Annotated in this window: 50 protein-coding genes (1 of these 50 running past the window's edge); 31 read left to right on the top strand and 19 right to left on the bottom strand. The window is 73.6% G+C overall.

Going from position 1 to position 56,302, the window contains the following annotated elements:
• Nucleotides 1-97, bottom strand: the 5' end (the start) of a protein-coding gene (locus ACFVZH_RS15330; protein WP_384897328.1) for an ABA4-like family protein. It extends 374 nt beyond the left edge of the window; 97 of the gene's 471 nt are visible here — the first part of the coding sequence; it begins with the start codon at nt 95-97; its stop codon lies off the left edge, out of view.
• On the bottom strand, nt 94-1,026 hold the full coding sequence (locus tag ACFVZH_RS15325) for a hypothetical protein (protein WP_384897398.1): 933 nt from the start codon (nt 1,024-1,026) through the stop codon (nt 94-96). Before ACFVZH_RS15325 ends, ACFVZH_RS15330 begins: the two co-directional genes overlap by 4 nt.
• Nucleotides 1,027-1,205: 179 nt before the next feature.
• Here ACFVZH_RS15325 and ACFVZH_RS15320 point away from each other — a divergent pair, with 179 nt between their 5' ends.
• Nucleotides 1,206-1,838: a MerR family transcriptional regulator gene (locus ACFVZH_RS15320; RefSeq protein ID WP_384897325.1), complete on the top strand. Its 633-nt coding sequence runs from the start codon at nt 1,206-1,208 to the stop codon at nt 1,836-1,838.
• A 436-nt stretch (nt 1,839-2,274) separates the two neighbouring features.
• Here the strand turns inward: ACFVZH_RS15320 and ACFVZH_RS15315 are convergent, their stop codons facing one another.
• Both ACFVZH_RS15315 and ACFVZH_RS15310 read right to left on the bottom strand, forming a co-directional pair.
• A complete protein-coding gene (locus ACFVZH_RS15315; RefSeq protein WP_384897322.1) occupies nt 2,275-3,111 on the bottom strand; it encodes a siderophore-interacting protein in 837 nt (278 codons plus the stop codon).
• A 64-nt stretch (nt 3,112-3,175) separates the two neighbouring features.
• The gene (locus ACFVZH_RS15310; RefSeq protein ID WP_384897396.1) at nt 3,176-4,081 is read right to left on the bottom strand and encodes a 5'-3' exonuclease H3TH domain-containing protein; all 906 of its coding nucleotides are present in this window, start codon (nt 4,079-4,081) and stop codon (nt 3,176-3,178) included.
• Nucleotides 4,082-4,364: 283 nt separating this feature from the next.
• Between ACFVZH_RS15310 and ACFVZH_RS15305 the strand changes: the two genes are divergently transcribed.
• The 4 genes from ACFVZH_RS15305 (at nt 4,365) to ACFVZH_RS15290 (ending at nt 8,898) form a co-directional block, all read left to right on the top strand.
• Nucleotides 4,365-5,612 carry a glycine betaine/L-proline ABC transporter ATP-binding protein gene (locus ACFVZH_RS15305; protein WP_384897319.1) on the top strand — a complete coding sequence of 416 codons (1,248 nt, stop codon included), beginning with the start codon at nt 4,365-4,367 and terminating at the stop codon, nt 5,610-5,612.
• Nucleotides 5,605-7,413, top strand: coding sequence for an ABC transporter permease/substrate binding protein (locus ACFVZH_RS15300; RefSeq protein WP_384897316.1), 1,809 nt, complete (start codon nt 5,605-5,607; stop codon nt 7,411-7,413). Before ACFVZH_RS15305 ends, ACFVZH_RS15300 begins: the two co-directional genes overlap by 8 nt.
• A 184-nt stretch (nt 7,414-7,597) precedes the next feature.
• Nucleotides 7,598-8,155: a helix-turn-helix domain-containing protein gene (locus ACFVZH_RS15295; protein WP_384897313.1), complete on the top strand. Its 558-nt coding sequence runs from the start codon at nt 7,598-7,600 to the stop codon at nt 8,153-8,155.
• 8 nt (nt 8,156-8,163) lie between these two features.
• Nucleotides 8,164-8,898 carry a helical backbone metal receptor gene (locus tag ACFVZH_RS15290; RefSeq protein WP_384897310.1) on the top strand — a complete coding sequence of 245 codons (735 nt, stop codon included), beginning with the start codon at nt 8,164-8,166 and terminating at the stop codon, nt 8,896-8,898.
• On the opposite strand, the gene ACFVZH_RS15285 is transcribed toward ACFVZH_RS15290, so the two are convergent.
• Complete coding sequence (locus ACFVZH_RS15285; RefSeq protein WP_384897308.1) at nt 8,825-10,006, bottom strand: TDT family transporter; 1,182 nt, start codon at nt 10,004-10,006, stop codon at nt 8,825-8,827. The two genes, ACFVZH_RS15290 and ACFVZH_RS15285, sit on opposite strands and share 74 nt — an antisense overlap.
• Nucleotides 10,007-10,076: 70 nt before the next feature.
• Here ACFVZH_RS15285 and ACFVZH_RS15280 point away from each other — a divergent pair, with 70 nt between their 5' ends.
• A complete protein-coding gene (locus ACFVZH_RS15280) occupies nt 10,077-11,111 on the top strand; it encodes a LysR family transcriptional regulator (protein ID WP_384897305.1) in 1,035 nt (344 codons plus the stop codon).
• 279 nt (nt 11,112-11,390) lie between these two features.
• Here the strand turns inward: ACFVZH_RS15280 and ACFVZH_RS15275 are convergent, their stop codons facing one another.
• Both ACFVZH_RS15275 and ACFVZH_RS15270 read right to left on the bottom strand, forming a co-directional pair.
• The gene (locus tag ACFVZH_RS15275; protein ID WP_384897302.1) at nt 11,391-13,022 is read right to left on the bottom strand and encodes an amidohydrolase; all 1,632 of its coding nucleotides are present in this window, start codon (nt 13,020-13,022) and stop codon (nt 11,391-11,393) included.
• A 187-nt stretch (nt 13,023-13,209) separates the two neighbouring features.
• Entirely contained in the window at nt 13,210-13,968 is a 759-nt protein-coding gene (locus ACFVZH_RS15270) for a TetR/AcrR family transcriptional regulator (protein ID WP_384897299.1), read from the bottom strand.
• Between the two features lie 69 nt (nt 13,969-14,037).
• Between ACFVZH_RS15270 and ACFVZH_RS15265 the strand changes: the two genes are divergently transcribed.
• Together ACFVZH_RS15265 and ACFVZH_RS15260 are read left to right on the top strand one after the other, a co-directional pair.
• Nucleotides 14,038-15,492: a purine-cytosine permease family protein gene (locus ACFVZH_RS15265; protein ID WP_384897296.1), complete on the top strand. Its 1,455-nt coding sequence runs from the start codon at nt 14,038-14,040 to the stop codon at nt 15,490-15,492.
• Complete coding sequence (locus ACFVZH_RS15260) at nt 15,489-16,571, top strand: C45 family autoproteolytic acyltransferase/hydolase (RefSeq protein ID WP_384897293.1); 1,083 nt, start codon at nt 15,489-15,491, stop codon at nt 16,569-16,571. Before ACFVZH_RS15265 ends, ACFVZH_RS15260 begins: the two co-directional genes overlap by 4 nt.
• Nucleotides 16,572-16,648: 77 nt before the next feature.
• On the opposite strand, the gene ACFVZH_RS15255 is transcribed toward ACFVZH_RS15260, so the two are convergent.
• The 3 genes from ACFVZH_RS15255 to ACFVZH_RS15245 all read right to left on the bottom strand — a co-directional run bounded on the left by ACFVZH_RS15255 (nt 16,649) and on the right by ACFVZH_RS15245 (nt 19,769).
• Nucleotides 16,649-17,338 (bottom strand): gamma-glutamyl-gamma-aminobutyrate hydrolase family protein, encoded by a 690-nt coding sequence (locus tag ACFVZH_RS15255; protein WP_384897290.1) that lies wholly within the window; start codon nt 17,336-17,338, stop codon nt 16,649-16,651.
• A gap of 69 nt (nt 17,339-17,407) precedes the next feature.
• The gene (gene eat, locus ACFVZH_RS15250) at nt 17,408-18,877 is read right to left on the bottom strand and encodes an ethanolamine permease (protein WP_384897287.1); all 1,470 of its coding nucleotides are present in this window, start codon (nt 18,875-18,877) and stop codon (nt 17,408-17,410) included.
• Between the two features lie 163 nt (nt 18,878-19,040).
• Nucleotides 19,041-19,769 (bottom strand): FadR/GntR family transcriptional regulator, encoded by a 729-nt coding sequence (locus ACFVZH_RS15245; RefSeq protein WP_384897285.1) that lies wholly within the window; start codon nt 19,767-19,769, stop codon nt 19,041-19,043.
• An 89-nt stretch (nt 19,770-19,858) separates the two neighbouring features.
• On the opposite strand from ACFVZH_RS15245, the gene ACFVZH_RS15240 reads away from it, so the two are divergent.
• The 4 genes from ACFVZH_RS15240 (at nt 19,859) to ACFVZH_RS15225 (ending at nt 24,730) form a co-directional block, all read left to right on the top strand.
• On the top strand, nt 19,859-21,223 hold the full coding sequence (locus ACFVZH_RS15240; protein WP_384897282.1) for a glutamine synthetase family protein: 1,365 nt from the start codon (nt 19,859-19,861) through the stop codon (nt 21,221-21,223).
• A 10-nt stretch (nt 21,224-21,233) separates the two neighbouring features.
• On the top strand, nt 21,234-22,589 hold the full coding sequence (locus ACFVZH_RS15235) for an aldehyde dehydrogenase family protein (protein WP_384897279.1): 1,356 nt from the start codon (nt 21,234-21,236) through the stop codon (nt 22,587-22,589).
• Between the two features lie 5 nt (nt 22,590-22,594).
• Nucleotides 22,595-23,383, top strand: coding sequence for a 3-oxoacyl-ACP reductase (locus ACFVZH_RS15230; RefSeq protein ID WP_384897276.1), 789 nt, complete (start codon nt 22,595-22,597; stop codon nt 23,381-23,383).
• Between the two features lie 81 nt (nt 23,384-23,464).
• On the top strand, nt 23,465-24,730 hold the full coding sequence (locus ACFVZH_RS15225; protein ID WP_384897273.1) for a haloacid dehalogenase-like hydrolase: 1,266 nt from the start codon (nt 23,465-23,467) through the stop codon (nt 24,728-24,730).
• 101 nt (nt 24,731-24,831) lie between these two features.
• On the opposite strand, the gene ACFVZH_RS15220 is transcribed toward ACFVZH_RS15225, so the two are convergent.
• The gene (locus ACFVZH_RS15220) at nt 24,832-26,034 is read right to left on the bottom strand and encodes an amino acid deaminase/aldolase (RefSeq protein WP_384897271.1); all 1,203 of its coding nucleotides are present in this window, start codon (nt 26,032-26,034) and stop codon (nt 24,832-24,834) included.
• 109 nt (nt 26,035-26,143) lie between these two features.
• Here ACFVZH_RS15220 and ACFVZH_RS15215 point away from each other — a divergent pair, with 109 nt between their 5' ends.
• From ACFVZH_RS15215 to ACFVZH_RS15205, 3 genes are read left to right on the top strand one after another with little or no spacing between them, the layout of a single operon-like run.
• Nucleotides 26,144-27,745 (top strand): hypothetical protein, encoded by a 1,602-nt coding sequence (locus tag ACFVZH_RS15215; RefSeq protein ID WP_384897268.1) that lies wholly within the window; start codon nt 26,144-26,146, stop codon nt 27,743-27,745.
• A complete protein-coding gene (gene mycP / locus ACFVZH_RS15210; RefSeq protein ID WP_384897265.1) occupies nt 27,742-28,923 on the top strand; it encodes a type VII secretion-associated serine protease mycosin in 1,182 nt (393 codons plus the stop codon). The genes ACFVZH_RS15215 and mycP overlap by 4 nt, the downstream gene beginning before the upstream one ends.
• A 53-nt stretch (nt 28,924-28,976) precedes the next feature.
• Nucleotides 28,977-29,708 carry an SseB family protein gene (locus ACFVZH_RS15205; protein ID WP_384897262.1) on the top strand — a complete coding sequence of 244 codons (732 nt, stop codon included), beginning with the start codon at nt 28,977-28,979 and terminating at the stop codon, nt 29,706-29,708.
• A gap of 22 nt (nt 29,709-29,730) precedes the next feature.
• Here the strand turns inward: ACFVZH_RS15205 and ACFVZH_RS15200 are convergent, their stop codons facing one another.
• The gene (locus tag ACFVZH_RS15200; protein WP_384885322.1) at nt 29,731-30,108 is read right to left on the bottom strand and encodes a DUF1844 domain-containing protein; all 378 of its coding nucleotides are present in this window, start codon (nt 30,106-30,108) and stop codon (nt 29,731-29,733) included.
• Nucleotides 30,109-30,485: 377 nt separating this feature from the next.
• Between ACFVZH_RS15200 and infC the strand changes: the two genes are divergently transcribed.
• The 10 genes from infC (at nt 30,486) to ACFVZH_RS15150 (ending at nt 42,082) form a co-directional block, all read left to right on the top strand.
• Nucleotides 30,486-31,184 (top strand): translation initiation factor IF-3, encoded by a 699-nt coding sequence (gene infC, locus ACFVZH_RS15195; RefSeq protein ID WP_384897395.1) that lies wholly within the window; start codon nt 30,486-30,488, stop codon nt 31,182-31,184.
• Between the two features lie 123 nt (nt 31,185-31,307).
• Nucleotides 31,308-31,502, top strand: coding sequence for a 50S ribosomal protein L35 (rpmI, locus tag ACFVZH_RS15190; protein ID WP_015032399.1), 195 nt, complete (start codon nt 31,308-31,310; stop codon nt 31,500-31,502).
• Between the two features lie 106 nt (nt 31,503-31,608).
• Nucleotides 31,609-31,995 carry a 50S ribosomal protein L20 gene (gene rplT / locus ACFVZH_RS15185; RefSeq protein ID WP_017241732.1) on the top strand — a complete coding sequence of 129 codons (387 nt, stop codon included), beginning with the start codon at nt 31,609-31,611 and terminating at the stop codon, nt 31,993-31,995.
• Between the two features lie 135 nt (nt 31,996-32,130).
• The gene (locus ACFVZH_RS15180; protein WP_384897259.1) at nt 32,131-32,970 is read left to right on the top strand and encodes a TrmH family RNA methyltransferase; all 840 of its coding nucleotides are present in this window, start codon (nt 32,131-32,133) and stop codon (nt 32,968-32,970) included.
• A gap of 81 nt (nt 32,971-33,051) precedes the next feature.
• Nucleotides 33,052-34,194, top strand: a complete 1,143-nt coding sequence (locus ACFVZH_RS15175) for an ATP-binding protein (RefSeq protein WP_384897256.1) — start codon at nt 33,052-33,054, stop codon at nt 34,192-34,194.
• A gap of 156 nt (nt 34,195-34,350) precedes the next feature.
• Nucleotides 34,351-35,478 carry a phenylalanine--tRNA ligase subunit alpha gene (gene pheS / locus ACFVZH_RS15170; RefSeq protein ID WP_384897253.1) on the top strand — a complete coding sequence of 376 codons (1,128 nt, stop codon included), beginning with the start codon at nt 34,351-34,353 and terminating at the stop codon, nt 35,476-35,478.
• The gene (gene pheT, locus ACFVZH_RS15165) at nt 35,478-38,006 is read left to right on the top strand and encodes a phenylalanine--tRNA ligase subunit beta (RefSeq protein WP_384897250.1); all 2,529 of its coding nucleotides are present in this window, start codon (nt 35,478-35,480) and stop codon (nt 38,004-38,006) included. Before pheS ends, pheT begins: the two co-directional genes overlap by 1 nt.
• Before the next feature lie 704 nt (nt 38,007-38,710).
• Nucleotides 38,711-39,778 (top strand): PP2C family protein-serine/threonine phosphatase, encoded by a 1,068-nt coding sequence (locus ACFVZH_RS15160; RefSeq protein WP_384897247.1) that lies wholly within the window; start codon nt 38,711-38,713, stop codon nt 39,776-39,778.
• Nucleotides 39,779-40,145: 367 nt separating this feature from the next.
• A complete protein-coding gene (locus ACFVZH_RS15155; RefSeq protein ID WP_384897245.1) occupies nt 40,146-41,489 on the top strand; it encodes a transcriptional regulator in 1,344 nt (447 codons plus the stop codon).
• A 62-nt stretch (nt 41,490-41,551) separates the two neighbouring features.
• Nucleotides 41,552-42,082: an NUDIX hydrolase gene (locus tag ACFVZH_RS15150; protein ID WP_384897242.1), complete on the top strand. Its 531-nt coding sequence runs from the start codon at nt 41,552-41,554 to the stop codon at nt 42,080-42,082.
• An 86-nt stretch (nt 42,083-42,168) separates the two neighbouring features.
• Here the strand turns inward: ACFVZH_RS15150 and ACFVZH_RS15145 are convergent, their stop codons facing one another.
• Nucleotides 42,169-43,029 (bottom strand): 3-hydroxybutyryl-CoA dehydrogenase, encoded by an 861-nt coding sequence (locus ACFVZH_RS15145; protein WP_384897239.1) that lies wholly within the window; start codon nt 43,027-43,029, stop codon nt 42,169-42,171.
• 196 nt (nt 43,030-43,225) lie between these two features.
• Here ACFVZH_RS15145 and ACFVZH_RS15140 point away from each other — a divergent pair, with 196 nt between their 5' ends.
• Nucleotides 43,226-44,524 carry a glycoside hydrolase family 10 protein gene (locus ACFVZH_RS15140; protein WP_384897237.1) on the top strand — a complete coding sequence of 433 codons (1,299 nt, stop codon included), beginning with the start codon at nt 43,226-43,228 and terminating at the stop codon, nt 44,522-44,524.
• Nucleotides 44,525-44,528: 4 nt separating this feature from the next.
• Here the strand turns inward: ACFVZH_RS15140 and ACFVZH_RS15135 are convergent, their stop codons facing one another.
• Together ACFVZH_RS15135 and ACFVZH_RS15130 are read right to left on the bottom strand one after the other, a co-directional pair.
• Nucleotides 44,529-44,732: a DUF1918 domain-containing protein gene (locus ACFVZH_RS15135; RefSeq protein WP_384897234.1), complete on the bottom strand. Its 204-nt coding sequence runs from the start codon at nt 44,730-44,732 to the stop codon at nt 44,529-44,531.
• 84 nt (nt 44,733-44,816) lie between these two features.
• The gene (locus ACFVZH_RS15130) at nt 44,817-45,767 is read right to left on the bottom strand and encodes a DMT family transporter (protein WP_384897231.1); all 951 of its coding nucleotides are present in this window, start codon (nt 45,765-45,767) and stop codon (nt 44,817-44,819) included.
• Here ACFVZH_RS15130 and ACFVZH_RS15125 point away from each other — a divergent pair.
• The 4 genes from ACFVZH_RS15125 (at nt 45,766) to ACFVZH_RS15110 (ending at nt 49,632) form a co-directional block, all read left to right on the top strand.
• On the top strand, nt 45,766-47,202 hold the full coding sequence (locus ACFVZH_RS15125; protein WP_384897229.1) for a PLP-dependent aminotransferase family protein: 1,437 nt from the start codon (nt 45,766-45,768) through the stop codon (nt 47,200-47,202). The genes ACFVZH_RS15130 and ACFVZH_RS15125 overlap by 2 nt on opposite strands.
• Before the next feature lie 146 nt (nt 47,203-47,348).
• Nucleotides 47,349-47,768 carry a GNAT family N-acetyltransferase gene (locus tag ACFVZH_RS15120; protein ID WP_384897226.1) on the top strand — a complete coding sequence of 140 codons (420 nt, stop codon included), beginning with the start codon at nt 47,349-47,351 and terminating at the stop codon, nt 47,766-47,768.
• A gap of 69 nt (nt 47,769-47,837) precedes the next feature.
• The gene (locus tag ACFVZH_RS15115; RefSeq protein WP_384897223.1) at nt 47,838-48,413 is read left to right on the top strand and encodes a histidine phosphatase family protein; all 576 of its coding nucleotides are present in this window, start codon (nt 47,838-47,840) and stop codon (nt 48,411-48,413) included.
• Nucleotides 48,414-48,468: 55 nt separating this feature from the next.
• Entirely contained in the window at nt 48,469-49,632 is a 1,164-nt protein-coding gene (locus ACFVZH_RS15110) for a methyltransferase (protein WP_384897220.1), read from the top strand.
• Nucleotides 49,633-49,704: 72 nt separating this feature from the next.
• Here ACFVZH_RS15110 and ACFVZH_RS15105 read toward each other — a convergent pair whose 3' ends face one another.
• The 4 genes from ACFVZH_RS15105 to argG form a co-directional block, all read right to left on the bottom strand.
• Complete coding sequence (locus ACFVZH_RS15105) at nt 49,705-50,109, bottom strand: VOC family protein (protein ID WP_384897218.1); 405 nt, start codon at nt 50,107-50,109, stop codon at nt 49,705-49,707.
• A 203-nt stretch (nt 50,110-50,312) separates the two neighbouring features.
• Entirely contained in the window at nt 50,313-51,170 is an 858-nt protein-coding gene (locus tag ACFVZH_RS15100) for a sigma factor-like helix-turn-helix DNA-binding protein (protein ID WP_384897215.1), read from the bottom strand.
• 85 nt (nt 51,171-51,255) lie between these two features.
• Nucleotides 51,256-52,650 (bottom strand): M48 family metallopeptidase, encoded by a 1,395-nt coding sequence (locus tag ACFVZH_RS15095; protein WP_384897212.1) that lies wholly within the window; start codon nt 52,648-52,650, stop codon nt 51,256-51,258.
• 290 nt (nt 52,651-52,940) lie between these two features.
• Nucleotides 52,941-54,386: an argininosuccinate synthase gene (gene argG / locus ACFVZH_RS15090; protein WP_384897393.1), complete on the bottom strand. Its 1,446-nt coding sequence runs from the start codon at nt 54,384-54,386 to the stop codon at nt 52,941-52,943.
• Between the two features lie 333 nt (nt 54,387-54,719).
• Here argG and rox point away from each other — a divergent pair, with 333 nt between their 5' ends.
• Nucleotides 54,720-56,165, top strand: a complete 1,446-nt coding sequence (gene rox, locus ACFVZH_RS15085; protein WP_384897209.1) for a rifampin monooxygenase — start codon at nt 54,720-54,722, stop codon at nt 56,163-56,165.
• The last annotated feature ends 137 nt before the right edge of the window (nt 56,166-56,302 follow it).

Here is a 56,302-nt window from a genome sequence, read left to right as displayed (position 1 = left end):
CCAGGCGTTCGGTTCCCCGCCATCCCGGCGCGAAGATCATCAGCAGCCAGACGGGAGCCGCCAGGAGGAACGTCAGCTCGAAGAGGAAGCCGGTCACGCGGAGACCTCCTCGGAGGCAGAGGCGGAGGCAGAGGCAGAGGTGGAGGGGGTGGGGGAGGGGGAGGGGGTGCGGAGGGAGAGCGTGGCCGCCACGGCGGTGAGCAGGGCGATCGTGCCCGCGGCGGCGAGAGTCGCGCCGTCGGGGGAGAACAGGGCCTGACCGCGCAGCGCCTGCCAGGTCAGAAGGACGAAGACCGCGGTGTAGGCGCCCGCGGCGGTGAACGTCAGCCGCAGGCGTACGCGTGCGTCGGCGAGGCGGCCGTAGCGACCGGCGAGGGCGGCGAGGACGAGGAGCAGCAGCGGGATCAGCTGGAGCGCGTGCATGCCGAAGAAGTGGGCCACGCGCAGGTCGCCACCGGTGGTCGCCCAGCCGGTCAGCGGCATCGAGGGGCCGCCGTCCGGGACGCCGACGCTATGGGCGCCGCTGATCGGGGATTCGTCGGCCGCGAGCTGCTCGGGGGTCGGACGGACCATCAGGAAGCCGATGCCCGCGCCCGCCAGGGCGATCAGCGAGGAGAGCCGGACGGCCCAGGCGGTGGCCCGGTCGAGGATCCGGGCGCGCAGCAGGAGCACCGCGATGGTCAGGGCTCCCAGCCACAGCACGACGACGGTGCCGCCCATGATCTGGAAGACGACGTTGTCGAAGGGGGTCGCCTGGTTGAAGTGGCTCTGGGTGCCGCGGATCACCTGGAGGGTGATGAGCACCATCTCGCCCGCGCTGGCGACGGTGACCACCGTCCCGGCCCACCAGCCGGTCCGGTGGACCCGGGGGAGCGGTGCGAGCAGCGAGAGCATCCAGGCGAGCGAGAGCGCGTAGGCGATGAAGGAGAGCGAGAACTTGAGCGGCTTGGTCCAGATCGGCACACCGACCAGGATCCGGTCGTCGACGACCAGGCCGACGGCGGAGACGAGGGCGAGGACGCCCATCGAGGCGGCGAACCAGACCAGTGGCCGGTGCAGGCGGGTGAGGGGCTGGAGTAACGACGACATGGATATCCCCCGTGGATTTATGGATAGTGGCACTCGCCACTATCTGATAGCGCCACTATCTATGATGGAGGTGTCGGTCGGCAAGGCCGTGGAGAGACCGGGAAGGTGAACGCGCGGTGCGCATCGGAGAGTTGAGTCGCAGGACCGGGGTGTCCGTGCCGACGATCAAGTTCTATGTACGGGAAGGGCTGCTGCCGGCCGGCGAGCTCACGAGCCCCAACCAGGCCGCGTACGAGGAGGCGCACGTGCGGCGGCTCCGCCTGATCCGGGCGCTCCTCGACATCGGCGGCCTCTCCGTCGCGGGCATCCGGGACGTGATCGAGGCCGTCGACGACCGGGAGCGGCCGGTGCACGAGGTCCTCGGCGCCGCCGCCATCCGGATGGTGCCGCGCTACGACCGCGAGCCGGGCACCGGGATCGAGGAGGCGCGCGAAAGGGTCACCGACCTGATCACCGCACGCGGCTGGCGCGTCCATACGGACGGCGGGGCCGCGGAGGCACTGGCGACGGCCCTGGCGGCCCTCGAAGAGGTCGGCCACGGCTTGTTCGCCGAAGTCCTGGACGTGTATGCCGACGCGGCGGAGAAGGTCGCGCGGGCCGACCTGGAGTACGTGGCGCACCATGTGGCGCGCGAGGAGCTCGTCGAGAGCACCGTCGTCGGCACGGTCCTCGGCGACGCCATCTTCTCCGCGCTGCGGCGGCTGGCCCAAGTGGACGCTTCGGACCGCGCGTTCGGCCGGACGACGTAGGCCGACGCCCCGTCCGGGCGGGGCCCAACCGGCCCTGTCCGCAAGGTACCTGGCCGGCCCTGCCCGCCCGGGGCCTGGTTGGTCGTGTCCGGGCGGGGTCCAACCGGCCCTGTCCGCAAGGGGCCTGGCCGGTTGTGTCCGCACGGGGTCCACCTGGCCCTACTCGCACGGGGCCTAACCCGGCCCGGTCCGCGCGAGGTCAACCGGCCCTCTCCGCAAGGGCCTAACCGGCCCTGCCCGCCCGGGGCCCAGCCAGTGGTGTCCGCACGTGGCCCAACCGGCCCCGCCCTCGGGGAACCCTCGCGGGACCCGGCAGTCCCGTTCGCGCGGTGCGCCTGTCCGGTCCCGTCTGCACGGGACGGCTCGGGAGTGCCGTAGGGGCGGACATGCGGAAGGGGCGGGTGCCCCGGGCACCCGCCCCTCGTCGCGCGGAGTCTCAGTTCTCCTGCTCGCGCTCCACCTGCTCGTTCCACTCGCGCTTGATCGCGCGCCACGCCTCGTCCGACTTGCCCAGGCGCCAGTAGCCCGAGATCGACAGGCGCTCGCGGGTCACCCCGCGGTCGAGGCGGAGGTGGCGGCGCAGGTCCTTCACGAAGCCGGCCTCGCCGTGGACGAAGGCGTGCACGTCGCCCGCCGGGAAGTCCAGGGAGCGGACGGCCTCGACGAGCGCCTCGCCCGCCGGCCGGTCGCCCCGGTGCAGCCACGTCACGTCGACGCCCGCCGCCGTGGCGAACTTCTGCTCCTCGGCGGCGTCCGAGATCTCGACGAACGCGTGCACCCGCGCCCCGGCGGGCAGCCGCTCAAGGGCCACGGCGATCGCCGGCAGCGCGCTCTCGTCGCCGACGAGCAGGTGCCAGTCCGCCGTCGGGTCCGGCGTGTAACCGCCGCCGGGGCCGAGGAAGCGCACCGTATCGCCCGCCTGCGCGCGCGCCGCCCAGGGGCCGGCGAGTCCCTCGTCGCCGTGGACCACGAAGTCGACGGTCAGCTCGCGCTGCTCGGCGTCCCACGCCCGCACGGTGTACGTCCGGGTCGTCGGCCACTGCTCCCGGGGGAACTCCTCCCGGATCCGCTCCATGTCGAACGGCTCCGGGTAGCTGACGCCCTCCGGGGCGAAGAGCAGCTTCACGTAGTGGTCGGTGTACTCGGCCGCGTCGAACGCGTCGAGCCCCGGCCCTCCCAGGACCACCCGCACCATGTGCGGCGTGATCCGCTCGGTGCGCACCACGCGCGCCTCGGTGGCCTTCGGTGCCTTGCGGGCCGGCTGCTCTGCCACGACGGGCTCTCCTGACTATGCGAACTTAGGTATGCCTAAGCTAGCACCTCGGGGCGGGTGTGTGTCAGCGCTCCAGGACCGGCAGCAGCCGGCCCACGGCCCCGCCCAGCCCCCACCGCTTCACCAGGGCGTCGAGCGCCGCCGGATCGCGGGGTGCCGACGGCAGCGCCGGGTCGAACTCCGGCAGCGGTACGTCCCCGGCGACCCGGACCACCGTCGGCGCCACGTCCAGATACGCGGCCGCCTCCACGATCCCGCGCCGCTTGGCCGGCGTCAGCTTCGACGTCCGGTCCTCGGCCGCCGCCCGCACCCCGGCGAGGTCCCCGTACTCGGTGATCAGCTGCGCCGCCGTCTTCTCGCCGATGCCCTTCACGCCGGGCAGCCCGTCGCTGGCGTCCCCGCGCAGGGCCGCGAAGTCCGCGTACTGGTCGGGGCGCACCCCGTACTTCTCGCGGATCAGCTCCGCGTCCACCAGGTCGCAGTCCCCGACGCCCTTGCGCGGGTAGAGCACCCGCACCCCGCGTGCGTCGTCCACCAGCTGGAACAGGTCCCGGTCGCCCGTGACGATGTCCACCGGCCCGCCGGACCGCCCCGCCAGCGTCCCGATGACGTCGTCCGCCTCGTACCCGGCGGCCCCCACCCGGGCGATGCCGAGCGCCGCGAGGACCTCCTCGATCACCGGCACCTGCGGGGACAGGGTGTCGGGGATCTCCTCCTCGTCGGGACCGGTCTCCGTCTCGACCGCGACCCGGTGCGCCTTGTACGAGGGGATCAGGTCCACCCGCCACTGCGGCCGCCAGTCCTCGTCCCAGCAGGCCACCAGATCGTCGGGGTGGTGGTCCTGGACGAGCCGGGTGATGAAGTCGAGCAGCCCGCGCACGGCGTTCACCGGGCTGCCGTCCGGCGCGCGGACCGAGTCCGGGACGCCGAAGTAGGCGCGGAAGTACAGGCTGGCGGTGTCGAGGAGCATCAAACGTCGGGTCACCCGTCCGATCATGCCGCACGCCACCGACAGTCCTCCGCGACCGACGGGGCCTGTGGCGGCGTGGCCCGGCCGCGGCCGTGGAGTGACCCGTGTCACCTTTGCGTTTGCACCCGGTGAAGCCGGGCAGGCGGCAGCCCGGAGCGGACCCGGTACGGGATTTCGAGGAAGGAATCCCGTACGCGACGGGCCGCAGGCCGATCCTGCCCGCTCCACGGCCGTGCCGCGCGGGGGTGGCGGGGCCGTTCTCGTCGCTACCCGTGAGGTGTATGTGTCCAGGCTCCAGGCCGACCATCTGTACAAGGTGTTCGGAAGACGACCCGACGAAGCCGTCCGCAGGCTCGTCGACGGTGCCGACCGCGAGGAACTGCGGGCCGAGGGGACGACGGCCGCCGTCGTCGACGCCGGCTTCACCGTCGAACCCGGCCAGATCTTCGTCGTGATGGGTCTGTCCGGGTCCGGGAAGTCGACCCTTCTGCGGATGCTCAACGGACTGCTCGAGCCCACCGCCGGCCGGGTCCTCTTCGACGGCCGCGACCTCACCGCGCTCTCCCCCCGCGAGCTGCGAGCGGTCCGCTCCAGCAAGATCAGCATGGTGTTCCAGCACTTCGCTCTGTTCCCGCACCGAAACGTGCTGGAGAACGCCGCCTACGGTCTGGAGGTGCAGGGCGTCCCGCGTGCCGCGCGCGAGACCCGCGCCGCCGAGGCCCTCGAACTGTGCGGGCTCGGCGGCTGGGAGAAGTCCTGGCCCGACGAGCTGTCCGGCGGCATGCAGCAGCGCGTCGGCCTGGCCCGCGCGCTCGCCACCGACGCCGACCTGCTCCTCATGGACGAGTCGTTCAGCGCGCTCGACCCGCTGATCCGCCGCGACATGCAGGACCAGTTGCTCGTCCTCCAGCAGCGGCTGAAGAAGACCATCGTCTTCATCACCCACGACCTCAACGAGGCGATGCGCCTCGGCGACCGGATCGCCGTCATGCGCAACGGCCGGATCGTCCAGCTCGGCACGGCGGAGGACATCCTCGTGCGTCCCGCCGACGACTACGTCGCCTCCTTCATCCAGGACGTCGACCGCTCCCGGGTCCTCACCGCCTCCGCCGTCATGACGGACGGTGTCCCCGCGGCCGACTGCCCCGCCGACTGCCCCTGCCGGCCGGTCGGACCCGACACGCTCGTCGCCGACCTGTGCGCCGTCGCCGCGCTGGCCCCGCACCCGGTGACCGTCGAGGACCCCGACGGCACCGTCCTCGGCGTCGTCCCCGCGGAACGCCTCCTTGCTGTGATGGGCGGCGCCACCGCCGGTCCCGCAAGCGCAAGCGCAGGCGTAAGAGCAGGCGCAGGCACAGGCACAGGCACGAGCGCAGGCGCCGGTGTCGGCGCCGCCCCCGGCGCGTCCGCGGGCGAAGAGACGGGCCCCGCCGTACGCGGTGCCACCAGCGGCGCCGCGAGCCGTGTCCCGGGCGCCGCGCCCGGCCGGCGAGCCGGGAAGGACGTCCGGGAGGTGACCGCCGGTGCCTAGGCTCCCCCTCGGCGAGTGGGTCGACAGCTCCGTCGACTGGCTCCAGGCGCAGTTCTCCTGGCTGTTCGACGCCGTCAGCACCGGTGTCACCGGCCTCTACGACGGCATCGACGCCGTCCTGTCCGCACCCCACCCGCTGCTCTTCGCCGGCATCCTCGCCGTCGTCGCCTGGTGGCTGCGCGGCCTCGCCGCCGGCGTCCTGGCCTTCGCGGGGTTCGCCCTCGTCGACTCGCTCCAGCTGTGGGACGAGGCCATGGCGACGCTCTCACTCGTCCTCGTCGCCACCCTGGTGACCCTGGTGATCGCGGTCCCGCTGGGCATCTGGGCGGCCCGCTCGAAGAACGTCAGCGCCGTCCTGCGACCGGTCCTCGACTTCATGCAGACCATGCCGGCGATGGTCTACCTCATCCCCGGCATCATCTTCTTCGGCGTCGGCGTCGTCCCCGGCATCATCGCCACCATCGTCTTCGCGCTGCCCCCGGGCGTCCGGATGACCGAACTCGGCATCCGCCAGGTCGACGGCGAACTCGTCGAGGCCGCCGAGGCATTCGGCACCACCCCGCGGAACACCCTGCTGCGCGTGCAGCTGCCGCTCGCCCTGCCGACGATCATGGCCGGCGTCAACCAGGTCATCATGCTCGGCCTGTCCATGGTGGTCATCGCCGGCATGGTCGGCGGCGGCGGGCTCGGCGGCGCGGTCTACCGGGCCATCGGCAACGTCGACATCGGCCTCGGCTTCGAGGCCGGCGTCTCCATCGTCGTGCTCGCCATGTACCTGGACCGGATGACCGGCGCGCTCGGCCGCCAGGTCTCCCCGCTGGGCCGCCGCGCCGCCGCCAAGGCGCGCGCCGCGAGCGCCGGGCGGGCCGGATCGAAGCTCTGGGCCCACCGCCCGCAGCCCGTCACCGCCCTCGTCGGCGTCGTCGTCCTCGCCCTCGTCGCCGGCGGTTCGGGATTCCTCGGCGGCTCCGGAGCGACCTCCACCGGTGCCGCGGGCCAGGGCAGCGGTCACGGCAAGAAGATCAGCATCGGCTTCATCCCCTGGGACGAGGGCATCGCCTCCACGTACCTCTGGAAGGAACTCCTGGAGCGGCGCGGTTACGAGGTCGACACCAAGCAGCTGGAGGCCGGCGCCCTCTACACCGGCCTCGCCGGCGGGCAGCTCGACTTCCAGACCGACGCCTGGCTGCCCGTCACCCACGAGCAGTACTGGGCCAAGTACCGGAACAAGCTGGAGGACCTCGGCTCCTGGTACGGCCCCACCTCCCTGGAGCTCGCCGTCCCCTCGTACGTGAAGGGCGTCGACTCGCTCGCCGACCTCAAGGGGAAGGCGGGACGGTTCAAGGGCCGGATCGTGGGCATCGAGCCCAGCGCCGGAATGATGGGCATCCTCAAGGACAAGGTCCTGAAGGACTACGGCCTGGAGGGCGAGTACGAGGTCGTCGACGGCTCCACGCCCGGCATGCTCGCCGAGCTGAAGCGGGCGTACGACCGCAAGGAACCGGTCGTCGTCACCCTCTGGTCGCCGCACTGGGCCTACTCCGCCCACGACCTGACGAAGCTCGCCGACCCGAAGGGCAGCTGGGGCAAGGGCGACGGCGTCCACACCCTCGCCCGCAAGGGATTCGCCGCCGAGAACCCCGAGGTCGGCGCCTGGCTGAAGAACTTCGAGCTGACCGAGAAGCAGCTCACGGACCTCGAAGCCGTCATCCAGGAGACCGGCAAGGGCAAGGAGCAGCAGGCCGTCCGCACCTGGTTGGACCGCAACCCCGGCCTCGCGGAGAAGCTCACCCCGCAGTAGCCGCCGGAGCCAGTCCCCCGGACGGAACGTGACTGCTGTCCGAAAAGGGGTGGTCGCCGAGCGTGTCCGGCGACCACCCCTTTTCGGCACGACGAGAAACCCCGCCCCAAAGCTGCGTAAGGTTCAGGTAACCGACCGGTACACCGGTCCGAGGGACCGCGACAGTACGAGGGAGGGAGCCGACATGGACGAGAAGGAATCACCCCGCGTGGGCGCGGCCGTCAAGAGGCGCCGCAGAGCGCTCCAGCTCACCCTGGCCGTGGTCGCCTCCCGCAGCGGCCTCTCCGTGCCCTTCCTCAGCCAGGTCGAGAACGACCGGGCCCGGCCCAGCCGCCGCTCCCTCGAACTCGTCGCGCAGGCCCTGGAGACGACGGCCGGCGAACTCCTCGCCGCCGCCGAGGCATCCCGTACCGTCGACGTCGTACGCTCGGGGGAGCGCTCCCCCGACCCCGCCCTGCCCGCCGGCGTCCGCCGGCTCGTCCGGGGCCGCCACCAGCTGCACGCCCTGGAGTTCACCGGCGAACAGGACGCCGGACGCGAGTTCCAGCACCGCAACGACGAGCTGCTGTACGTGGCCGACGGCGCCGCCGAGGTCGAGGCCGAGGGCCGCGCGTACCGGCTCGACCGCGGCGACACCCTCTATCTCTCCGGCGGGGTGCGGCACCGCTGGCGCGCCACCGAGCCCGGCACCCGGCTGCTCGTCGTCGCCGTCGCCGAACACGTCGAGGCCGAAGAGGTGTGAGCGCCGGAATGAGGGTCGTCTCCCTCGTGCCGTCCCTGACGGAGGCGGTCGCCGTGACCCTGCCCGGCGCCCTCGTCGGCGCGACGGACTGGTGCGGCCACCCCGCGGACCTCGCCGTCGCACGGATCGGCGGCACCAAGAACCCCGACGTCGAAGCGGTCACCGCGCTCCGGCCGGACCTCGTCCTCGCCAACGAGGAGGAGAACCGGGCCCCCGACCTCGCCGCCCTGCGCGCCGTCGGGACCGAGGTCCTCGTCACCGAGGTCCGCACCCTCGACCAGGGACTGCGCGAGCTGGCGCGGGTCCTCGCCGCGTGCGGCGCGCCCGCGCGGCCCCGCTGGCTCGACGAGGCCGAAGCCGCCTGGGAGGCAGTGACACCGGTGGGGACCGGGGCCGACGGCGGGCCGCTCACCGCGGTCGTGCCGATCTGGCGCCGCCCCTGGATGGTCCTGGGCTGCGACACCTTCGCCGGCGACCTGCTCGCCCGGCTCGGGGTCCGCAATCTGTACGGCGACCACCCCGAGCGCTATCCGCGCCTGCCGCTCGACGAGCTCCGCGCCGCCGCCCCCGACCTCGTCGTCCTGCCCGACGAGCCCTACCGCTTCGGCGCCGACGACGGACCCGAGGCGTTCCCCGGGACCGCCGCCGCGCTCGTCGACGGGCGCATGCTCACCTGGTACGGGCCGTCACTGGCCGAGGCCCCGCGGACACTGGCCCGGGCCCTGCGAGCAGCGCACCGCTGAACAGCCCCCGCGCGGTGTGGAATCCGGCCACCAGCCAGGCCGCGACGAGCAGCGCGTACAGGCCGATCGCGAGCCACCGGAAGGCGTCGAGCCCGGTGTGCCGAGCGAGCCCCTCGGCGCCGGTGACACAGGTGCCGACCGGGAAGGTGAACGCCCAGAAGGTCATCGCGAAGCCCATGCCCTGCCGCCGCGCCCGCAGCACCATCGCCCCGGCCAGCGCCAGCCACAGCAGCGCGAAACCCATCACGGGCACGCCGTAGAGGACGGCGAAGGCGGCGAAGCCGTGCGCGTAGGGAGCGGGCAGCACCCCCGTGGCCGCGTCGGCGAACTTGTTCGCCGCGGTCGTCGACTGCCCCAGCGGGCCCAGCACGAGGAACAGGGTGGGGGTGAGCGCGAGGGGCAGCGGGCCGCCGGTGACCAGCCGGCCGAAGACCAGGGGCAGCATCACCAGGGTGGCCAGCAGGCTGACGCCGAACATCGCGTAGCAGGCGATCAGCAGCGTCTGCTGGGCCTGCCCGGCGGGCAGGTGGGGCACGAGCAGCGGGCCGAGGGCGGCCGACACCATGGGCGCGACGACCGGAAGCAGCCACACCGGGGACGCGCTCTCGATCCGGTGGTGCACCACCATCAGGTACGGGACGGCCACTGCGGCCGCCAGACCCACCACCGTGCCGGCGGTGAACAGGACCGTGTCCAGCGCGAGGGCCGCCGGCAGCCCGATCCAGTCCCGCCCCACGACCATCGCCCCGCCGCCGACCGCGAGCAGCGCCATCGACACACAGCCGTAGAAGGGCGCCACGGCGGGGTCCAGGAGGTGGGCGCGGGCCTGGTCGCGGTGGTGGGTCCAGTGCAGCGCGCGGGCGACCACCAGGACGGACAGCATCGCGAGCGACAGCGCCCAGACCGCCGTGCAGGCCGTCCGCAGACCGGGGACGTCCACCGGGAGCGCGGCGCCCGCCGTGGCGACGATGGACGTGCCCATCACGGAGGCGTACCAGTTGGGTCCGAGGTGGCGGACGGAACGGGCCGAAGGGGCCGGCCGCGCGCCGGGGGTGGTGGCGCGGAGGGCCGGACGGGGGGCCGAGCGGGGTGTTGCGAGGCTTGCCATGGCACCACCGTCGCCCCTCGCTTCCGCACCCACCAGGGATCATGCGGCTATGACGTCATAAGCTGGCTTTATGAGCAGGGAGACGCACGGGTCGCAAGGGGCCAACGGGAAGCCGGAGGTGCGAGCGGAAGCGGGCACGTCCGAGGCCCACGGGACGCGTGGGCAGCTGGGGGAGCGCGGCGGTGAGCCGAGGCCCCACCTCTCCCACCGGGTCCCGGACCTCGGCGCGCTCGAACTGCTCCTCGCCGTCGCCCGGCACGGCAGTCTCGGCGCTGCCGCCCGCGAGGTCGGGATCACCCAGCCCGCCGCGAGCAGCCGGATCCGTTCGATGGAGCGGCAGCTCGGGGTGGCCCTGGTCGACCGCTCGCCGCGCGGCTCGCGGCTCACCGACGCCGGCGCGCTCGTGACCGACTGGGCCCGGCGGATCGTGGAGGCGGCGGAGGCGTTCGACGCGGGCGCGCAGGCGCTGCGCGGGCGCCGGGACTCGCGGCTCCGGGTGGCCGCGTCCATGACGATCGCCGAGTACCTGCTGCCGGGCTGGCTGATCGCGCTCCGCACCCAGCGGCCGGACACGGCCGTGTCCCTCCAGGCCGGGAACTCGGCGGCGGTCGCGGAACGCCTCTTCGCCGGCGACGCGGACGTCGGCTTCGTGGAGGGGCTCGCCGTGCCGGACGGCCTCGAAGGGGCGGTCGTCGCCCACGACCGGCTCGTCCTCGTCGTCGCCCCCTCGCACCCGTGGGCCCGCCGCAGGGCACCCCTCGACCCGGCGGAACTGGCCGCGACCCCCCTCGTCCTGCGCGAACGGGGCTCGGGCACCCGCCAGGTCCTCGACGCGGCGCTCTCCGGCCACGGCGGCCTCGCCCAGCCCCTCCTCGAACTCGCCTCCACCACCGCGGTGAAGGCCGCCGCCGTCAGCGCGGCCGGACCGGCCGTCCTCAGCGAACTCGCCATCACCGAGGAACTGGCCTCCCGCCGCCTCGTCGCCATCCCCGTCGCCGGAGTCCTCCTCCGCCGCGACCTCCGCGCGGTCTGGCCCACCGGCCACCGCCCCACGGGCCCGGCCCGGGACCTGCTGTCGCTGACGCGGGCGCGGCCGACGGGGTAGGGGTCCCCGCTGCCCCCGGGTGTGGGCGATCGCCGCGCGGGGCGGGACGGGTGGGCACACCGGACGGTGCCCCCCGGGATCGGAGGCCCTCCTGCCCGGTGCCTCGGGGCCGTGCCCTTCTGCGGGCCGGTGGTCGGTTCGCGCCCACCCGTTCCGTCCTGCGGAACGCATGCCCGCGAAACGGCGGCGGTGCGGGTGGGCCCCACGAACGGGGGCGGCGCGGGTGCGCGCGAACCGGCGGCGCGGGTGGGCCCGCACGAACCGGCGGCGTCGGCTTCGTCAGAGGTCCGACGCCCGGAAGGTCGGGCGGCCGGCCACCACCGTGAGGCGGACCGGCAGGTCCGGCAGGTCCGTCGCCGCCGTCGTCAGGGGGTCGGCCCCGAGGACCGTGAGGTCGGCGCGGTAGCCGGGGGCGAGGCGGCCTGCCTCGTGCTCCTCGCCCGCCGCGAAGGCCGGCGCCGTCGTCATGCCCCGCAGCGCCTCCAGGGCGGTGAGGGCCTGCTCGGGGCCGTGCGGCGCCTGGCCCAGGTCGCGGCTCGGGCGCCGGTGCCGGGCGCCGGCCATGACGCCGAGCGGCGGGAACGGCGCGATCGGCCAGTCGGAGCCGAGGACCACGGTGGCGCCGGAGTCCGCCAGGTCACGGCAGCGCCACGCGCGCGCGGCGCGCTCCTCGCCGAGCCGGCGCGACCAGTTGTCGGTGTGGTCGGCGCGGGTGAAGTCGCAGCAGTGGGTGGGCTGCATGGACGCGAGGACGCCGAGCTCGGCGAAGCGGCGCAGGGTGTCGTCCGGCACGGTCTCGATGTGCTCGACCCGGTGCCGTACCCCGTCCGGGCCGCCGGCGGCCCGCGCCTTCTCGACGGAGTCGAGGACGTGGCGGACGGCCGCGTCGCCGATGGCGTGCGTCGCGGTGGGCACGCCCGCCCGGTGCAGCTCGCCGACGATGTGGGTGTAGGCGGCGGGGTCCGGCCAGAACGCGTGCGTGGACTCGCCGTGGCAGTCGGGGCGCTCCAGCCACGCGGTGCCGTTGTCGATGGTCCCGTCCATGAACAGCTTCACGCCCGCGACCCGCCACAGCGCCCCGCCCGTGCCCTGCCGCTCGATGAGGGCGCGGAGGCCGTCCGCGTCCGTGCCGGGCTGGCACCAGGGCGCGACCCGCAGCCGCAGGGCGAGGTCACCGGCCGCGTCGAGCTCCCCGTACAGGGCGAGGCTGTCGCCGTTGGCGTCCATGGCGTGTCCGCCGGTGAGCCCGGCCGCCGCCATGGACCGCAGCGCCGTCGCGAGCCGCTCGCGGCTCTCCTCGCGCGTCGGCCGCGGCGCGACCCGCTCGACCAGCTCGCAGGCGGCGTCCTCCTGGAGCAGGCCCGTCGGGCGTCCCGCGGCGTCGCAGACGACCTCGGCCGACGCCTGGGCGAAGGTGCGCGGCCCGTCGACCCCGGCGAGTTCGAGCGCGCGGCGGCTGGCGAGCGCCGAGTGGGCGTCGAAGAGCAGCAGGAACGCCGGGATCCCGTCGAGTACGGAGTCGAACGGGGCGATCCCGACCGGCGCGTCGCCGAAGACGTTCGGGTCGAGGCCCCAGCCGAACAGCCACGCGCCCCGGTCGAGGGAGCGGATCTCGCGCGCCAGCACCTCCCGTACGTCGTCGAGGTCGGCGCAGTACGACAGGTCGAGGCCGTGGGTCAGTTCGGCGCCGGAGACCGGGTGGACGTGGCCGTCGACGAAGCCGGGGGTGACCACGGCCCCCTTGAGGTCGACGACGGTGGTGGCGGGGCCGGCCAGGGCCCGGATCTCGCGGTCGTCGCCGAGGGCGGCGATCCGGCCGTCGTCGGAGACGGCGAGGGCGGTCTGCGGCAGGAACGCCCCCGTGCCGGGGTCGAGCAGACGGGCGGAGAACAGGACGAGTCGGGTGCGCACGGAGGCTCCATGGGGTGCGGAACGGGGGGCGGAACGAGGCCGGAAGGGGCCGGAAGGGGTCAGAAGCGGCCGGAAAGGGGCCGGAAAGGGGCCGGGTAACGACCAGGAGGGGGCCCGGATAGGGCCCCGGATGAGGGGCCGGAACCGGGACGGGGAGGGGGCTCCGGCGCCGCTGGGGCGCCGGATGTCACTGGGGAAGGGTGGGGTCCGAGGGGTCCGTAGAGACCGTGGGGTCCGTGGGGTCCGTGGAGTCCGTGGAGTCCGTGGTGTCTGAGCGGTCCGACGGTTCCGAGGGCAGCGCGGGTTCGGCGAGGGGCGGTACCTCGGTGAGGGCCCCGTACGGCAGTCCCAGGACACGCTCCGCCGTGCTGAGGGCCATGCGGGTCACGGCTTCCGGGCGGTTGCTGCGGTCCGTGTTGGCGTGGGCGCCCAGGCCGTCGAGGACGACGAGGATCTGGATGGCCGCGGCGCGCGGGTCGTCGGTGCGGAACTCGCCGCGTGCGACGCCCTCGCGGATGACCGTCTCCAGGCGGTCGTCGGAGGCGAGCTCCTGCTCGGCGACGCGGTCGCGGAGGACCGGCCGGTAGCGGCTGAGGTGCCGGGCGTTGATCCAGAGGCGGCTGATGTCGTCGTACGCCTCGCCGGCGGAGAGGGCGAAGTAGCGGGCGAGGTACTGCGTCGGGGTGCCGTGCGGCCGCTCGGCCGGCAGCAGGGCGTCGAGCTCTCCGGTGGAGGCCACGCTGAACGCCTCGGCCACCAGTTCCTCCGCCGAGGGGAAGTAGTGGCTGATCAGGCCGGGCCGTACGGCGAGCTCGTCGGCGACCCGCCGGAGGGTGACGCACTCGAGTCCCTCCGTCAGGGCGACGCGGGCCGCGGTCTCCACGATCTCCGCCCGCCGGGCTTCCGGGGTTTTGCGAATTCGCTTGCGCTGGACGCTTGACGACATACCCGGGATGCTATTGAGTGTGCGACCAATAAGCAACCAGGTGGGCACCACACGCATCCGGAGGGCCGCATGGCTTCCACGATCCCCGACCCGCTCCCACGCTCCCAGGGCGCCCAGGTCACTCCACCGGCCGCCGACCGGCCCGGCCGCATCGAGGCCCACGGCATCGATCACATCCCCGACGACGAACGCCACGGACACCCCCGCGAGCTCTTCTCCGTCTGGGCCGCGGCCAACGTCAACTACCTCAGCCTCGTCATCGGCGGCGCCCTCGTCCTGATGGGCCTGACCCTCTGGCAGGCCGTCGCCGTGATCGTCGTCGGCAACCTCTTCTGGCTGCTCACCGGCCTCCTCGCCACCTCCGGACCGGCGGCGGGCGCGCCCAGCGAGGTGATCACCCGCACCATGTACGGCGTCATCGGCAACCGCGTGAACAACGCGGTCGGTGGCTGGCTCGTCTCCGTCTGCTACTTCGCGCTCAACCTCGCCGCCGCGGCCACCGCCGCCTTCGCGCTCGTCGAGAAGGCCGGCGTCACGGCGAACACCCCCGTCAAGGTCGCCGTCATCGTGGTCATCGCCGCGCTCACCCTGGCCATCAGCGTCTACGGGCACGCCCTGATCATCAAGCTGTACCTGCCGATCACCCTGGTGCTGGCCGGCGTCTTCGCGGTGGTCGCGTTCGCGGTCCTCCGGCACGCCGACTTCTCGTACGCCCCCGCCGCGAAGCTCGACGGCGTCGAGCTCTGGGCCCTGCTCGTCGCGGGCACCACGCTGATCGCCTCGGGCCCGCTCTCGTACACCACGAGCGCCGACTTCTCCCGCTACCTGCCCCGGACGTCCTCGAAGAAGGCGATCATCGGCTGGACCGCCTTCGGGGCCTTCCTGCCCAGCGTCGTCGTCTGCTCGCTCGGCGCCTTCGCGGCGACCGCCGTCGACATGACCGACCCGCAGACCGCGCTGCAGTCCATCCTCCCCGGCTGGTTCACCCCGTTCTTCCTGCTCGCCCTCGTGCTCGGCACGATCTCCATCAACGCCCTGACCGCCTACAGCGCCGGACTCGCCCTCCAGGCCGTCGGCCTGCGCATCCGCCGGACCGTCAGCGTCCTCTTCGACGGTGCCGTCGCCGTCGCCCTGACCCTCTACGGCCTGCTCGTCTCCAACTTCCTGGACACGGTCAGCAACGCCCTCCAGGTGATCGTGGTCCTGATCGGCCCCCTGATGGCCGTCTACGCCACCGACATCGTGCTCCGCCGGGGCCGTTACGACGGGATCGCGCTCTCGGACGAGACCTCCGGCGGCCCGTTCTGGTACACGGCGGGCGTCAACCGGGCCGGCGTCCTGGCCGTCGTCGTGGGCGTCACCACGGCCGCGCTCTGCGTCAACACCCTCTACACGGGCCCGATCGCCGGCGCCCTCGGAGGCGTCGACCTCTCCCTCCCCGCCGGCATGGCCGTCTCCGCCGCCCTCTACGCGCTCCTCATGCGCTCCGACCGCACCGTCCTCGCCGCCCGGGCGCAGGCGTGACCGGCCGTACGGTCCTCCGGATCACCGGGGACACCCCGAGGCGCCGCGGCGAGGACCGCGGCCGCCGGGCCGGCGACGCCATCGCGCGCGCGTGGCGGATCTACGACGAGCTCTTCGCCACCGTCGCCGCGGGCAGCGGCCGCACCCCGGACGTCCCCGCGCTCGCCCTGCGCACCGCCGACGCCACGCGGGCCTGGGCGCCGGAGCTCGTCGAGGAGATGGAAGGAGTCGCCGAGGGCGCCGGGATCCCGTTCTGGACGGTCGCCGCGCTCAACGCGCGCACCGAGATCCTCGCCGAGGCCGGCGCGCCCCGCGCTGGCGAGTGCTCCACCCTCGTCCGGACCGGCCCCCGGACCACCGGCGGGCAGTGCTGGGACTGGCACCAGGAACTGGCCGGTGCCTGGCACCTCCAGACCGTCACGGGCGACGCCCAGGGATTCGCCGGGATCACCGAGCACGGCATCCTGGCCAAGATCGGGGTCAACGAGGCCGGTGTGGGAGTCCTCTTCAACATCCTCGGACACACGCGGGACGCGGCCGGCGGCGTCCCCGTCCACCTGGTCGCCCGTCAGGTGCTCGGCACCGCAGGGTCGTTCGCGGAGGCGGTCGGGATACTCGCCGGCGCCCCGGTCTCGGCCTCCACGGTCATCACCGTGGTGACCGCCGACCGGGCCGCATCCGTCGAACTCGCCCCCGCCGGCTCGGCGGTGGTCACCCCCGACGACCGGGGCTGGCTGACCCGCACCAACCACTTCCTGGACCCGTCACTCGCCGCCGGCGAACTGCGCGGGCGCCGGGAACCGGAGACGTACGACCGGCACCGCCTGCTCACGGAACGCGTCCTCGGCCACGCCGGGCCGCTCGGCCCCGACGCGCTCGTGGGCCTGCTCGCCGCCCACCGCGACGACGGCGCCGAGGTCTGCTGCCACGCCCCCGACGAGGGGGCGCTGGGCAGCCGCTGGGCCACGCTCGCCACGGTCGCCGTCGACCCGGCGGAGCGGCGCCTCCTGGTCCACGACGGCGGACCCTGCACGGCCGGTCCCGCGACCTGGACCCCGCTCACGGCGCCCGGGCACTGAGCCCACCCGCGCTGAGCTCACCCCTGGCGGGCTCACCCGCGCCGAGCTCACCCGCGTTGAGCTCACCCGTGCTGGGCTCACCCCTGGCGGGCTCCCGCCGCCTCGACGAGCCCGTGCATGACCCGCACGTCCTCGCCCATCTCGGGGTGCCACTGCACGCCGAGCACCCAGGCGGGGGCGGCCAGTTCCACCGCCTCGACCGTGCCGTCCTCGGCGAGGGCGGAGACGGTGAGCCCCGCGCCGAGGCGGTCCACGGCCTGGTGGTGGTAGGTCGGCACCTCGGTGAGCTCGGGCACGAGGGAGGCGTACCGGGTGCCGGGCACCGGCTTGACCGCGTGCCGGCCGATCACGCCGACCGACTCGACGTGCCCGTCGAGGTGCTGGACCAGTGTCCCGCCGAGCGCCACGTTCAGCAGCTGCATGCCCCGGCAGATGCCGAGCAGCGGGGTGCCGGACGCCAGTGCCGCGTCGATCAGGGCCAGTTCCCAGGTGTCCCGGGCGCGGGCGGGCGGGCCCGTACGGGGGTCGGGCTCGGCCCCGTACCGTACGGGTTCGACGTCCGCCCCGCCCGCGACGACCAGCCCGTCCAGCCGGGCCACCACCGCGGCCGCGGCCTCCGGTCCGTCCGGCGGCAGCATCGCCGCGAGCCCCCCGCTCTCCCGGACGAGCCAGGGGTAGCGGGCGGGGAGCAGCGCGGCCTCCATGTCCCACACCCCCCAGCGGGCCCGGTCCAGATAGGTGGTCACGCCGATGAGCGGCTTGGACACGTGCTTCCTCCTGAGGTGCGGGCAGAGGGGTGGAGCCGTCGAGCGGTGGTGCGGTGGTGCGCCGGTGGGTCAGTCGCGTGCGAGCTCGGCCTCGGCCGCGGCGAGCGCCGCGAACTCCTCCTCGGGCGCCCTGGCCACCAGATGGTGCCGACTGTAGAACGCGAAGTAGCCGAGGGCGATCACGTACACCCCGAGTGCCATGAACGCCGCCGTCCGGTCCACCAGGAAGGTCGCCACCAGCGCCGACAGGGCCAGGACGAAGGCGACGGACGAGGTCACGATCCCGCCGGGCGTGCGGTACGGCCGGTGCAGCCCCGGCTCCCGGCGCCGCAGCACGATGTGGGAGAGCGCCATCAGGGCGTAGGAGATGGTGGCGCCGAACACCGCGATGTTCAGCATCCGGGCCCCGTTCCCGGTCCCGGCGGCGAGCGCGAAACCGATCGCGCCCGGGATGAGCAGCCCCAGGTACGGCGACTTCCGGCGGCTGGTCAGGGACAGGAAGCGGGGCAGGTAGCCGGCCCGGGACAGGGCGAACAGCTGGCGCGATCCGGCGTAGATGAGGGAGAAGAAGGAGGCCACCAGGCCCGCGAGGCCCGCGTAGTTCACGAACCGGCTGAGCGGGGTCGGCGCCCCGTCGCCCTGGAGCGCCACGACCAGGGGGTTGCCGGCCTCCTGGACGGCCGCCGAGCCGCGGGCGCCGGTGGCGGCGAAGAACGTCACGACGGCGAGCAGTACCAGGATGCCCATGGAGATCGCGAGCGCCCTCGGCATCGACCGCACCGGGTCCTTCGCCTCCTCGGCGGCGAGCGGCACGCCCTCGACGCCCAGGAAGAACCACATGCCGAAGGGGAACGCGGCCCAGATCCCGAGGAGTCCGAAGGGCAGCCAGGAGTTCGACCCGAACGCCTCTCCGTCGACCGGGATGTCGTTCAGCCCGTCGACGTGGAAGTCGGTGAGGGCGCCGAGCGCGAAGACGACCAGGGCGGCGACCGCGATCGCGGTGACGATCAGGCTGAAGCGCAGTGCCTCGCCCACGCCCCACAGGTGGATCCCGATGAACAGAGCGAAGCAGACGAGGTAGACCGGCCAGCCGGACTCCAGGCCGAAGAGGCCGAGGGACTCGACGTAGTCGCCGATGAAGATGGAGATCGCGGCGGGCGCGAGGACGTACTCGATGAGGATGGCGGTGCCGGTGAGGAAGCCGCCCCAGGTGCCGAGCGCCCGGCGGGCGAAGCCGTAGCCGCCGCCCGCGGTGGGCAGGATGGCGGAGAGTTCGGCGAGCGCGAAGACCAGACAGGCGTACATCGCGCCCATCAGGACGGTGGCGACGGCCAGTCCGCCGAACCCGCCCTTCGACAGGCCGATGTTCCAGCCGGAGAAGTCCCCGGAGACGACGTAGGCCACGCCGAGCCCGGTGAGCAGCAGCCAGCCGGCGCTGCCGCGCCGCAGTGCGCGCCGCTCCAGATAGTCGTCCTTCGGCGGGGCGGTGCCCCCGGGCGTGGTCCCGGGGGTGCCCCCGGTGGTGTCTTCGAGCGTCATGGCAGCGTCAGCTCCCCGCAACGGGCCCAATGGATTGGAGCCATACCTTTGCGGTGGCCGACGGGGGAGCGCAAGCCCCGTGCGTTACTTTCGGGTTACGCGCCCGCCGGGCCCGCCCCTCACGTCCCGCCGGCCCGCCCCTCGCGTCCCGCCGGCCCGCCCCTCACGTCAGGAACCCGCGCAGCAGTGCCGCCGTCCCCGCGCAGTGCTCCCGCATCACCTCGCGCGCCGCGTCCGCGTCCCCGTCGAGCACCGCCTCCACCAGGGCGGTGTGCTGGTGCTGGGAGTGCTCCAGATTGCGTACGAGCAGGGGGATGCAGTCCAGGAGGTCGTTCACCGTCGCCCGGACGGCGGCGTACTGGGCGGTCAGCGTCGGCGAGCCGGACAGCTCGGCGAGCGTGAGGTGGAGCAGGGTGTCCTGGCGGCGGTAGTCGGCCAGCGGGGCGTCCCGGGTCGCCGCCACGGCGGTCCGCAGCCGCTCGGCGCCCGCCGCGTCGAGGCCGTGGGCCGCGCAGAGCCCGGCGGCCCCCACCTCCAGCACCTCACGGAAGCGCAAGGTGTCCTCCATGTCGACCGAGGCGATGCGGCGGCGCAGCTCGTCCTCGTCGGCGGTCTGGATCCGGGGCAGCACGAACGTTCCGCCGTACCGGCCGCGGCGGCTCTCCACGAGCCCCTGCTCCTGGAGGACCTTGAGCACCTCGCGCAGGGTCACCCGGCTGATCCCCATCCGGTCGGCCAGCTCCCGCTCGGCCGGCAGCCGCTCGCCGCCGGACACGAGTCCGAGCCGCACCACCTGGAGGATCTGCTCCAGGGCCTCCTCGAAGCCGTTGCCCGCCCGTACCGGCCGCAGCACGGGCGTCAGCCGGTCCGCCGATTCACTCGTACTGGCCACGTTCTCGTTTCCCCTTCTCCAGCACTTCCCAAGCAATGGTCTTCGGCAATACCTTATGGCTCCCGGCAGGCCGAAGGAGGAGCAATCCCGTGGCAGTCCGCACACCCCCGCTCACCGTCGAGGAGCTTCGCGCCCTCGTCGCGAGCGGTGACATCGACACCGTCGTCCTGGCCTTCCCCGACATGCAGGGACGGCTCCAGGGCAAACGGTTCGCCGCCCCGTTCTTCCTGGACGAGGTCCTCGGCCACGGCACCGAGGGCTGCAACTATCTTCTGGCAGTCGACACCGAGATGAACACCGTCGACGGCTACGAGATGTCCTCCTGGGACCGCGGCTACGGCGACTTCGCCATGCACCCCGACCTCACCACCCTCCGGCGCCTCCCCTGGAACGAGGCCACCGCCATGGTGACGGCCGACCTGGCCTGGGGCGACGGCACCCCGGTCGTCGCCGCACCCCGCCAGATCCTCCGCCGCCAGCTGGAACGCCTCGCCGGACTCGGCCTCACCGCCCACGTCGGCACGGAACTCGAGTTCATCGTCTTCCGGGACAGCTTCGAGGAAGCCTGGGACGCGAACTACCGCGGCCTCACCCCCGCCAACCAGTACAACATCGACTACTCCGTCCTGGGCACCGGACGCATCGAACCCCTCCTGCGCCGCATCCGCAACGAGATGACCGGCGCCGGACTCACCGTCGAGTCCGCCAAGGGCGAGTGCAACCCCGGCCAGCACGAGATCGCCTTCAAGTACGACGAGGCCCTCGTCACCTGCGACCAGCACGCCGTCTACAAGACGGGCGCCAAGGAGATCGCCGCCCAGGAGGGCGTCTCGCTCACCTTCATGGCGAAGTACAACGAGCGCGAGGGCAACTCCTGCCACATCCACCTCTCCCTCCAGAACGCCGACGGAGAGAACGTGATGGCCGGCGACGACCCGCACGGGATGTCCGAGACCATGCGGCACTTCCTCGCCGGACAGCTCGCCGCCCTCCGCGACTTCTCCCTCCTCTACGCCCCCAACATCAACTCCTACAAGCGGTTCCAGCCCGGCTCCTTCGCCCCCACGGCCGTCGCCTGGGGCCACGACAACCGCACCTGCTCGCTCCGGATCGTCGGCCACGGCCGCTCCACCCGCTTCGAGAACCGCCTCCCCGGCGGCGACGTCAACCCGTACCTCGCCGTCGCCGGCCTGGTCGCCGCCGGCCTGTACGGCATCGAGCAGCGCCTCGAACTGCCCCCGCCCTGCACCGGCAACGCGTACACCGGCGAGTACGCGCACGTCCCCACCACCCTGCGGGAGGCCGCCGAACTCTGGGAGACCAGCGAGATCGCCAAGGCCGCCTTCGGCGCCGAGGTCGTCGCCCACTACCGCAACATGGCCCGCGTCGAACTCGACGCCTACGACGCCGCGGTGACCGACTGGGAGCTGCGCCGCTCCTTCGAACGCCACTGAGAGGAAAGAGTTGCTCCAGGTACTGAACCCGGCGACGGAGGAGCTGGTCGCCACCGTCCCCGCCGCCACACCCGCCGACGTCGACGCGGCCGTCGCACGCGCCACCGCCGCCCAGCGCGGCTGGGCCGCCGCGGCGCCCGCCGACCGCGCCCGGCTGCTCCGCCGCTTCGCCGCCACCGTCGACGACCACGTCGAGGAGCTCGCCCGCCTGGAGGTCACCGAGGCCGGGCACACCATCGGCAACGCCCGCTGGGAGGCCGGCAACGTCCGCGACCTGCTCGACTACGCCGCCGGGGGAGTGGAACGCCTCAACGGACGGCAGATCCCGGTGGCCGGCGGCCTCGACATCACGATCCTCGAACCCCTCGGGGTCGTCGGCGTCATCGCGCCCTGGAACTTCCCCATGCCGATCGCCGCCTGGGCCACCGCACCAGCCCTCGCCGCCGGCAACGCCGTCCTCCTCAAGCCCGCCGAGACCACCCCGCTCACCGCCCTGCGCCTCGCCGAGCTCGCCCTGGAGGCCGGTCTGCCCGACGGCCTCTTCCAGGTCCTCCCCGGCACCGGCCCGGTCGCGGGCAACGCCCTCGTCGAACACCCCGGCATCGCCAAGATCGTCTTCACCGGCTCCACCCGGGTCGGAAAGTCGATCATGGCGAAGTGCGCCGACCAGGTGAAGCGGGTCACCCTCGAACTCGGCGGCAAGAGCCCCAACATCGTCTTCGCCGACGCGGACATCGAAGCGGCCGCGGCCGCCACCCCGATGTCCTTCCTCGACAACAGCGGCCAGGACTGCTGCGCCCGCACCCGCATCCTCGTCCAGCGCAGCGCGTACGACCGGTTCCTGGAGCTCCTCACCCCCGCGATCGAGGAGATCGTCGTCGGCGACCCCGCCGACGAGCGCACCCAGATGGGCCCCCTCATCTCCCGCGCCCAGCTCGACCGCGTCCGCTCCTACGTCGGCGACGACCTCGCGGGCATCCGGGGCAAGGCCCCCGAGGGCCCCGGCTTCTGGTTCCCGCCGACCGTCCTCACCGGCGTCGCCGAGGACGCGCCCTGCGCCGTCGAGGAGGTCTTCGGCCCCGTCGCCGTCGTCCTCCCCTTCGCGGACGAGGCCGACGCGATCCGCCTCGCCAACGCCACCGAGTACGGCCTCTCCGGCTCCATCTGGACCCGGGACGTCGGCCGCGCCCTGCGCGCCTCCCGCGCCGTCCGGGCCGGCAACCTCTCGGTCAACTCGCACTCCAGCGTCCGCTACTGGACCCCGTTCGGCGGCTACCAGCAGTCCGGCCTCGGCCGCGAACTCGGCCCCGACGCCCTGACCGCCTTCACCGAAACCAAGAACGTCTTCCTCAGCACGGAGGTCTGACCACCATGACCAGCACCGAAGAGAGCGTCTGCCGCCGCCTGGTCGGCCGTACCGCCGTCATCACCGGAGCCGGCAGCGGCATCGGCCTGGCCACCGCCCGCCGCCTCGCCTCCGAGGGCGCCCACGTCGTCTGCGGCGACATCGACGAGACCGCCGGCAAGGCCGCCGCCGAGGAGGTCGGGGGCACCTTCGTCCAGGTCGACGTCACCGACCCCGAGCAGGTCGAGGCGCTGTTCAGGACCGCCTTCGACACCTACGGCTCCGTCGACATCGCCTTCAACAACGCCGGCATCTCGCCCCCCGACGACGACTCCATCCTGGAGACCGGCCTGGAGGCATGGAAGCGCGTCCAGGACGTCAACCTCACCTCCGTCTACCTGTGCTGCAAGGCCGCCCTGCCCTACATGCGCCGCCAGGGCAAGGGCTCCATCATCAACACCGCCTCCTTCGTCGCCATCATGGGCGCCGCCACCAGCCAGATCTCGTACACCGCGTCCAAGGGCGGCGTGCTCGCCATGTCCCGCGAGCTGGGCGTCCAGTTCGCCCGCGAGGGCATCCGCGTCAACGCCCTCTGCCCGGGGCCGGTGAACACCCCGCTCCTCCAGGAGCTGTTCGCCAAGGACCCCGAGCGGGCCGCGCGCCGCCTCGTCCACATCCCCGTCGGCCGCTTCGCCGAGGCCGAGGAGATCGCCGCCGCCGTCGCCTTCCTCGCGAGCGACGACTCCTCCTTCGTCAACGCCAGCGACTTCCTCGTCGACGGCGGCATCTCGGGCGCGTACGTGACCCCGCTCTAGACGTTCACCCCAACTCCCCCCACCCGACAGCCGGGCGTCGCGAGGCGCCCGGCTGTTCCGCGTACAGACAGGAGAGTGATCATGAACCACCGACTCCGTACGTCCGCGGCCGCCGCCGCCCTCGTCCTCGCCGTGGCCGGCCTCGTCACCGCCGGACCCGCCCAGGCGAAGCCCCGGAAGCCGGCCGAGTGCCCCACCCTCACCGTCTCCGACGGCTGGCACGGCGACAACAAGGCCCGCATCGACGCCCTCATAGCCGAGCACTGCGGCGACCGCGCGAAGACGGGCCGCAAGCCGGTCGCCGTCTTCGACTGGGACAACACCGTCGTCAAGAACGACGTCGGCGACGCCACCTTCTTCTGGCTCCTCCGCAACGACCGCGTCCGCCCGCCCCGCGGCGGCGACTGGTCCACCACCAGCCGCCACCTCACCCCCGAGGCCGCCGCCGCCCTCGGCGACGCCTGCCCCACCAGCGTCCGCACCCTCCCCACGTCCACCGACACCCGCTGCGCCGACGAGCTGCTCTCCGTCTACGGCTCCGGCACCACCATCGGCGGGAAGACCGCCTTCGCGGGCTACGACCACCGCCGCACGGAGCCCCAGTACGCCTGGCTCGCCCAGCTCCTGCACGGCTGGACCACCCGCCAGGCCGAGTCCTTCGCCGCCGCCGCCCGCGCCGAGAACCTCGCCGCGCCCCAGGGCGCCACCCAGCAGGTCGGCAGTTCCAAGGTCACCGGCTGGGTCCGCTACTACGAGCAGCAGCGCGACCTGATCCACACCCTCCAGGCCGCCGGCTTCGACGTCCGGATCGTCTCCGCCTCGCCCGAGCCCGTCGTCGACGTCTGGGCGAAGGGCGTCGGCGTCGACCCCTCCCACACCCTCGGCATCCGCAACACCACCGAGCACGGCCGCCTCACCAGCCACCTCAAGGGCTGCGGCACGGTACGGGACGGCGAGGACACGATGATCACCTACATCGACGGCAAGCGCTGCTGGATCAACCAGGAGATCTTCGGCGTCCGCGGCCCCGCCGCCGAACGCGTCCAGCCCGCCGCCCGCCGCCAGGTGTTCGCCGCCGGGGACTCCGACACCGACATCTCCTTCCTGCGGGACGCGACCGGCCTGCGCCTGGTCCTCAACCGCAACAAGAACGAACTCATGTGCCGGGCGTACGAGAACGGCGACGGCCGCTGGATCGTCAACCCGATGTTCATCGAGCCGAAGAAGCAGAAGGCAGCCCCCTACCCCTGCGCCACCACCGGCTACACCGCGGGCGACGGCACCGCGCAGCCGGTCCGGCGCACCGACGGCAGCGTCGTCCCGGACCAGCCGGACACGGTGTTCTAACGGCGTTCCAGGGGGTGACCCGCCGGTCGGGCCGGATCAGGGCGCGGCGCCAGGCGTCGCGAGCCCGGTCTGACCGGCAGGACACACCCCCTGGAGGACCGTCAGAGGAAGGTCCGTCCCTCACCCCGGTACGTGGGAACGGTCGCCGTGATCCGGTCGCCCTCCACGAGGTGCAGGCTCTCGAACCGCTCGCACAGCTCCCCGGCCTTCGCGTGCCGGAACCACACCTTGTCGCCGATCCGCAGATCGTCGGCGGGGGAGCCGAGCAGCGGGGTCTGCACCTCGCCCGGACCCTCCTGAGGGTCGTACCGCAGCCCCTCCGGCAGATACGGCACCGGCAGCCGGTCCGGGCCCGGGGCGCCCGAGGCCGGATACCCGCCGCCCAGCACCGTCACCACGCCCACCCCGGGCCGGCGGACCACCGGTTGCGCGAACAGCGCGGCCGGCCGGCCGGTGAAGGACGTGTAGTTGTCGAAGAGGCGCGGCACGAACAGCCCCGAACCGGCGGCGATCTCCGTCACCGCGTCCTCGGCGGCCGTGTGCTGCACGCTCCCGGTGCCACCGCCGTTCACGAACTCCAGATCCGGCGCCACCGCCCGCACCGCCCGCACCACGGCCGCCCTGCGGTCCGCCAGCTCCTTACGGGCCGCCGACTGCATCAGCCGGATCGCCCGCGAACGCAGCGGCCGGCCCGCGACCGCGTCCCCGACCCCCGCCACATGCCCCTCGTACGCCATGATCCCGACCAGCCGGAACCCCGGGCGCCGCACCACCGAACGGGCCAGCTCGGCCAGCTCCGCGGGCTCGCGCAGCGGGGAGCGGCGCGCGCCGACCCGTATCCGGCCGCCCAGCAGACTCAGCGCCGTGTCCAGCTCCAGACAGACCCGGACCTCCTCCGTCCCGCCCGCGCGGGAGGCGTCGATCAGATCGAGCTGCGCCACGTCGTCGACCATCACCGTCACGGCCGCCGCGAGCTTCGGATCCCGCGCCAGCTCCCCGAACCCCGTCCGGTCGGCCGACGGGTACGCGAGCAGCACGTCCTCGAACCCGGCCCGGGCCAGCCACAGCGACTCGTCCAGGGTGAACGACATGATCCCCGCGAAGCCCTCACGGGCCAGCACCCGCTCCAGCAGCGCCCGGCACCGCACGGACTTGCTCGCCACCCGCACCGGCTTGCCCCCGGCCCGGCGCACCAGATCCGCCGCGTTGGCGTCGAATGCCTCCAGGTCGACGATCGCCACGGGCGCGTCGAGTTCAGCGGTGGCCCGGTCGTAACGGGCCCGGTCGGCGGCGCGCGGAGTCATGGCCCGAGCTTGCCAGACAGGTTTACGGGTGGGTAGCCCCTGGGTTCCCGCGCGGTGGGGAACAGCCCGTAGAGTGACGGGCATTGTCGACACGAGCAGGGGGACGGGCATGACCGCCGAGCACCGCCCCACCCCCTCCCGCATCACCGACGCCCTCCTCCCCACCCCGACCCCTCCGGCGGCTCCCCCCGCCCCGGCGCCCGCCCGCGCGACGACTTCACCGACGGCCCCCACCACGGGTTCCTCCGCCGGCCTCGCGCCCACCACGGGTTCCTCGGCCGGCCCGGCGCCCACCACAGGATCCTCCGCCGGCCCGGCGCCCACCACGGGATCCTCCGCCGGCCCGGCGCCCGCCCGGGCTTTCTCCGCAGGCCCCGCGCCCACCGCGGGTTCCTCCGCCGACCTCGCGCCCGCAGCCGGTTCCTCCGCCGGCCCCGCCCCGGCCCCCGCGCCGACGGCGCACGCCTTCTCCGGCCAGGCCCCCGTCACGCCCGCCCCGGATGCGCCTGCGCGGCCGGTCTCGCCCCCCTCACCGGCCGCGCCCGAACGACCCGCCTCGCCCCCCGCCGCCCCGGTGCCCGCCGTGGAGACGACCACGCGCCTGCGCGCGATCCGCCCCACGGACCCCGATCCGCGCCGGGTGGTCGGCGCCGGACCGGCGCCCGCCGCGCGCCCGGCCGCCGGGATACACCCTGCGTCCGCCCCCGTCTCCGAGGCGCTCACGGGCCCCGCTCCAGCGCCCCGGCCCGCGTCCGGGCCCGCCGGGCCGGCTCCCGTCGGCCTTCCCCGTACCGCGTCCGCGCCCGGCACTCCGCCCCGGCCCGTCTCCGCGCCCCTCGTGCGGGCCCCCGCCGGGCCCGTGCGGGCGGCCGGTGTGCCGTACGGCCTCGGTGTGCCGGGGGCGTTGCCGCCGGAGGTGCCGGTGGAGACGACCACGCGGCTGAGGCCGGTGCGGGAGCGGCGGACCGGGCGGACGGTGGCGGTCGCGGCGTGCGCCGTGCTGGGGATGGGGCTCATCGGAGGGGCGCTGGCGGGAGTGTGGCTGGCGGCGGTGGAGCCGGGGGCGCCCGTCGAACCCGTCGGGTACGCGGAGGCGAAGGAGATCTGGCACAACGCGCCGGTGGACACGCTGTTCCCGCGGACCGTCGCGGGGCCCGGCGCGGGGCCGGGTGCGGCGGCGCGTACCTGGACCCGGGTCGTCGTCGCCCCGGACGCCGCGTGCTCGCCCGCCGTACTGGGGAAGGGCCTGCTGGCTACCCTGAAGCCGCTCGGCTGCGAGCGGGTGCTGCGCGCCACGTACACCGATGCCACCGCGAGCAGCGTCATCACCGTCGGGCTCGTCTTCACCCGGGCCGACGTCACCGCGCAGGGCGACCTCGGCCGTGGTGTCACGAGCCGCCTCGGCGGGCAGGACGTGCCGCCGGCGCTCTCCGGCCCCGGGACCGTCGCGGCCCGGTTCGGCGCCGGGCAGCGCGCGAGCTGGTGGCTCACCGCCCCCGCCGACCTCCCGGTCGTCGTCACCGCCGTCTCCGGTTTCGCCGACGGCCGGACCGTCGAGCGGCCGCTCCCCGCCGACCAGGCGACGGGGCCGGGCCGCACCGACGCCGTCGCGCAGTCCGGCCTCGGGCACGAGGCCAAGGGGATCGCGCAACGGTTCGAGGCGCTGCTGCGCAGGACCGCCCTCGCGGCGGTGAAGGAGAACGACCGGTGACCCGACCCTCCCGCCGCCGGGCACGCGGCGCGGCGGCCGTCCTGCTGGCCGCGGGCTTCGCCGTCCTGCCCGCGACGACCTCGCCCGCGTACGCCGACACCATCCGGGCCCGGCAGTGGGGCCCGGACGCCCTGCACACGGACGAGGCGTGGCGGACCACCAAGGGCGAGGGGATCACCGTCGCCGTCCTGGACACCGGCGTCGACGCCGGCCATCCGGACCTCGAGGGCTCCGTCCTGCCCGGACACGACCTGATCGGCTTCGGGGCCTCGCGGGGTGACCGCGCCTGGGCCCGGCACGGCACGGCCATGGCCGGCATCATCGCCGGGCACGGCCACGGCCCCGGTGGCGGGGACGGCGTGCTCGGCATCGCCCCGGACGTCGAGATCCTCCCCGTACGCGTCATCCTCGAAGGCACCGACAAGTCCCGCGACAAGGCCCGCAAGACCCGGGGCACGGCCCTCGCCGAGGGCATCCGCTGGGCCGCCGACCACGGCGCCGACGTCATCAACCTCTCCCTCGGCGACGACTCCAAGTCGGCCCACCCCGACGCGGGCGAGGACGCCGCCGTCCAGTACGCCCTGGCCAAGGGGGTCTCGGTCGTCGCCTCCGCCGGCAACGGCGGCGAGAAGGGCGACCACATCTCGTACCCGGCGGCCTACCCCGGCGTCATCGCGGTCACCGCCGTCGACCGCTACGGCACCCACGCCTCGTTCTCCACCAGCCGCTGGTACGCCACCGTCAGCGCCCCGGGCGTCGACATCGTCATCGCCGACCCCGACCGCCGCTACTACGAGGGCTGGGGGACCAGCGCCGCCGCCGCGTTCGTCTCCGGCGCCGTGGCCCTCGTCCGGGCCGCGCACCCCGACCTCACCCCGGCCCAGATCAAGCGGCTGCTCGTCGACACCGCCCGCAGCCGGCCGAAGGGCGGCCGCAGCGACGCCAAGGGGTACGGGACGGTCGACCCGGCCGCCGCGATCAAGGCCGGGGCCCGGCTCAAGGCCGGTGACCCCAAGAACGCCGTCGCCGGATACCGGGGCCAGTACTTCGGCGCCGGCCCGGTCCCCATCGTGGAGGAGAGCCGCCCCTTCGGTCTGCTCGCCCCGGTCGCCGGCGGACTCGGCGCCCTGCTGCTCCTGACCGCCGTCGTCCTACGGCGCGCGCGCCACACCCCCTGAGACCCGGCCCCCCGGCGGGCCGGGTGCCCCGGCTCGCCGGTTAGGCTCGGTGCGTGGCGCTCAAGAACATCCCGGACCCCGGTTTCTCCGACGACGACGGCACCGCCGACCCGCGGCTCGCGGCGGCCCTCGCGGCCTGGGCGGAGGACAGAACCGCCCACGGCCCGGTCCTCGAAGCCCTCAAGGACGCCAGGCTGCTCGTCCCCGTCGTCGCCGTCCTCGGCGAGGTCGAGACCGACGAGAACGGCCTGCGCCGCGAGAAGACCAGCGACATGGCGGTGCCCACCCTGACGGCCGGTGACCGGCGGGCCCTGCCCGCGTTCACCTCGATCGCCTCGCTCGCCCTGTGGGACCCGGAGGCCCGGCCCGTCGCCGTCCCGCTCCACCAGGCGCTCCAGGCGGCCGCCCACGAGAAGGCGGACACGGTCGTCCTCGACCTCGCGGGCCCGGTGCCGTACCAGCTGACGGGACCGCTCCTGCTGGCCCTCGCCGAGGGGCGCTCCAGCGCGGACCCGCTCGACGACCCGGCCGTACGGGAAGCGGTACGGAGGGCCGTGGCCGCCGAGCCCGCGGTGCTGCGGGCCCACCTCGGCCCGGGTGCCGCCGACGGCACCCTCGCCCTGGTCCTGGCCGGGGACGGCTCCCCGGCGGAGGCGGCCCGGCGCGTGGCCCGCGCCCTGGCCGCCGACGAAACACTGAGGGCCCGCCTGGTGCGGGGCCTCGACCTGGCACTGCTGCCGGCCTCGGCCACCCCTCCGGGCGAGCCCTTCTACGTCAAGCGGTAAGGGGAGTTCCCCCGGTCGGGTCCTAGCCGTACACCGGTCCGGTGTACTTCTCGCCCGGGCCCTGGCCGGGCTCGTCCGGGATCAGGGACGCCTCGCGGAAGGCGAGCTGGAGGGACTTCAGGCCGTCCCGCAGGGGAGCGGCGTGGAAGGAGGAGACCTCCGTCGCGCCGGCGTCCAGCAGGCCCGCGAGCGCGTGCACCAGCTTGCGGGCCTCGTCGAGGTCCTTGTGCTTGTCGCCCTCCTCGGTGAGCCCGAGCTTCACCGCGGCGGCGCTCATCAGGTTGACGGCGACGGTCACGATCACCTCGACCGCCGGGACCTCCGCGATGTCACGGGTCATGGATTCGAAGTCGGGGGTTTCGGGGGAGTCCGCGGACTCGTTCTGGGGCGTCTCGCTCATGCCTCACACGATAAGCCGCCCGGGGCGCCTCCCCGCCGCCCCGTCCGCATTCGCGTACGGGCACGGCTCCTGCTAACCTTGTGTAACGACCGGCCGGACACCTGTGTGCCCGGCCCACAAGTGGAGGCTCCGTACTCCCACCTGACCGCCCTCACGGGTGGCGGGTCACCGGTCAGGTGGCGCCCATCGTTCCGTACGGACGATGGAGCCGCCCGATGTGCGCCCCGCGGTTGACCGCGGCGGTGCTCCGGTATTTCCGTGGAGCCCCGCCTGTGTCCCGTCCGGGGCGTTTTTCATGTGCCGGCTCGGTTGGTCTCAGTAACAGACGTTGCGCGTCCGTCCGCCAGGCGGTCGCGTGGTGCTACCTAGGAGGATCCATCAGCGCCGAGCCCCGCATCAACGACAGGATTCGCGTTCCCGAGGTGCGACTTGTCGGACCCAGCGGCGAGCAGGTCGGGATTGTTCCGCTTGCCAAGGCCCTGGAGCTCGCACAGGAGTACGACCTTGACCTGGTCGAGGTCGCGGCGAACGCCCGTCCGCCCGTGTGCAAGCTCATGGACTACGGGAAGTTCAAGTACGAGTCGGCCATGAAGGCCCGTGAGGCGCGCAAGAACCAGGCGCACACGGTCATCAAGGAGATGAAGCTCCGGCCGAAGATCGACCCGCACGACTACGACACCAAGAAGGGTCACGTCGTCCGGTTCCTCAAGCAGGGCGACAAGGTCAAGATCACGATCATGTTCCGTGGTCGTGAGCAGTCCCGCCCCGAGCTTGGTTTCCGGCTGCTTCAGCGGCTGGCGTCGGACGTCGAGGAGCTTGGCTTCATCGAGTCCAACCCGAAGCAGGACGGCCGGAACATGATCATGGTTCTCGGCCCGCACAAGAAGAAGACCGAGGCCATGGCCGAGGCGCGTGAGGCCCAGGCCGCACGCAAGGCCGAGCGTCAGGGCGTCGCCTCCGACGAGACGTCCGAGGCTCCGGTCGACGAGGCGCTCGAGGCTCCGGTCGACGAGGCCCCGGCCGACGAGGCCCCGGTCGCCGAGGCCGAGGCTCCGGCCGAGACCCCCGAGGCGTGACCCGTCGGGCTGCCACCCAGGCAGCCCGGGGCCCCGCCCGGAACCACCAAACGAAGATCTGACGCTCCCGGATGTCCGGTGCCCGCACCGGGGGGAGCGCCACTGACGAGGAGATACGGCGCGATGCCGAAGAACAAGACGCACTCCGGTGCCAAGAAGCGCTTCAAGGTCACCGGCTCCGGCAAGATCCTGCGCGAGCGCGCCGGCAAGCGCCACCTGCTCGAGCACAAGTCGTCCAAGCTGACGCGTCGCCTCACCGGCAACGCCGAGATGGCCCCGGGTGACGCCGCCAAGATCAAGAAGATGCTGGGCATCTGAGTTGATCTCCCGCCCTCGGCGACGAGGGCATCCGGCTGAGACCGGGATCCATTCGTTTTTTCGGGTCGTGTGAGGACCACCACGACCCCGCTACAAGGAGTTAAAAGTGGCACGCGTCAAGCGGGCAGTCAACGCCCACAAGAAGCGCCGGGCGATTCTCGAGGCGGCCTCCGGCTACCGCGGTCAGCGTTCGCGCCTGTACCGCAAGGCCAAGGAGCAGGTCACCCACTCGCTGGTCTACAACTACAACGACCGCAAGAAGCGCAAGGGCGACTTCCGTCAGCTGTGGATCCAGCGCATCAACGCCGCTGCCCGCCAGAACGGCATGACGTACAACCGCCTCATCCAGGGTCTGAAGGCCGCCAACATCGAGGTGGACCGCAAGATCCTCGCCGAGCTGGCCGTCAACGACATCAACGCGTTCGCCGCGCTGGTCGAGGTCGCGCAGAAGGCCCTCCCGGCCGACGTCAACGCCCCGAAGGCCGCCGCCTGATCTTCCAGGCCGCAGTACTTCTGCCCGGACCCGCAGGCGCGCACGCGCCTGCGGGTCCGGGTGCTTCACCCCCTTGGGAACCGGCGCACCCGGTCCCCGAAGCCCCCGGTCCCGAAGAGAGAACCGCCGCACCCCATGGTCACCCCCGAGCTGATCTCCCCGCGTTCCCCGCGTGTCGTCGCCGCCCGGCGGCTCGCCAAGCGCAACTTCCGGGGCAAGGACCGCCTCTTCATCGCCGAGGGCCCGCAGGCCGTCCGTGAGGCCGTCGAGCACCGGGGCTCCACCGGGGAGCCCACCCTCGTCGAGCTCTTCACCACCGTCGAGGCCGCCGAGCGCTACGCCCCGATCGTCGACGCGGCCCGCGCCGCCGGCGCCCGCGTCCACCACGCCTCCGACGCCGTCCTCGCCGAGGTCTCCCAGACCGTCACCCCGCAGGGCCTCGTCGGGGTCTGCCGGTTCCTCGACTCCCCCTTCGAGGAGATCATCGCGGCCCGGCCCAAGCTGGTCGCCGTCCTCGCCCACGTACGCGACCCCGGGAACGCCGGCACCGTGCTGCGCTGCGCCGACGCGGCCGGCGCCGACGCCGTCGTCCTCACCGACGCCTCCGTCGACCTGTACAACCCCAAGTCCGTACGGGCCTCCGTCGGCTCCCTCTTCCACCTCCCCGTCGCCGTCGGCGTCCCCGTCGAACAGGCTGTCGCCGGGCTGAGGAGCGCGGGCGTGCGCGTCCTCGCCGCCGACGGGGCCGGCCAGGACGACCTGGACGACGAGCTGGACGCCGGCACCATGGGCGGACCCACCGCCTGGATCTTCGGCAACGAGGCATGGGGGCTGCCCGAGGAGACCCGGGCGCTGGCCGACGCCGTCGTCCGCGTCCCGATCCACGGCAAGGCCGAGAGCCTCAACCTCGCCACCGCCGCCGCGGTCTGCCTGTACGCCTCCGCGCGCGCCCAGCGCCCCCGAAGCTCCTCCTGAAGGGTCCATTCCGCCCCTCTCGCCCAGTAGAGTGACGCACTCGGGGGCCCACTGCGCTACACGGAGGGGTGGGGTACGGGGATGACGGTCGGCACGGACAGTCCCGCACAGGCACGGAGCGCCCCGCCGCACGCCCCGGAGCCACCGGGCCCCGCACCGGCGGACGGATTCGCCGGTGTCGGCCCCGACGACCTGGCCGACGGTCTCGTCGTCGCCGACGAGACCGGCCGCGTCGTCTGCTTCAACGCCGCAGCCGGCCGCATCACCGCCGTCCCCGTCGGCCGGGCCCTCGGCCTCCCTCTCGACGAGGCGCTGCCCCTGGAGGACCTCAAGGGCCATCGCTGGTGGGCACTGACCGACCCGTACGGCGGTCTCGCCATCCGCAGCGGCCAGCCCGAGCGGAACCTGCTGCTCCCCGGCGGCCGCGAGGTCCTCGTCTCCGCCCGGTACGTCCGCGAGCACCCCACGGGACCGGTCCGCCGGGTCGTGGTCTCGCTGCGGGGCACCGACGCCCGCCGCCGCACCGAGCGCAGCCACGCCGAACTCATCGCCACCGTCGCCCACGAGCTGCGCTCCCCGCTCACCTCGGTGAAGGGCTTCACCGCTACCCTCCTCGACAAGTGGGAGCGGTTCACCGACGAGCAGAAGCGGCTCATGCTGGAGACGGTCGACGCCGACGCCGGCCGGATCAAACGGCTCATCGCCGAACTCCTCGACATCTCCCGGATCGACTCCGGCCGGCTCGAAGTGCGCCGCCAGCCCGTCGACCTCGCCGCCGCGATCGGCCGCCACATCCAGGTCCACACCACCGGCGGCCAGCGCCCGGACCGCTTCTTCGTCCGGATCAGACCCCAGCTGCCCGCGCTCTGGGCCGACCCCGACAAGATCGACCAGATCCTCGGCAACCTCCTCGAAAATGCGGTGCGCCACGGCGACGGAACCGTCACCATCGAGGTGGCACCCGCCACGGCGGGAGAGGACGGAGAAGAGGGGACGGAGGTCACCGTGAGCGACGAGGGCCCCGGCATCCCCGAGGCGTCCATGAACCGCGTCTTCACCCGCTTCTGGCGGGGCAGCAAACGCGGCGGCACCGGACTCGGCCTCTACATCGTCAAGGGCGTCGTCGAGGCCCACGGCGGCACCATCACCGTCGGACGGGGCCCCCGCGGCGGGGCCGAGTTCCGATTTATCCTGCCCGTCGGCACCCCGGCCCATCTCCTCTGACGTCTCATCTGACGAGACCGGAGGAGATCAGGAGCCGCCCGGGCCGCCCACGGGCTCATTCGCGTCCCCGCGCCCCGTTAGACTCGTCCTTTGGCACGTTTGCGCCCTTGACGTCGAGCGGGGCCGCCCAGCCAGCCAACGGAAGCACGGGAAGAGATGTCCGCACCCAATAAGTCGTACGACCCGGTTGAGGTCGAGGCACTGAAACCGGAAGAGATCGAGCGCATGCGGGACGAGGCGCTCGCCGCCTTCGCCGCCGCGGGCGACCTCGACGCGCTCGCGCAGGCGAAGACCGCGCACACCGGTGGCACCTCGCCGCTGGCGCTCGCCAACCGGGAGATCGGCGCCCTGCCGCCGCAGGCCAAGGCCGCCGCCGGAAAGCTCGTGGGCCAGGCCCGCGGCGCCGTCTCCAAGGCGCTCGCCGGCCGCCAGACCGAGCTGGAGGCCGAGCGGGACACCCGCGTCCTCGTCGAGGAGGCCGTCGACGTCACCCTGCCGTACGACCGCGTCCCGGCCGGCGCCCGCCACCCGCTGACCACGCTCATGGAGCGCGTCTCCGACGTGTTCGTCTCCATGGGGTACGAGGTCGCCGAGGGCCCCGAGGTCGAGGCGGAGTGGTTCAACTTCGACGCCCTCAACTTCGTGCCGGACCACCCGGCGCGCCAGATGCAGGACACCTTCTTCGTCCAGGGCCCCGAGGGCACCACGGGCGACGAGTCCGGCGTCGTGCTGCGCACCCACACCTCCCCGGTGCAGGCCCGCACGCTCATCGACCGGGAGCCCCCGGTCTACGTCGTGTGTCCCGGCCGCGTCTACCGCACCGACGAGCTCGACGCCACGCACACCCCGGTCTTCCACCAGATCGAGCTGCTCGCCGTCGACGAGGGCCTGACCATGGCCGACCTCAAGGGCACCCTCGACCACATGGTCCAGGCGCTCTTCGGCCCGGACATGAAGACCCGGCTCCGCCCGAACTTCTTCCCCTTCACCGAGCCGTCCGCCGAGATGGACATGCTCTGCTACGTCTGCCGCGGCGAGTCCGTCGGCAACCCGGACCGTCCCTGCCGCACCTGCGGCAGCGAGGGCTGGATCGAGCTCGGCGGCTGCGGCATGGTCAACCCCAAGGTGCTCGTCGCCTGCGGTGTGGACCCCGAGAAGTACAGCGGATTCGCCTTCGGGTTCGGCATCGAGCGGATGCTGATGTTCCGCCACAACGTCGACGACATGCGAGACATGGTCGAGGGTGACGTCCGGTTCACCCGGCCGTTCGGGATGGAGATCTGATGCGGGTCCCGCTTTCTTGGCTGCGGGAGTACGTCGACCTGCCGGCGACGGAGACCGGCCGCGACGTCCAGGCCAAGCTCATTTCGGCAGGGCTCGAGGTCGAGGCCGTCGAGCGCCTCGGCGCCGGCCTGACCGGCCCGCTGGTGGTCGGCAGGGTCCTCACCATCGAGGAGCTGACGGACTTCAAGAAGCCCATCCGCTTCTGCACCGTCGACGTCGGCCAGGCCAACGGCACCGGCGAGCCCCAGGAGATCATCTGCGGCGCGCGGAACTTCGCCGTGGGCGACAAGGTCGTCGTGGCCCTGCCCGGCGCCGTGCTCCCCGGTGACTTCCGGATCGCCGAGCGCAAGACGTACGGCCGCGTCTCCCGGGGCATGATCTGCTCCGGCGACGAGCTCGGCATGGGCGACGACGGCACGCACGGCATCATCGTGCTGCCGCCGCAGCACGAGATCGGCATCGACGCCACCGTCCTCCTGGAGCTGTACGACGAGGTCCTCGACATCGCCGTCACCCCGGACCGCGGCTACTGCCTCTCGATGCGCGGTGTCGCCCGCGAGACCGCCACCGCCTACGGCCTGCCGCTGCGCGACCCGGCGCTCCTCGACGTGCCCGCGCCGAACTCGTACGGCTACCCGGTCCAGATCGGCGACCCGATCGGCTGCGACCGCTTCACCGCCCGGACGGTCGTCGGTCTCGACCCCGAGGCCCGCAGCCCGATCTGGCTGCAGCGCCGCCTGCAGAAGGCCGGCATGCGTCCGATCTCGCTGGCCGTCGACATCACGAACTACGTGATGCTGGAGCTCGGCCAGCCGCTGCACGCCTACGACCGCAACCGGATCGACGGGCCCATCGGGGTCCGCCGCGCCGAGGGCGGCGAGAAGATCACCACCCTCGACGGCACCGTGCGCGTGCTCGACGCCGAGGACCTGGTCATCACCGACAACCGCGGCCCCATCGGCCTCGCGGGCGTCATGGGCGGTGCCAACACGGAGATCGCCGACCCGGTGACCGACCCCGAGACCGGCATCGTGACCGGCTCCACCGAGGTCGTCATCGAGGCCGCGCACTTCGACGCGATCTCGATCGCGCGCACGGCCCGCCGCCACAAGCTCTCCTCCGAGGCGTCCAAGCGCTTCGAGCGAGGCGTGGACCCGCAGGCCGCCGCCGCTGCCGCGCAGCGCACCGTCGACCTCCTCGTGCTGCTCGCGGGCGGCACCGCCGAGGCCGGCGTCACCGAGATCAGCGCGCCGTCCGCGCCGCGCACCATCGTCATGCCGGCGAACCACCCGGACCGGGTCGCGGGCGTCGACTACGGCCGCGAGACCGTCGTCCGCCGCCTCCAGGAGGTCGGCTGCGACGTCTACGGCCAGGACGAGCTCGTCGTCACCGTGCCGTCGTGGCGCCCCGACCTCAACGAGCCGAACGACCTCGCCGAAGAGGTCATCCGGCTGGAGGGCTACGAGAACCTGCCCTCCACGCTGCCGAAGCCCCCGGCCGGCCGCGGTCTCACCGAGCGCCAGCGCACCCACCGCCGCGTGGGCCGCGCCCTGGCCGGCGCCGGTTACGTCGAGGCGCTGAACTACCCGTTCATCGGCGAGCAGGCACTCGACCAGCTCGGCCTGGACGCGGACGACGCCCGCCGCCGGGTCGTGACCCTGGTCAACCCGCTCTCCGACGAGGAGCCCGCGCTCCGTACGACGCTGCTCCCGGGCCTGCTCGGCGCGCTCCGTCGCAACGACAGCCGCGGCAGCCACGACCTGGCGCTCTTCGAGTCCGGTCTCGTCTTCCGGCCGGAGGGGGAGCCGGGCGTCGCCGTCCGCCTGCCCGTCGACCGTCGTCCCACCGACGAGGAGGTCGCCGTCGTCGACGCCGCGCTGCCCCGGCAGCCGCGTCGTGTCGCCGTCGTCCTCGCCGGTGCGCGCGAGCAGGCCGGCTGGTGGGGCAAGGGCCGCCCGTCCGACTGGGCGGACGCCGTCGAGGCCGGCCGGACCGTGGCCGCCGAGGCCGGTGTGGAGCTGATCATCAGCGCCGACCAGCACGCCCCGTGGCACCCGGGCCGCTGCGCCGCGTTCCACGTCGAGGTGGACGGCGAGAAGGTCCTCGTCGGCCACGCCGGCGAACTCCACCCGCGGGTGGTGAAGGCGTTCGGTCTGCCGGCCCGCAGCTGCGCGATGGAGATCGACCTGGACCTGCTGGAGAAGGCGAACGAGGGCCCCCTGCGGGCTCCCCGTATCTCCTCCTTCCCGGTCGCCACCCAGGACGTCGCCCTGGTCGTCGCGGGCGAGGTCCCGGCCGCCGAGGTCGAGTCCGCGCTGCGCGAGGGCGCGGGTGAACTCCTGGAGTCCATCCGGCTCTTCGACGTCTACACCGGCGACCAGCTCGGCGAGGGCCGGAAGTCCCTGGCGTACGCCCTGAAGTTCCGCGCCACGGACCGCACCCTCACGGTCGACGAGGCCAGCGCGGCCCGCGACGCGGCCGTCGCCCTGGCGTCCGAGCGCACCGGAGCCGTCCTGCGCGGCGCCTGACGCGCGAGCACGACACCAGGAGGGCCGCCCCGGGTACACACCCCGGGCGGCCCAACCCCCTCTCCCGCACCCCGACCCCGAGCGGGCGGACCAACCTGGCCCGCCCCTCCCCCACCCCCGCCCCGGGCGCCCCGGCCCCCCCCGCCCGCCCCGGGGCCCTGCCCCCGGGGGCCCCGGGGGCCGCCCCCGGCCCCCGCGCCCCCGGCCCCGCGCCGGGGCGGCCCCGCCCGGGCTCCCACCCCCCCGGGGGGCCCCCCCGGGTCACCCCCGGGGGGCCCCCCCTCCGCCGTCTCCGGCACCCGGACGCCGATCGGGCGGACATCGAGGGCCCGCCCGTCGCGCCCCCCGGCGGCGCGCCTCCCCGGGTTCCGCTGCCGAAGGCGGTCCGCGGGGACTTCGTCGCCGAGGCCGTGGGCGCGATCACCGTCCTCTTCCGGGACAGCACGTCCTGGACCTGATCGAGCCGACGGACACCCCGTCGACCCGGGGAGGTCGACGCACACCGGAGCGGGTCTCGTGCTGCCGTGCGCGTGGCGGAGCCCTGGCGAAGGGCGGCGCGCCGGGGGCGCTCACTCCTTCGGGTGAGATCGTCGGCGGCTGTTCCCCGGTGCCCCGTACGGTCGACAGAATCGACGCGGCCCGCAGGGGCGGACCTGTGGGCCGCAGGGCCTTCGGGTGCTGTCGGGGCTCGGGAAGGGCCGTGCATGATCCGTACCAGGTCGTTGGCCGCCGATGGCTCCCGGCTCCGCCGGCCGGCCTCGCTCGCTCTGCCGTCCGCATGGGGTGCGGTGGCCGTGGCATGGAAGTTCTGGTGTCCGCTGGCCCGGCAGCCCGGGCTGCCGATGAGGATCGCCACCAGCGTCGTCTTCCTCACCGTGGGCATCGGCCTGGTCCTGGGACTCCGCCGGGGCCTCGCCCGCGAGCTGGCCCGGGTGCGGGCCGTCGCGGCCGCCACCCAGCGGGTGCTGCTGCGCCCGCCGCCGGCCCGGCTCGACGGACTGGCCCTCGCCGCCGGACAGTTGTCGGCCACCCGGGGCGCGAGCGTCGGAGGCGATCTGTACGAGGCCGTGGCCACGCCCCACGGTGTGCGGATCGTCATCGGCGACGTCCGGGGCCACGGGCTCGCGGCGCTCGGCGCGGTGGTGGCAGTCCTGGGCAGTTTCCGTGAGGCCGCCCACGACGAGCCCGAACTCGGCGGTGTGCTGCGGCGCCTGGAGCGGGCGCTCGAACGGCATCTGCGGGAGCGGGCGCGGGACGAGCACCCGGCGCGGTCCGGAACGGAGCCGCAGCACCCGGCGGCGGAGGAGTTCGTGACGCTGCTGCTCCTGGAGATCCGCTCCGACGGCCGGCTGTCCGTCTTCAACTGCGGTCACCCCGGCCCGTACCGGCTGGGCCGACGGGTGGAGAAGCTCCCCGTCGGGGATCCGCTGCCGCCGCTCGGGGTGCTGCCGCTGCCCGCCGTCCTCGTGCCGTACACGGCGGCCGCGCTGCTGCCCGGGGAGACGCTGGTCCTGCACACCGACGGTGCCGAGGAGGCCCGCGACCACCGGGGGCGGTTCTTCGCCCTCGACACGACGCTGGCCGGGATGGCCGGAGAGGCACCCGCCGTGCTGGTCCGCCGCGTCCACGCGGCGCTGCTGCGCCACACCGGCGGCCGGCTCGCCGACGACGTCGCGCTGTTCGTCGTACGCAACGACCGTGTCCGGGTGCCGGCGCAGCCCGCCGAACCCGGGCTGCGCCGCTCCCGGCCCGCCCCCTCCTCCCACTGTTGAGCGGAGGACACGGGGCCGGCGACGCCCGCCCCGCCACGGAGTGTCGGGCAGATCAGCGGGGCGGGCGACGCGGACCGGGCCGCCGCGCTGTTCGAGGGGGAGCCGGCGGCCCGGTCTTCGCCTTGCGGCGAGAAGCACAGTCAACCGGGGGCCGGTCGGGTGCGGCAGCGTGCGCGGACCGGAGGAACGGGTACTCGGTTCACACCCCGTGCGAAAACGGTCCGTACGCCGTCGAGCCGCGCGAAGTCCACCCGTGCGCGGCCGACACCTGCCGAGTCGACACGTACGGAGTCGACCCGTATGAATTCGGCCACCTTTCAGGCCCGCTCGGCCCTAGGGTGTGTGCACCGAGTCACCGGAGGGGCCCATGCAGCCCAACACCCTGCTCGACGCCCTGCTCGACGAGGCGGGCGTCTCCCACGCCGGCCTCGCCGCCCGGGTGAACCGGGCCGGTCGGGCCAGGGGTCTTGCCCTGCGCTACGAACACACCGCCGTGGCGCGCTGGTTGAAGGGTCAGCGGCCGCGCGGCCAGGTGCCGGACCTGATCTGCGAGGTGCTCGCCGCCCGGCTGCGCCGGCAGGTGACCCTGGACGACATCGGCCTCGGGGTGCCGGGCGGGCCGCCGCCGGCCCTCGGTGCGCCCCTCTCCGGTTTCGTGGAGCGGGCGCCCGCCCTGTGGCGGTCCGACGAGCAGCGGCGGCCGCACACGCTCGGCGCGCAGGCCGTGACCGGGACGCCCGCGGTGATGCCGGTGTGGGAGTGGGAGAACCCGCCGGAGGACGCGGACGTGTCCCGCGCCGGGCGGGGTACGACGGTCTCCGCGGCCGACATCTCCGTGCTGAGCGCGGCCCGTTCGCACTACGAGCAGATGTACCGCAGGGCCGGTGGCATCGCGACGAGGGCCCGGATCGTCGGCTTCCTGACCGCCGAGACGGCGCCGCTGCTCCGGGGCGCGTACAGCGACTCCGTCGGCCGTCGGCTGCACCGCGCCACCGGCGGACTGGTCGCGGTGGCCGGAATCTGCGCGTACGACGCCGACGCGCACGGGCTCGCCCAGCGCTACTTCCACCAGGCCCTGCGTCTCGCGAAGGCCAGCGGGGACCGGGGTCTCGGCGCCTATGTGATCGCGCTGCTCGTCAACCAGGCGCTGTTCCTGGCGGAGTACCGGCAGGCGGTGGCGTTCGCGGAGGCGGCGCTGCGGGCGGCGGGCCGTCAGATCACCCCGGCGCTCGCCGCCGATCTGACGGCGATGCAGGCGAAGGCGTACGCCCATCTCGGCGACGGGGCGGCCGCGCTGGCCTGCATCCGGCGGGCCGAGGCGGAGGCGGAGCGGATCAGCCCGGGGGACGAGCCGGCCGAGACGGGCTACGTCCAGCCGGGGTTCGTCAACGTCCAGGTCGCCGAGGCCCTGCTCAGTCTCGGCGACCTGGACGCGGCGCACGAGCACGCCTCGGCGGCGGTCGGCACGCCCTCGCACGACCGGGGCCGGGTGCACCGGCTCGCGATGCTGTGCCAGATCGAGCTGCGGCAGGGGGAGGCGGACGGTGCCGCGCGCACGGCGGTGGAGATGACGGAGCGGGTGCGGGGGATGGAGTCTCGGCGGCTGCGGGACCGGCTGCACCAGGTGCGGGAGCATCTCCTCGCGAGCGGCGGACGGGACGCGCGGGAGGCGGCGGAGCTGATCGACGGGGCTCTGCGCGTTCCCCTGTGAGCTTCCAACTGCTGCGATATTGCCACCAAACAAGCACCGACCAGTCGGAAGGTGGCAAGAACGTGCAATGGACGAAACTGAGCGAACGCTCGGTCTATGAGAACCGCTGGTTCCGGGTGAACCTCGCGGACGTCGAACTTCCGGACGGCCGCCACCTCGACCACTATCTGATCCGGCTCCGTCCCGTCGCCGTCGCGACCGCCGTCAACGACGCGGACGAAGTCCTGATGCTCTGGCGCCACCGCTTCATCACCGACAGCTGGGGCTGGGAACTGGCCGCCGGTGTCGTCGAGGACGGCGAGGACATCGCGACCGCCGCCGCCCGCGAGATGGAGGAGGAGACCGGCTGGCGGCCGGGGCCGCTGCGCCATCTCCTCACCGTCGAGCCCTCCAACGGCCTGTCCGACGCCCGCCACCACCTCTACTGGGCGGAGCGGGCCACGTACACCGGACCGCCCGAGGACGCGTTCGAGTCCTCCCGGCGGGCCTGGGTCCCGCTGAAACAGATCCCCGACATGATCACCCGGGGCGAGATCCCGGCCGCCAACATGGCCGCCGGGCTGCTGATGCTCCACCATCTGCGCCTCGGCTGAGAGCCCGACGGCCTCACGAGCGCGGACATGCCGGACGGCCCGTACCTGTGCGGGTGTACGGGCCGTCCGGTGTCCAGGGGGAGCGGTCAGGAGTACGGGTAGAAGCCCGACCCCGTCTTCCGGCCCAGCCGGCCCGCGTCCACCATGCGCTGGAGCAGCGGGGGAGCGGCGTACAGCGGCTCCTTGAACTCGGCGTACATGGAGTCGGCGATCGAGGCGATCGTGTCCAGGCCGATCAGGTCGGAGAGCTTCAGCGGGCCCATCGGGTGGGCGCAGCCGTACTCCATGCCGTTGTCGATGTCCTCGCGGCTCGCGATGCCCGACTCGAACATCCGGATCGCCGAGAGGAGGTACGGCACGAGCAGCGCGTTGACGACGAAGCCGGACCGGTCCTGCGCGCGGATCGCGTGCTTGCCGAGCGCCTTCTCCGCGAACGCCTGCGCGCGGCTGATCGTGCCCTCGGAGGTGGTGAGGGCCGGGATCAGCTCGACGAGCTTCTGCACCGGGGCCGGGTTGAAGAAGTGGATGCCGATGACCTGGTCGGGGCGGGAGGTCGCCACGGCCAGCTTCACCAGCGGGATGGAGGAGGTGTTCGAGGCCAGGATGGCGTCGGGCCGGGTCATCACCTGGTCCAGCACCTGGAAGATCTCGGTCTTGACCTGCTCGTTCTCCACGACGGCCTCGATGACGAGGTCGCGGTCGGCGAACTCGCCCAGGTCGGTGGTGAAGCTGAGGCGGGCCAGCGTGGCGTCCCGCTCCTCCTCGCTGATCTTGCCGCGCTCGGCGGCCTTCGTCAGCGAGTTGTAGAGCCGTGTGCGGCCGATCTCCAGCGCCTCGCCGGTGGTCTCGGCGACCTTCACCTCGAGACCGCTCCGGGCACACACCTCTGCGATGCCCGCGCCCATCTGGCCGCAGCCCACCACTCCGACGCGCTCAATGTCGGCCATGGAGTCCGTCACCTCGTGCCTTTCGCTCTTCTCTGGCGGCGGGCCCGTGTGATTCCGGTGCGTCCGCCTCGACCCCCACGACGTTACCGCTCATTAACCGATGATCGATCGTCCGGGCCGGGCATGCTGTCCGGGTGGGTGTGACGTATCCGACAGAGGAGGGGTACAAGTGCCGCCTATCGGCAGAAGAGGGTTCGTGAGCGGCGCCACCGGCGCGGCGCTCGGCGTGACGGCGGTGACAGGGGCGGGGCCGGTGGACGCCGCGACGGGGACGGGTGCGACGACGGGGGCCGCCGCCACGAAGGAGGCCAGGTCCGCCGCACCGGCGGGCGCCCGGTCTCCGGTGCGGCGCAGACCGCGTCGCGGGCGGGAGTTCCGGGGCATGTGGCTGGCGACGGTCGCCAACCGCGACTGGCCCTCGCGTGCCGGGCTGACCGCCGACCGGCAGCGCGCCGAGCTGCTCGCCCACCTCGACACGGCGGTCGGGCGCCGCCTCAACACGGTCGTCCTCCAGGTCCGTCCGACGGCCGACGCGCTCTGGCCCTCGCCGTACGAGCCGTGGGCGGCGTGCCTCACCGGCACGCAGGGCCGCGACCCGGGCTGGGACCCGCTGGGCACGGCGGTGCGGGAGGCACACGCGCGGGGCCTGGAGCTGCACGCCTGGTTCAACCCGTACCGGGTGGCGAACCACACGGACCCGGCCCGGCTCGTCCCGGACCACCCGGCCCGGCTCCACCCGGAGTGGGTGCTGCCCTACGGCGGGAAGCTGTACTACAACCCGGGCCTGCCCGAGGTCCGCAGCTTCGTCCAGGAGGCGATGCTGGACGCGCTGCGCCGGTACGACGTCGACGCGGTGCACTGGGACGACTACTTCTACCCGTACCCGGTGGCCGGCCAGGTGTTCGCCGACGACGAGGCGTACGCGCGGTACGGCGGCGGCTTCCCCGACAAGGCGTCCTGGCGGCGGAACAACATCGACCTGCTGGTCTCCGGGATGTCCGCCCGGATCAAGGAGACCAAGCGGCACGTCCCCTTCGGGATCAGCCCCTTCGGCGTCTGGCGGAACGCGGCCACCGACCCGGAGGGCTCGGACACCCGGGCCGGTGTCCAGACGTACGACGACCTGTACGCCGACACCCGCAAGTGGATCCGGGAGGGCTGGGTGGACCACGTCGTGCCGCAGCTGTACTGGAACATCGGCCTGCCCGCCGCCGACTACGCCAAGCTGCTGCCCTGGTGGGACGCGGTGGTACGCGGGACAGGCGTCGGTCTCTACATCGGCGAGGCGCTGTACAAGGCGGGCGACCCCGCCCAGCCCGCGGCCTGGCAGGACCCTGGGGAGCTCTCGCGCCATCTGGCGCTGGCCGCCGGGTACCCGTCGGTCGGCGGCCACTGCTTCTTCGCGGCGAAGGAGGTAGCGGCGGACCGGATCGGGGCGATGGCCACCGTGGTGGCCGATCACTACCCGACCAGGGTCCGCGCGCCGGGGAGATAGAGGCTCAGCGGGTCCCCTCCTCCGGGTGGTGGCGTACGACGGTGTCGGGGCCCGGGGACATCAGGGCCTCGTGACCGTCGTCGTCGAACTTCACGCGGTACGGGGGAGTGCCGTTCTCCCCCAGCACCTGAAGGACCTCGGCCGTACGGTCGTGATGACCGACGGTCCGGCCGTGCACCAGCAGCTTGTCGCCCACGCTCGCCTGCATCGGGGTGACCTCCTCGCGACGGGGCCTGTCCTGGGTTGGGGTCTCTGTCTGCCATTGTGGCCCGCGTCACCCCGATCCGTCGCGTCAGCTCTTCGCCCGCTGGGTCACCGCGATGCACACGAGGACGCCCACCGCCGCGAGCGGAGCGGCCAGCGGCAGCGTCTCGCCCAGCAGGAAGACCGACCAGAAGAGGGTGAGGAGCGGCTGCGCGAGCTGGAGCTGGCTCGCCTTCGGAATGCCGATGGACGCCATGCCCCGGTACCAGACGTAGAGGCCGAAGAAGGTGGAGCCGGCGGCGACCCACACGAGCCCGAGGACACCGTGGGCGTTCAGGTGGACCGGCTCCAGGGCCAGCGCGACCGCCGAGGCCGGCACCATCAGCGGCAGGCACAGCACCAGGGCCCAGCCGATGACCTGCCAGCCCGGCATCAGCCGCGCGAGCCGCCCGCCCTCGGTGTAGCCGGCCGCGCACACCAGGAGCGCGCCGAAGAGGTACAGATCGCCCCGGGACAGGGCCCCGCCGCTCTGCTGGAGCGTGAACGCGATCACCACCGCCGCGCCGGAGACGGCCGCGATCCAGAACGTACGGGACGGGCGGCGGCCGGTGCGCAGCGCGGCCAGGGTCGCCGTGGTGAGCGGCAGCAGGCCCACCACGACGGCGGCGTGCGAGGTGGTGGAGGTCTGCAGGGCCAGGGTCGTCAGGAGCGGGAAGCCGACGACGACGCCGCCGGCGACCACCGCGAGCCCCGCCCAGTGGCGGCGGTCCGGCAGCGGCACCCGGCCGACGAGGAGGAAGGCGCCCGCGATGAGGGCGGCGAGGGTGGAGCGCACGGCCACCAGGGACCAGGGACCGAAGCTCTCCAGGCCCCAGACGGTCGACGGGAAGGTGAGCGAGAACGACACCACGCCGAGCACGGCGAGCAGGGTGCCCCGGCCGACCGGGTCGGAGGTGACCGGGGCGGGGCCGGTCGCGGTCCGCTCGGTGGCGGAGACCGCTATCGTCGGGGTGGCAGTAGCGCTATCCTTTGTTCTCATGGTCGAGCGTAGCAGTGTGGCGGAACTGGCGAAATCCCTGCGGGCTGAAGTGAACCGCTACTCACCTGGTGGAAAGCTGCCATCGAGTCGGGCCCTCGTCGAGCGGTACCGGGTCTCCCCGGTGACCGTCACCAGGGCCCTCGCCCAGCTCGCGGCGGAAGGGCTGGTCGTCACCCGCCCCGGCGCGGGAGCCTTCCGCGCCGAGCCCCGCACCTCTCCGCCCGTCGCCGGCGACACCTCCTGGCAGGAGGTGTCGCTCAGCGCCGACCCCGCCGGAGAGCTCGTGCCCCGCGCCGTCGACGCCTCCGGCGTGCTCGTGACCCTCTCCGCCCCGCCGCCCGGCGTGATCGAGTTCAACGGCGGCTACCTCCATCCCTCCCTCCAGCCGCAGCAGGCCCTCGCCGCCGCCCTCGCCCGTGCCGGACGCCGCCCGGGCGCCTGGGGCCGCCCGCCCACCGACGGCCTGCCCGAACTGCGCGAATGGTTCGCCCGCGAGATCGGCGGCAGCGTCACCGCGGCCGAGGTCCTCATCACCGCCGGCGGTCAGTCCGCCATCACCACCGCCCTGCGCGCCCTCGCCCCGCCCGGCGCCCCCGTGCTCGTCGAGTCGCCCACCTACCCGGGCATGATCGCGGTCGCCCGGGCCTCCGGACTCCGCCCGGTCCCCGTGCCCGCCGACGCCGACGGCGTCCGCCCCGAGCTCCTCGAAGCCGCCTTCCGCGCCACCGGCGCCCGCGTGTTCGTCTGCCAGCCGCTCTTCCAGAACCCGACCGGGGCGGTCCTCGCCCCCGAACGGCGCCGGGAGGTCGTCCGCATCGCCCGCGCCGCCGGAGCCTTCGTCGTCGAGGACGACTTCGCCCGCCGGCTCGTCCACGAGGACGCACCGCCCCTGCCCGCCCCGCTCGCCGCCGACGACCCCGACGGCGTCGTCGTCCACGTCTGCTCCCTCACCAAGATCACCTCGCCCAGCCTGCGCGTCGGTGCCCTGGCCGCCCGCGGCCCCGTCCTGGAACGGCTCCGCGCCATCCAGGTCGTCGACAGCTTCTTCGTGGCCCGGCCCCTCCAGGAGGCCGCCCTCGAACTCGTCGGCTCACCCGCCTGGCACCGCCATCTGCGCGCCGTCTCCCAGGAGCTCAGGAACCGCCGGACGGTGATGGCCGCCGCGGTCGCCGAGCATCTGCCCGGCCTGACCCTGCCGCACCTGCCCTCGGGCGGCTACCAGCTCTGGCTCCGCCTCCCCGACACCCTGCCGGAGGGCTCCCTCCTCGGCGCCGCGCTGCGGGCCGGCGTCGCCGCCGCCCCCGGCCGCCCCTACTTCTGCGCCGAACCCCCCGCCGGGCACATCCGGCTGAGTTTCGCGGGTGTCGCGGGCCCCGGCGAGATCGCCGAGGGCGTGCGCCGGCTGCGGACGGCAGTCGAAGAGCTCACCGGGTGACCACCGGGGCCGGGCCCGGCGGAGTCCCGGCCCGGCCCAGGACAGGCCCTGGCCCCGGGCAAATTCACCTGACAATCCCCGCCGCTCCCTGGCAGCCTGCGGCCACGAACGACAGCGCTCCCCCCGTCGCCCCCGCCGGCGCCGTCATGCACGGGACGTACGAGATCTCAGCCGACCCCGCACGGATCGACGCCGCCCTCGTCCACCACTGGCTCTCCACCGACGCGTACTGGGCCCTCGGCCGACCTCGGGAGAAGCAGGACAGCGCCATCGCGGGCTCCCTCAACCTCGGGGCCTACCACCGCGAGACCGGCGAGATGAGCGCCTACGCGCGGGTCGTCACCGACTACGCCACCTTCGCCTGGCTCTGCGACGTCTACGTCGACCGCCCGGCCCGCGGCACCGGCCTCGGCACCGCGCTCGTCACCGCCGTCCGCGACCACCTCGCCCCGTACGGACTGCGCCGCATCATGCTCGCCACCGCCGACGCGCACGGCGTGTACGAGAAGGTCGGATTCATGCCACTCCAGAATCCGGACAAGTGGATGGCTCTCGGGCAGCAGTGAGCCGCACCCCCGCGGGCCCCGGGAAATGACCCCTTGACCTGCGGGGCCACCGGCCTCACGATCGCGCCCATGAGTCTTCGGGTGACGCTCGTCACGGCGGCACGCAGCTCCTCCCTGCTCGCCGAACGCTTCGACGACGACCGGCCCCTCGACGAGGCCGGCTGGTACGAGGTGCAGCAGGCCGCGCCCGCGCTCATCCCCCTCGGCTCGGCCGAGCTGCGCTACTGCTCCCCGACCCCGCGCAGCCGCGCCACCGGCACCGCCCTCGGCTACGCCCCCCTCGCCCAGCCCGCGCTCCGCGACTGCGACATGGGCCGCTGGCGGGGCCTGACCCTCGCCGAGGTCGCCGCCCTCGAACCGGCCGCCGTCGACGCCTGGCTCAGGGACGCCCGCACCGCCCCGCACGGCGGCGAACCCCTCCTCGCCTTCATCACCCGGATAGGGAACTGGCTCGACACCCGGCCCGCCGAGGACGGCGCCATCGTCGCCGTCGCCGAACCCTCCGTCGTACGGGCCGCCCTCGTCTATGCCCTGAAGGCACCGCCCGCCACCTACTGGAACGTCGACGTCCGCCCCCTCTCCACCGTGACCCTCACCGGCCGCCCCGGCCTCTGGCACCTCCACCTCGACACGGCCCTCCGCTGAACGGACGGGCGTCCGAGCGGAACGGCAGCCGACGACCGGCTAGCCTGAGAGCACGATGAACCGTTTGAGCACGTCATGGGGCGCCTTCACGCTGACCCGCTTCCCCGAGGACCCGCGCGACCAGCTGCGCGCCTGGGACGCGGCCGACGAATACCTCCTGGGCCACCTGGCCGAGACCGGCACCGATCTCTCCGGCACCGTCGCCGTCGTCGGCGACCGCTGGGGAGCCCTCGTCACCGCGCTGCAGGCAGCCGGCGCCGGCGAACTCGTCCAGATCTCCGACTCGTACCTCGGCAGCCGGGCCACCCGCGCCAACCTCGCGCGCGCCGGCGCCGCCCCGGACGCCGTCCGGCTGCTGACCACCCAGGACCCGCCCCCGGCGCGCGTCGACGTCCTGCTCGTCCACGTCCCCAAGAGCCTCGGGCTCCTGGAGGACCAGCTCCACCGGCTCGCGCCCGCCGTGCACGACGGCACCGTGATCGTCGGCACCGGCATGGTCAAGGACATCCACACCTCCACCCTCAAGCTCTTCGAGCGGATCCTCGGCCCCACCCGCACCTCCCTCGCGGTGAAGAAGGCCCGGCTGATCCACACCACACCCGACCCGGCCCTCACCCCGGGCCGGAACCCCTGGCCCTACCAGTACGACCTCCCGGCCGACACCCCCGCGCCCGGCCTCCCCGGCCTGACCGTCACCAACCACGCCGGCGTCTTCTGCGCCGACCGCCTGGACATCGGCACCCGCTTCTTCCTCGCGAACCTGCCCGGTGACCTCGGCCGGGCCAAGGTCGCCGACCTCGGCTGCGGCAACGGCGTCGTCGGCCTCGCCATCGCCCTCCACGAACCCGAGGCGCAGCTCGTCTTCGCCGACGAGTCCTACCCGGCGGTCGCCTCGGCCGAGGAGAACTTCCGCGCGCACCTGGGGGAGGCGCGCGCGGCCGAGTTCCTCGTCGGCGACGGGCTCTCGGACCTGCCCGCCGGCTCCGTGGACCTCGTCCTCAACAACCCGCCGTTCCACAGCCACCAGGCCACCACCGACCGCACGTCCCGCCGGATGTTCACGGACGCCCGGCGCGCCCTGCGCCCCGGCGGCGAGCTGTGGGTCATCGGCAACCGGCACCTCGGCTACCACGTCACCCTCCGCCGCATCTTCGGCAACAGCGAACTCGTCGCCAGCGACAAGAAGTTCGTCGTCCTCCGCGCCGTACGCCAGGCGTAGTCGTCCCGTCCCGTCCCGCCCCGTCCGGTCCGGTCCGAAGCCCGGACCGGGCCGGGACCGGTCGGGACCGGGTCATCTGCCCCAGTCGCGCGAGCAGAGGACCAGCCGGTAGCCGTCCGGATCGGTCACGGTGACCCCCCACTCGTCCCAGTACGGATTGTGCGCGGGCACCCGCGTGCCCCCGACGGCGAGCAGCCGCTCCAGCTGCTCGTCCTCGACGGGCTTGCCCAGGTAGACGACGAACAGGTCGTCGACGGTCGGAGCCGGATCCAGTGGAGCCCGGGGATCACGGGTCAGCTCGAAGTGCCAGCTCCCGGCGGCCGGTCCGACCATCAGCAGCTCGTGCTTGCCCGGCTCCGGATCGGTGCTGCGCCACAGCACGTCCAGCCCGAGCCCGTCGACGTAGAACCGCTCGGCGGCGGCGAGGTCCCGCGAAGGGCGGGCGACCCGTACGCGGGTCTGCGCATTGATCATCATGTCTCCAGGCTAGGCGCCGTCGGCACCGCCGTCCGTCCGGGATCTCCCTGCTCCGCCACGGACTTGACCCCGAGACGAGGGTCGGGGTTCACCCTGCCGGACCTGCCGGGCCTGCAAGACCTGCCCAGCCTGCCGAACCCGCCCGACCTCCGCCCGGACCGCTCCCCGTCCACGCGCCGCGACCAGGGCGGGTCCAGGCCCCGTCACGCGTCGGGAAAGGCCAGGTCGAGTGCGCGTACCCGGTCCTCGCCGGTGGTGATGGCGAGGGTGACGATCCGGTCGCGACGGAAGGTGAAGGTCACCGCGGAGACCGGGCGGCCGGCGACGAACGCGACCGCCCCGATCGCGCCGTCGACCAGCGCGGGCCGGGCCGCGTCCGCGAAGCGTGCGAAGGCGGCCGCGCCCTCGGCGACGGCCGGGGCGCCGTGCAGCGGGCCGCGATCGGAGTAGGCGACCACGTCCGGGTCGAGGACGGCCGCGAGCGTACGGGCGTCACGCGCGCGTGCGGCAACCAGGAACCGGTTCACCAGCGCTCGTTGGCGTCCCGCGTCCATGCCGGCGGGGGCCGCCCCGCCGCCGCGGATCCGCTCCCGGGCCCGCCGGGCGAGGCGCGCCGCCTCCTCGGGGGAGCCGCCGGTGATCCGGGCCGTGTCGTACGGCGGCAGCCCGAACACGTCGTGCAGGACATAGGCAAGGCGCTCATCGGCGCCGAGGGACTCCAGGACGACGAGCAGCGCGAGCCAGACGGAGTCGAGTCCGGCCGCGCCCACCTGGCCCGCCGGGCCCACCTCGCCCGCCGCGCCCGGCACACCTCTGTCGTCGTGCCGCGCCCCGTCCGTTCTCCCTCCCTGGAGGCCCCGCACGCACGCCTGGCCCACCAGCGCCGTCAGCCAGACCCCTACCGCCGCCCCGTCGTCCCGGCGGAGTCCCGCCCGCGCCGTCGCGAGCGCCTCCTCGGCTCCGGCCCGCGAACCCGTCAGCCGCAGGGCCACGTGCCGCAGTTGCTCCTCGTGGGCGTCGAAGCGCCCGGTCAGTGCGGTCAGAAAGGTGTCGTCGGGCATGGGCGCCTCACTCCTCGTCGGTTCCGTCACTGCGTTGACGCGAGGGCCCGCCAGGATGTGACAGCACCGACCGGGAGGAGCGGGGTCAGCCCATGACGAGCTCCCGGGCCACGGTCCGCCGGGCCCCGGCGAGTTCCGCGTCCACCTCCGCCGCCCTGGCAGGGTCGAGGACGATCCGGGCCGGGACGTGCGTGCCCCGCGTCAGCCTCCGGTGGCGGAGGTGGGTGGGCGGGTGCGTGGCGTCCACCTGGTGCCCGCGCCGCTGCGCGACCCGGCGCAGCCGCTCGTACTCGTGCTCGGGAACCGACGCGGCATGCGCGGCGAGCCGCTCCCACAGCCCGTCGGCCGGGTCCTCGCGGCGCGCGCCGCCGATCCGGGTCCGCGCCGCGACCGATTCCCGGGCGAGTTCGCCGGCGACGCCCTTGCCGATGAGCAGCCGGTCCATGAGGCCGGCGGCCCCCTCCGTGCCCGCCGCGCGTGCGGCGGCCGAGTCGGCGAGGTACTCGGCGCGCTGCGAGTCGCGCAGGGTCAGGTGCTCCAGGACGACGAGAAGGCCGTCGACGAGCAGTCGGGGCGGAGCGGTCACGAGGTTCACGAAGTCGTCCATCAGGCTCTCGGGGCGCTGGGGGGCGAGGGCGTAGCGCCAGGTGTCGAGGGACGTGAAGGCGTTCCAGACGAGGAGGGAGCGGCGGGTGTCCCCGTTCGAGTAGTGCCCGAACTCGTGGCCGAGGAGCGCGATGCGCTCCTGCGGGGCCAGGATCTCCCACAGGCCGAGACCGATGTGGAGCACGCGGCGCTGCCGTACGCCGTAGGTGGTGACCGACGCGTTGGCGTCGGCGTCGATCACCACGGCGGCCACGCCGGTCGTGCCGACGCTCTCCGCGACCTCGTCGAGGAGGGCGAAGAGCCGGGGTGCGTCCGGCCGGCGCAGGACGGTCCGGTGCTTGGCGGTCCTGGCGAGGCTGCTGAACCGCGGCCGGAGCAGGACCGCGAGGCCCAGCGTGATGCCGCCGAACACCGGAAGCAGGTTCGCGCCCCAGCCCGCGACGATCATCCACAGTCCGCCCGCGAGCAGGGCGAGGGTCACGCCGTGTACCGCCACGGCGAGCGCCACGGCGAGCCTGCCGGCCGTCCCGCGCCGACCCTTGGGGCGGGGCGCGACCCGGCCGGTGGCGCCGACGCCACCGTGGCCGTCGGGGCTGTCGGAGTCCGCGGTTTCCGTGGGCTGTCCGGCTTCCGTGACCGGTCCTGGTGCGTCGAGGGCCGTGAGTTCCGCGAGGAGCTGTTCGCCGTCCCGCTGCGCCAGTCGCCTCCGCAGCCGTTCGACGCGCCCCTGTGCTTCCTCGTCCCGTCCGCCGGGGTCCACGTTCCAGTCGCACGCGGCGCACCAGGTGACGTACCGCCCGCCGTCGGCCACGGGGACGCCGCATTCGGGGCAGTCCTGCACCATCGTCCGGGCGGCCTGTGCCGTCTCCGTCATTCCGTACTCCCCCCGGGCGGCCCGTCGTACGGCTCCGCCCCGTTCCGATCTCTGATCCCTGTCTCCACAAGCGGAGCCCCGCGCAATATTTCCGGGACACGTACTCCGGGGGCAAGGGCCCCGAGCAAGGGACGCGGCAGGACGCGGCGGACACCGCCGTGTCCGCCGCTTCCGCCACGACGACACAAACGGAACGGCCCGTTCGGCGACACGAACGGAAAGGCCGGCTCGACGACGGGGCGTCGAGCCGGCCTTCCGGGGGTGCCGAGCGGGGGGCTCGGCGGAGTGGGTCAGTCCGTGCCGAACTCCATCGCGGCGCGGTCCAGCATCTCGTCGTCGTCGGAGACCTCGCCGCGCGAGGCGATGGCCTCGGCGCCGCCTTCCGGCATGGTGCCGATGAGTCCGGTGGCGGCCGCCTGGGCGGCGCCGATGGAGGGGCTGCCGGTGCCGATGAGGCCGAGACCGGCGTACTGCTCCAGCTTGGCGCGCGAGTCGGCGATGTCGAGGTTGCGCATGGTGAGCTGGCCGATCCGGTCGACCGGGCCGAACGCGGAGTCCTCGGTGCGCTCCATGGAGAGCTTGTCCGGGTGGTAGCTGAACGCCGGGCCCGTGGTGTCGAGGATCGAGTAGTCCTCGCCGCGCCGCAGCCGCAGCGTGACCTCGCCGGTGACGGCGGCGCCGACCCAGCGCTGGAGGGACTCGCGGACCATGAGGGCCTGCGGGTCCAGCCACCGGCCCTCGTACATGAGGCGGCCGAGACGCCGGCCCTCGTTGTGGTACTGGGCGAGGGTGTCCTCGTTGTGGATCGCGTTGACCAGCCGCTCGTACGCGGCGTGCAGCAGCGCCATGCCGGGGGCCTCGTAGATGCCCCGGCTCTTGGCCTCGATGATCCGGTTCTCGATCTGGTCGGACATGCCCATGCCGTGGCGGCCGCCGATGGCGTTCGCCTCCATGACCAGGTCGACGGGGGAGTGGAACTCCTTGCCGTTGATGGTCACCGGGCGGCCCTGCTCGAAGCCGATCGTGACGTCCTCGGTGGCGATCTCGACCGAGGGGTCCCAGAACTTCACGCCCATGATCGGGTCGACGGTCTCGACACCCGTGTTCAGGTGCTCCAGGGTCTTCGCCTCGTGGGTGGCGCCCCAGATGTTGGCGTCGGTGGAGTACGCCTTCTCCGTGCTGTCGCGGTAGGGCAGCTCGTGGGCGAGCAGCCACTCCGACATCTCCTTGCGGCCGCCGAGCTCGGTCACGAAGTCCGCGTCCAGCCAGGGCTTGTAGATCCGCAGGTGCGGGTTGGCGAGCAGACCGTAGCGGTAGAACCGCTCGATGTCGTTGCCCTTGAAGGTCGAGCCGTCGCCCCAGATCTGGACGTTGTCCTCGAGCATCGCCCGGACCAGGAGGGTGCCGGTCACGGCGCGGCCGAGCGGCGTGGTGTTGAAGTAGGCGCGGCCGCCCGAGCGGATGTGGAACGCCCCGCAGGTGAGTGCGGCAAGGCCCTCCTCGACCAGCGCCGCGCGGCAGTCGACCAGGCGCGCGATCTCGGCGCCGTAGGTCTTGGCGCGGCCGGGCACCGAGGCGATGTCGGGCTCGTCGTACTGGCCGATGTCGGCGGTGTAGGTGCACGGGATGGCGCCCTTGTCGCGCATCCAAGCGACCGCGACCGAGGTGTCGAGGCCGCCGGAGAAGGCGATGCCGACGCGCTCGCCGGCGGGCAGGGAGGTGAGGACCTTGGACATAGGAAGAGTATGCATGATTCCGCATGGTCATGCAACGCTGAGCCTGACGGGCCACCTGACGATCCACCTGGCAGGCCACCTGACGGGCCGCCTCGCGGCCGCCGTGCGGCCGTCCCGTGAAAAAAGAAAAGGCAAGGAGTTCTTCGACTCCTCGCCACTCTCAAGGTATAGCGCACAGGGGGCCTTGCGGCAAGGCCCCGGTGATGCCCCAGAATGCTCGTCTGAGGCCGCGACCTGCGGAAACGCAAGATCCGCAGATCCGCGCAGGCGTGTCAGGCGCATGCGCGGGCGGCCCGCTTCTGCTTTCGACGGATGGCGAACGGGGATCTCCGAATGTTTGACGTGATCGTGGTCGGCGGCGGACCGACCGGTCTGATGCTGGCCGGCGAGCTGCGGCTCGCCGGCGTGCGGGTGGTCGTGCTGGAGAAGCTGACCGAACCGACCGAGCAGTCCCGCGGCCAGGGTCTGCACGCGCGCAGCGTCGAGATCATGGACCAGCGCGGCCTCCTCGACCGTTTTCTCGCGGTCAGCGAGAAGTTCCGGGTCGGCGGTCTCTTCGGCGGCATCGCCAAGCCGTGGCCGGAGCGGCTGGACACGGCGCACGCGTACGGCCTCGCCACCCCTCAGCCGGTCACCGAGCGGCTGCTCAACGAGTACGCCCTCGAAGTCGGCGTCGAGATCCGGCGCGGCCGGGAAGTGGTCGGGCTGAGCCAGGACGAGGACGGGGTCACCGTCGAGCTCGCGGACGGTACGTCGCTGCGCTCGCGCTACCTCGCCGGGTGCGACGGCGGCCGCAGCGCGGTGCGCAAGCTGATCGGCGTCGGATTCCCCGGCGAGCCCGCCAAGGTCGAGACGCTGCTGGGCGAGATGGAGCTGACAGCGGACGCGGAGACGATCGCCGCCGTCGTCGCGGAGGTCCGCAAGACGCAGCTGCGGTTCGGCGTCGTTCCCCTCGGGGACGGGCTGCACCGGGTCGTCGCGCCCGCCGACGGCGTGTCCGATGACCGTACGGCCGCGCCGACCCTGGAGGAGTTCAAGGAGCGGCTGCGGGCCGTCGCGGGCACCGACTTCGGTGCGCACGCACCGCGCTGGCTGTCCCGGTTCGGTGACGCCACCCGGCAGGCCGAGCGCTACCGGGCCGGCCGGGTGCTGCTGGCCGGCGACGCGGCGCACATCCACCCGCCCACCGGCGGGCAGGGTCTCAACCTCGGCGTCCAGGACGCCTTCAACCTCGGCTGGAAGCTGGCCGCCGAGGTGAACGGCTGGGCTCCCGAGGGCCTCCTCGACAGCTACCACGCCGAACGCCACCCGGTGGGCGCCGCCGTCCTGGACAACACCCGCGCGCAGATCACGCTCCTGGGCACCGACCCCGGCGCGGCCGCGCTGCGCGAGCTGTTCACCCGGCTGATGGACTTCGAGGAGGTCAACCGTTACGTGACGGGCCTCATCACCGCCGTCGCGGTCCGCTACGACCTCGGCGACGGTCACGACCTGCTCGGCCGGCGCCTGCGCGACCTGAACCTGAAGGAGGGCCGTCTCTACGAGCTGCTGCGCGGCGGCCGCGGCCTCCTGCTCGACCGCACCGGCCGCCTCTCGGTCGAGGGGTGGACGGACCGGGTGGACCGCGTCGCCGCCCTCGCGGAGGACGACGAGACCGCCGACGCCCTCGACGTGCCCGCTCTCCTCCTCCGCCCGGACGGCCACGTCGCCTGGGTCGGTGAGGATCAGCAGGACCTGCGCGCTCACCTGGCCCGGTGGTTCGGTATCCCCGAGAGCTGAGTACGCGCTCGCGGCGCCGCGGGGGGGGGCCCCCGCGGGCGCCGGGGGGGCGCCCGGGGGGCGCCGCGGGCGAGGGCGTCGGGGGGGGGGGGGGGGGGCGCCGCGGGGCGGGGGGGGAGGTAAAAAAGAAACAACCC

It is taken from the genome of Streptomyces sp. NPDC059534 (assembly GCF_042743475.1).
Taxonomy (GTDB): Bacteria; Actinomycetota; Actinomycetes; order Streptomycetales; family Streptomycetaceae; genus Streptomyces.
This window is presented reverse-complemented; position numbering and strand designations above follow the sequence as displayed.

Bases quoted from the DNA above. Each gene is read 5' to 3' on its own strand.
- ACFVZH_RS15120 (WP_384897226.1), top strand. From the start codon at position 47,349: ATGCACGGGACGTACGAGATCTCAGCCGACCCCGCACGGATCGACGCC.
- ACFVZH_RS15230 (WP_384897276.1), top strand. From the start codon at position 22,595: ATGACCAGCACCGAAGAGAGCGTCTGCCGCCGCCTGGTCGGCCGTACC.
- ACFVZH_RS15135 (WP_384897234.1), bottom strand. From the start codon at position 44,732: ATGCAGGCGAGCGTGGGCGACAAGCTGCTGGTGCACGGCCGGACCGTC.
- ACFVZH_RS15115 (WP_384897223.1), top strand. From the start codon at position 47,838: ATGAGTCTTCGGGTGACGCTCGTCACGGCGGCACGCAGCTCCTCCCTG.
- ACFVZH_RS15175 (WP_384897256.1), top strand. From the start codon at position 33,052: ATGACGGTCGGCACGGACAGTCCCGCACAGGCACGGAGCGCCCCGCCG.
- ACFVZH_RS15125 (WP_384897229.1), top strand. From the start codon at position 45,766: ATGGTCGAGCGTAGCAGTGTGGCGGAACTGGCGAAATCCCTGCGGGCT.
- ACFVZH_RS15100 (WP_384897215.1), bottom strand. From the start codon at position 51,170: ATGCCCGACGACACCTTTCTGACCGCACTGACCGGGCGCTTCGACGCC.
- ACFVZH_RS15290 (WP_384897310.1), top strand. From the start codon at position 8,164: ATGAGGGTCGTCTCCCTCGTGCCGTCCCTGACGGAGGCGGTCGCCGTG.
- pheS (WP_384897253.1), top strand. From the start codon at position 34,351: ATGTCCGCACCCAATAAGTCGTACGACCCGGTTGAGGTCGAGGCACTG.
- rpmI (WP_015032399.1), top strand. From the start codon at position 31,308: ATGCCGAAGAACAAGACGCACTCCGGTGCCAAGAAGCGCTTCAAGGTC.
- ACFVZH_RS15310 (WP_384897396.1), bottom strand. From the start codon at position 4,081: ATGCTCCTCGACACCGCCAGCCTGTACTTCCGCGCCTACTTCGGCGTC.
- ACFVZH_RS15110 (WP_384897220.1), top strand. From the start codon at position 48,469: ATGAACCGTTTGAGCACGTCATGGGGCGCCTTCACGCTGACCCGCTTC.
- ACFVZH_RS15220 (WP_384897271.1), bottom strand. From the start codon at position 26,034: ATGACTCCGCGCGCCGCCGACCGGGCCCGTTACGACCGGGCCACCGCT.
- ACFVZH_RS15180 (WP_384897259.1), top strand. From the start codon at position 32,131: ATGGTCACCCCCGAGCTGATCTCCCCGCGTTCCCCGCGTGTCGTCGCC.
- ACFVZH_RS15215 (WP_384897268.1), top strand. From the start codon at position 26,144: ATGACCGCCGAGCACCGCCCCACCCCCTCCCGCATCACCGACGCCCTC.
- ACFVZH_RS15285 (WP_384897308.1), bottom strand. From the start codon at position 10,006: ATGGCAAGCCTCGCAACACCCCGCTCGGCCCCCCGTCCGGCCCTCCGC.
- ACFVZH_RS15200 (WP_384885322.1), bottom strand. From the start codon at position 30,108: ATGAGCGAGACGCCCCAGAACGAGTCCGCGGACTCCCCCGAAACCCCC.
- ACFVZH_RS15225 (WP_384897273.1), top strand. From the start codon at position 23,465: ATGAACCACCGACTCCGTACGTCCGCGGCCGCCGCCGCCCTCGTCCTC.
- rox (WP_384897209.1), top strand. From the start codon at position 54,720: ATGTTTGACGTGATCGTGGTCGGCGGCGGACCGACCGGTCTGATGCTG.
- ACFVZH_RS15155 (WP_384897245.1), top strand. From the start codon at position 40,146: ATGCAGCCCAACACCCTGCTCGACGCCCTGCTCGACGAGGCGGGCGTC.
- ACFVZH_RS15325 (WP_384897398.1), bottom strand. From the start codon at position 1,026: ATGGGCGTCCTCGCCCTCGTCTCCGCCGTCGGCCTGGTCGTCGACGAC.
- ACFVZH_RS15105 (WP_384897218.1), bottom strand. From the start codon at position 50,109: ATGATGATCAATGCGCAGACCCGCGTACGGGTCGCCCGCCCTTCGCGG.
- ACFVZH_RS15265 (WP_384897296.1), top strand. From the start codon at position 14,038: ATGGCTTCCACGATCCCCGACCCGCTCCCACGCTCCCAGGGCGCCCAG.
- argG (WP_384897393.1), bottom strand. From the start codon at position 54,386: ATGTCCAAGGTCCTCACCTCCCTGCCCGCCGGCGAGCGCGTCGGCATC.
- ACFVZH_RS15295 (WP_384897313.1), top strand. From the start codon at position 7,598: ATGGACGAGAAGGAATCACCCCGCGTGGGCGCGGCCGTCAAGAGGCGC.
- ACFVZH_RS15280 (WP_384897305.1), top strand. From the start codon at position 10,077: ATGAGCAGGGAGACGCACGGGTCGCAAGGGGCCAACGGGAAGCCGGAG.
- eat (WP_384897287.1), bottom strand. From the start codon at position 18,877: ATGACGCTCGAAGACACCACCGGGGGCACCCCCGGGACCACGCCCGGG.
- ACFVZH_RS15270 (WP_384897299.1), bottom strand. From the start codon at position 13,968: ATGTCGTCAAGCGTCCAGCGCAAGCGAATTCGCAAAACCCCGGAAGCC.
- ACFVZH_RS15145 (WP_384897239.1), bottom strand. From the start codon at position 43,029: ATGGCCGACATTGAGCGCGTCGGAGTGGTGGGCTGCGGCCAGATGGGC.
- pheT (WP_384897250.1), top strand. From the start codon at position 35,478: ATGCGGGTCCCGCTTTCTTGGCTGCGGGAGTACGTCGACCTGCCGGCG.
- ACFVZH_RS15095 (WP_384897212.1), bottom strand. From the start codon at position 52,650: ATGACGGAGACGGCACAGGCCGCCCGGACGATGGTGCAGGACTGCCCC.
- ACFVZH_RS15160 (WP_384897247.1), top strand. From the start codon at position 38,711: ATGATCCGTACCAGGTCGTTGGCCGCCGATGGCTCCCGGCTCCGCCGG.
- ACFVZH_RS15130 (WP_384897231.1), bottom strand. From the start codon at position 45,767: ATGAGAACAAAGGATAGCGCTACTGCCACCCCGACGATAGCGGTCTCC.